This is a genomic window from Streptomyces sp. NPDC002574 (assembly GCF_042889545.1).
Lineage (GTDB): Bacteria > Actinomycetota > Actinomycetes > Streptomycetales > Streptomycetaceae > Actinacidiphila.
Window position 1 is genome coordinate 33130 of record NZ_JBIARB010000005.1, and the last position, 53800, is coordinate 86929.

Below are 53800 nucleotides of genomic sequence, written 5' to 3' on the forward strand. Positions count from 1 at the left end.
GGGGGGGGGGGGGGGGGGCGGCGGGCGGGCCGGGGGGGGGGGGGGGGGGGGGGGGGGGGGGGGGGGGGGCCCCCCCCCCCCCCCGCGGGGGGCGGGGGGGGCCCCCCCGGCCCCCCCCCGTCCGCATGCGCGCACCCAGGGCACTCATGGGCACGCCGTGCGCACCGTCGCCCCGCGTGACACCCCGAAGCGGGGGTAAACGGCGATCAGACACACCGTTCGGCCCGGTCGGTGCCGCGGACTATCGAGGAGAGATCCATGCTCATGGCCCACCCCGCTGTGCTGAACGACCTCGTCGACCGGTACGAGACGCTGCGCGTGCTCGACCCGGCGGACTCCGGGGTCCGGCGCCGGCTGGAGGACGTCTCGTACACGCTGTGCGTGGCGACCGGCACCAGCGACGTGGACGCCGCCCTCGTCGCCGCGCGGCTGCGCCTGCTGGGCGCGAGGCCGTTGGACGATTCGGCCGTCGCGTGACAGCCGTCCGCACCGTGGGCGTGGAGGAGGAACTCCTCCTGCTGGACGCCGAGTCCGGCGAACCCCGGGCGCTGTCGACGGCGGTGCTCGCCTCCGCACGCCGCGACCGGGCTGCCGGGGACGAGGTGTTCGAGTCGGAACTGCAGCGCCAGCAGCTGGAGTTCGCCACCCGGCCGCAGGTCCGGATGGAGGACCTGGGCGCCGAGATATCCCGCTGGCGGGGCGAGGCGGCCCGGCACGCCGAGGACCTGGGCGCCTCGATCGCCGCGCTCGCCACTTCGCCGCTGCCGGTGGACCCCGCCCTCAGCACCGGCGAGCGCTACCGGTGGCTCCGCGACCAGTACGGGCTGACCACGCAGGAACAGCTCACCTGCGGCTGCCACGTCCACGTGGCGGTGGAGTCGGACGAGGAGGGCGTCGCGGTCCTGGACCGGATCCGCCCGTGGCTGCCCGTCCTGCTCGCGCTGAGCTCCAACTCCCCGTTCTGGCAGGGCCAGGACAGCGGGTACGCCAGCTACCGCAACCGGGTGTGGGGGCGCTGGCCCTCGGCCGGCCCCGTCGAGGTCTTCGGCTCCGCCGACCGTTACCACGAACTGGTCACCGCGATGGTGGGCACGGGCGCGCTGCGCGACGAGGCCATGGTCTACTTCGACGCCCGGCTCTCCCACACCTACCCGACGGTGGAGATCAGGGTCGCCGACGTGTGCCTGGAGGCATGGCACACGGCGCTGCTCGCCACTCTCGTACGGGCCCTGGTGGAGACCGCGAGCCGGCGGTGGAACGACGGCGAGCCGCCGGCGCGGCACGGTGTCGCGCTGCTGCGGCTGGCGACGTGGCGGGCGGCCCGCGAGGGGCTGGGCGGCCGGCTCCTGCACCCGCTCGGCATGGAGCCCGTTCCCGCCGAGGCGGCGGTGCGCGCCCTGTTCGAGCACGTACGCGACGCCCTGGAGGACAACGGGGACCTGGTCCCCGCCCAGGACGCCCTCGCCGGTCTGCTGAAGGCCGGCAACGGGGCCCGCTTCCAGCGGGATCTTCGGGAACGGGGCGGCGACCTGCGTGCCGTGGTGGCCGCGTGCGTGCGGCGCACCCGGGGATGAGCCGTCACGCCGCCCCGCGGCGGCTACTCGCGCGGCAGTTTGGTGACGGTGTCGAGGTAGAAGGCGTCGATGCTCTGCACGGCGCGTTCGAAGTCGTCCAGGTTGACGGGCTTGGTGACGTAGGCGTTGGCGTGCCGCTGGTACGCACCGGTGACGTCGTCGGGGGCGGAGGAGGTGGTCAGCACGACGACCGGGATCGCGCGCAGGTCGTCGTCGGCCTTCAGGATGGCCAGCAGCTCGCGGCCGTTCATGCGGGGCATGTTGAGGTCGAGCACGATGAGGTCGGGGCGCGCGTTGGTCTCGTCGCGCAGGTAGTCCAGCGCGGCGACGCCGTCCTCGACCTGGGTGAGGTTGCGGGCGCCGCGCTCGGACAGGGCGTCCCCGATGAGCATGGCGTCGGCGAGGTCGTCCTCGACCAGCAGCACGTCGTAGGGGCGGGGTGAGGCGATCATCATCATCGGCTCCGGGTCCGGTCGGTGCCTCGCACGAGGCGGTGGGGGGGTTCGGTGGTCACGAGGCCGGGCCGGCGCCGGGGGGCGCCTTGGCGGCTGGTGGTGCGGGTGTGCCGGCCGGTGGGGGTGGGCCCGGCGGCGGCCGTCTCCGCCGGCGCGGTGGTCCGCCGCTCGGCGGGGCGCGGGGAGGAGTGGATGCCGGGCATGGCCTCCACCCTAGGGGGTCGCGATCAGCGAGGACAACAGACGTTGTCGCGACGGCGGCTACAGTGAGTGCCTGCCGCACGGAGTCCGGAGCGGCCGTGGCAACGGGCAAGGACACGGATTCGGCATCGGAAGGGCGACGACGTGGTGGAGGAAACGGGCCGGCTTGCGCGGTGGACGACCCGCCGCTGGCTCCGGGTGGGAGTGAGCGCGGCCCTGGCGGTCCTCGCCGTCCTCGGCGCGCTGGGCATATGGTCGCTGGACCGGAACACGACGATCACCCGGCAGTTGGTCGACACCCGCTCCCCGGCACTGGTCAACTCGGTCCGGCTGGAGGCCGCCCTGGTCAACCAGGAGACCGGTGTCCGCGGCTACGGCCTCACCGGGCAGAAGGACTTCCTCACCCCGTACACCGAGGGCCTGGCGAACGAGAGGACCGCGCTGGAACGGCTCCGCCCCCTGGTCCGCGGCGACGAGCAGGCGAGCGCGGACCTGGCCGGGGTGGTGACCGCGGCGGAGGCCTGGCAGCGGGACATCGCCCGCCCCATCGCCGGCGCCCCGGCCGACGAGGCCGTCCGGCTGGCCACCGACCGCGCCGACTCCGGCAGAACGGCCTTCGACGCCGTGCGCAAGGCCATGACCCGCCAGCAGAACCACCTGCGGGACGCCCGACTGGAGGCCGGGGACCGGCTCAACCGTTCGATCGTGCTGCGGAACTGGGTGTTCGCCGCGGCCGCCGTCCTCATCGTGGTGCTGGCCGCACTCGTCTTCGAGGGCCTGCGGCGCGGCATCACCGACCCGTTGACCCGGCTGAGCGACGACGCCCGGATGGTCGCGCGGGGCGACTTCGAGCACCCCATCACCCCGACCGGCCCGGCCGACCTGCGGCGGCTGGCCGGTGACGTGGAGGCGATGCGGCGGCGCCTGGCGGACGAGCTCGGGTTCGCCGAGCGGGCGCGGCAGATGCTGGACGAGCAGTCCGCGGAACTCAAGCGCTCCAACGCCGAGCTGGAGCAGTTCGCGTACGTGGCCTCGCACGACCTGCAGGAGCCGCTGCGCAAGGTGTCGAGCTTCACGCAGTTGCTGCAGCGCCGTTACGGCGGGCAACTGGACGACCGTGCCGACCAGTACATCGGCTTCGCCGTCGACGGCGCGAACCGCATGCAGACCCTCATCAACGACCTGCTCGCCTTCTCCCGGGTCGGGCGGATCCACAACGAGCACAGCACCGTCGACCTGGACGCCGTCGCCGACCGAACCCTCGACTCGCTGAGTGTGGCGATCGAGGAGTCCGGCGCCGAGGTCACCCGGGACCCACTGCCCACCGTCGTCGGGGACAGCACCCAACTCGGCATGCTCTGGCAGAACCTGGTCTCCAACGCCGTCAAGTTCCGCCGCCCCGATGTGCCGCCGAGGATCCACCTGGAGGCGGTCCGCGAGGGCGACCTGTGGCACTTCGCCGTGGCCGACAACGGGATCGGCATCGACCCGGAGTTCGCCGAGCGGGTCTTCGTGATCTTCCAGCGCCTGCACACCAAGGACGCCTATCCGGGCAACGGCATCGGCCTGGCGATGTGCAAGAAGATCGTGGAGTTCCACGGCGGGACGATCGGCGTGGACCCGGCGCACACGCCGGGCACCCGCATCACGTTCACCCTCCCCGCCCCGGTGCCCGCCGACGCGGACGCCGACGGGGACAGCACCGGAGAGCCCCGAACCTGATGACCCCCGCCCCCGGTCCCGCGCCGGAACCGCACTACCGCATCCTGCTCGTGGAGGACGACCCCGGCGACGCGCTGCTGGTCACCGAACTCCTCGCCGACACCGGCCTGCGGTACGCGCTGACCTGGCACAAGACGCTGGGCGAGGCGCGGTCCGAACTCGCCGCGCAGGCCGCCGACTGCGTGCTGCTCGATCTGCACCTGCCCGACGCCAGCGGGCCCGCGGGCATCACGGCGGTGCAGGCCGCCGCACCGGACACCGCGGTCATCGTCCTCACCGGCCTCGCCGAGTCCCAGGCCGGCCCCGGGGCCATGGCGGCGGGCGCCCAGGACTACCTGGTCAAGGGCAAGGTGGAGCCCGAACTGCTGCAGCGCGCCGTGCGCTACGCGGTCCAGCGCAAGCAGGCCGAGCGCGCGGCGGCCGCCCTGCAGGCCGGCGCCCTGCGCGCCGAGGAGAACTCCCGCCTGGAACGCGGGCTGCTCCCCCAGCCGCTGCTGGCGACCGGGGCCGTCACCGCCACCACCCGCTACATCCCCGGCCGGGAACGCGCCCTGCTCGGCGGCGACTTCCTCGACGTCGTACAGACCGGTGACGGGCTGGTGCACGCCGTGATCGGGGACGCCAGCGGCCACGGCCCCGACGCGGCCGCCCTGGGCGTGTGCCTGCGCGTCGCCTGGCGGGCGCTGACCCTCGGCGGTCACCGGGGGCACGACCTGCTGCGTCTGCTGGAACGGATCCTGGTCGCCGAACGCGCGCAGCCGGACCTCTTCGCCACCTGCACCCTGCTCACGCTCGACCTGTCCGCGAGGACGGCGACGCTGCATCTCGCCGGGCACCACGAACCGCTGCTCACCGCCGACGCGGTCACCGGCCCGGTCGAGGCCGAGCACGGCATCGCGCTGGGCATCATGCCGGACCTGGCCCACTGGCCGCCCACCACGTTCGCCCTGCCCGCCCACGGGGCGCTCACCCTCTACACCGACGGCCTCGTCGAGGGGCACGCCGACGGCACCGGCGGCTCCGGCGAACGCCTGGGCGCGGAGGGGCTGCTGGCCCTCATCGGGCAGGTCTCCCCGGCCGACCCGGGGGCCCATCTGGACCGGGTGATCGCGCGGATCCGCGATCTCGACGCCGACCGCCACACCGACGACCTGGCCGTGCTGCGGCTGGACTGGGGGACCGCGTGACCTCGCCGGGAACGACGACGACGCTGTGGCGGCCCACCGGCCCGGTGGAACTGGACCTGGTCCGGGAGCTCGGCCGGCGTGCCTGGCCACCGCGGCTGCCGGAACAGCCGATCTTCTACCCGGTCCTCAACGAGGACTACGCGATCCGGATCGCGCGGGACTGGAACGTCAAGCACGACGGGGCCGGTTTCGTCACCCGCTTCGAGGTCGACACGGAGTTCCTGAAGCGCTACCCCGTCCAGCAGGCCGGCGGGCGCACGATCCTGGAGCTGTGGGTGCCGGCCGAGGAACTCGACGAGTTCAACGCGCACATCGTGGGGGAGATCCAGGTCGTCCACACGTTCCGCTGAGCGCCCGCGGGTGGGGAAGGGCCTTGCCCGCGGCCGGCGGCACTGGTCTACTGGCCCTCACCGGCTCCTACTGATCAGTAGCTTCCACGTCGACCCCCGGGCAGGAGAAGCAGTGGTGACCGTCCCGTCCAGCCCCAGCAGTGCCGAGGCCTTCTTCGACCGAGTGGCCGAGGAGCGCTTCGCTCCCACCGAGTACACGCGGGGTCCCTGGGACGCGCACAGCCAGCACGCCGGCCCGCCGGCGGCGCTGCTGGGCCGCGCGGTGCTCGAGCGCCCGGGCGCGCGCGAGGACATGCGGCTGACCCGGATCACCTTCGAGATCCACCGTCCCGTGCCGCTGCTGCCGCTCACCGTGGGCACCCGCGTGCTGCGCGAGGGGCGCAGCGTGGAACTGGTGGAGGCGTCGCTCGCGGCGGACGACGGCAAGGAGATCATGCGGGCCAGGGCGCTGCGCATCCGGACCGAGCCGGGCGCGGTGCCCGAAGTGGCGCCCGGGCCCTCGGTGCCGGGACCGCAGGAGTCGCGGACGGTGCCGTTCTTCCCCGTGCCCTGGGACGTCGGCTACCACACGGCTATGGAGTCGCGCTTCGCCGCCGGCTCCTACCTGGAGCCGGGTCCGGCGACCTGCTGGCTGCGCATGCGGGTGCCCCTGGTCGCCGGGGAGAAGACGGCACCGCTGGACCGCGTGCTGGTGGCCGCGGACTCCGGGAACGGGGTGAGCAATGTGCTGGACTTCTCGGCCCACCTGTTCGTCAACCCCGACCTGACGGTGCACCTGCACCGCCATCCGGTCGGCGAGTGGGTCTGCCTCGACGCCCGCACCGTCGTCGACGGCGCCGGGATCGGCATGGCCGAGGCCGCGCTCCACGATGAGCGGGGGCCGATCGGCCGGGGGGTCCAGAGCCTCTTCGTCGCCCCGCGCGGCTGAGCGGGCGGGGCGGACGGGGCACTCCGGGCAGTCGGGCTCAGAGCTCGGTCGCGTCCTCGGCGTGCCCCTCGGAGAACTCCCACCACGCGAGCGGCAGCCAGTCACCGTCCACGAAGGCGTCGACCGACGACCCGCGTCCGTTGATCACCACGGACGTGCCCACCGGGTAGGTCGTGCCGGACAGCCCCGGCACGGGGACCAGGAGGGTTCCCAAACGCTGCGCCACTGTTCCCGCCTTCCTAGGAAAACAAACCGAAATAGCCCAATACCGGGTAAAGATTAGCTGGCTTGTCCCATTCCCCCCACGGGGGCAGCATGAGAAATAGGTCACGCGAGGCGAACGGCCGTGGCCCACTCACCGTCCGTTCCCATCGGGACACGTTGGGCTGACGGTCCCGTTCGCCTCCGGCACGTACGAGAGCACGACACCAACGGAGGTGTCAGGTGAAGGCCGTCGTCTACAAAGCACCGTTCGAAGTAGCAGTGGAGGAAGTCGAGAAACCGCGCATACAACACCCCAACGATGTGCTCGTCCGGGTCACGTCCACCGCCATCTGCGGGTCCGACCTGCACATGTACGAGGGACGCACCGCGGCGGAGGCGGGAATCGTCTTCGGGCACGAGAACATGGGGATCATCGAGGAGCTCGGCCAGGGCGTCACGTCCCTGAAGAAGGGCGACCGCGTGGTCATGCCCTTCAACGTCGCCTGCGGATTCTGCAAGAACTGCTCGGCCGGCTTCACCGGATTCTGTCTCACCGTGAATCCGGGCTTCGCCGGCGGAGCCTACGGATATGTCGCCATGGGCCCCTGGCCCGGCGGTCAGGCAGATTACCTGCGGGTGCCGTACGCGGACTTCAATTGCCTGAAGCTGCCGCCCGGCACCGAGCACGAGACGGATTTCGTCCTGCTCGCCGACATCTTCCCGACCGGCTACCACGGCAACGAACTCGCCGACGTCCGTCCCGGCGAGAGCGTCGCGGTGTACGGCGGCGGTCCGGTCGGGCTCATGTCCGCGTACTCGGCGCTCATCCGCGGCGCGTCCAAGGTCTTCGTGGTCGACCGTGTCACCGAGCGGCTGCAGAAGGCCGAGGAGATCGGCGCGATCCCGATCAACTTCGCCGAGGGCAACCCGGTGGAGCAGATCAAGGAACACACCAAGGGCACGGGCACCGACAAGGGCATCGACGCCGTCGGCTACCAGGCCCAGGCGAAGAGCCAGGACCGCGAGGAGCCCGCGGCCGTCCTCAACTCGCTCATCGACACCGTGCGCGCGACCGGGGCGCTCGGCGTCCCGGGCCTGTACGTGCCCTCCGACCCCGGCGGCCCGGACGAGCAGGCCAAGAGCGGGCGGCTGCTGGTCGCCATCGGCCGGCTCTTCGAGAAGGCGCTCCGCGTGGGCACCGGGCAGTGCAACGTCAAGCAGTACAACCGGCAGCTGCGCGACCTCATCATCGAGGGCCGTGCCAAGCCGAGCTTCGTGGTCTCCCACGAACTGCCGCTGTCCGACGCGCCCTCGGCGTACGAGAAGTTCGACAAGCGCATCGAGGGCTACACCAAGGTGGTCCTGCACCCGGACCAGAAGTAGCCGCGGCGACGACCGGCACGGCCGGGGCCGCCGCCCCGTGACGGGCGGCGGCCCCGGCCGCTGTGCGGGTCAGGGAAGTTCGGGACCGGTCGCGTCGATGAGCCCGAACACGGCACCCTGCGGGTCCTGCACGACCGCGAGGCGACCGGCCGACATGTCGAAGGGCGCGGCGAGCACATTGCCGCCCGCGCGGACGAGGGCGTCCACGGTGCTGTCGGTGTTGTCCACGCAGAAGTACACCAGCCAGTGCGGCGGGGTCTCGGGCGGCAGGTTGTCCAGCCCCTGCGCACCCCCGACGACCCGGCCGTTCACCGTGAGGGAGAAGTAGTCGGAAGCGCCCTCCATCGGCTCCGTCTCCAGGCCCAGGGCCCCGGAGTAGAAGGCCGAGGCGGCCTTGAGGTCGCCGGAGGCGAGCTCGCTCCACACCAGTGATCCGGGCTCGTTGACGACCTGCGCGCCCAGGAACTCGCCGGCCTGCCACAGCCCGAAGACCGCGCCGGTCGGATCGGCGGCGATCGCCATGCGGCCGAGGCTCATGACGTCCATGCCGGGGGAGAGCACCGTGCCGCCGTGCTTGGTGATCGCGTCCGTCGCGGAGTCGGCGTCCGCCGTGGCGAGGTAGGTGGTCCACGCCGTGGGCGGGGTGGGGGCACCGTCGGGGGCCATGGTCGCCATGATGCCCGCGACAGGCCTGTCCTTGAGCGTGCAGACCGCGTAGCCGCCGGTCTCGGGCGGTCCCACTTCGCCCTGCCAGCCGAAGAGGTCGCGGTAGAAGTCGAGCGCCGCCTGCTGGTCGGGGACCATGAGGTCGATCCAGCACGGCGTGCCGGGCGGATAGGGGGACGTGGCGTACGGCATGAGGGGCCTCCAGCGCATCGGGGGTCAACGGTCCCGCCGTTGCGGTCATTCTGCGCCGCCCGGCACGGATCGGGGGCGCGCCCCGCCGGATTCGTCCACTCCCGGCCACGCGCCGGGTGGTGCGGGCGCTCACATCGAGGCGGTCCGGGCCTCGGCGAGCATGCGGTCCGAGGCGTCCCAGAGGCGGTCGGCGGTGGCGGGGTCGAGGGAGTAGGGGGCGACGCCGGACGCCCAGCCGTTGGCGTCGGGGACCGGCAGGGCCTCGTTGCCGTCCTCGAGGTAGCGCCCGCCGATGCCGTCCAGCAGGGGCGAGACGGCCGCAAGGACGGAGGTCGCCGCGCCCTGCGCGGGGGTCTTGCGGCGCTCCGCGGGGGTCCTGAGACCGCCGGTGTGGCGCTGCAGATTGGTGGCGATGGCGCCCGGCATCACGGCGTTGGCCGTGATGCCGTCGCGCGCCCAGCGGCGGGTTGCGCCGACCGCGAAGAGGTTCACGGCCGTCTTGGACTGGCCGTAGGCGAGCAGCGGGTCGTAGGGGCGGTACCGGAAGTGGACGTCGTCGAGGACAACGGGCGAGATGAGGTGGCCGCTGGAGCTCACCGCCACGACGCGGGCACCGCCGGCGGCGGCGAGGGCGCGGTGCAGGCCGCGGGCGAGGGCGAAATGGCCGAGATGGTTCGTGGCGAACTGCGTCTCCCAGCCCTCACGGGTCCGTTCCAGCTCCGGAAGTGCCATGACGCCCGCGTTGGCGACGAGGATGTGCAGCGGTCCGTCCCAGGCCGCGGCGAACGCCTCGGCCGAGGCCCGGTCGGCGACGTCGAGGCGTGCCACGCGGACGGCGGTGTTGCCGGTGGACGCGGTGATGTCCGCCGCCACCCGGATCCCGGCGTCCGCGGTGCGCACGGCGAGGGTCACCTCGGCGCCGGTGGCGGCCAGCGCGCGGGCGGTCTCGACGCCGATGCCCGACGCGGCGCCGGTGACGACGGCACGGCGGCCGGTGAGGTCCACGCCGTGGATCACGTCCTCGGCGGTGGAGGCGAAGCCGAACGGGGTGGTGATGCGGGTCATGTGGCTCCCTCGGGTTCCTCGGGTGGTGCGACGACGCGGTGCCGCCGCCGTCCGAGAGCCTGCGGCCGGCGGCGGGGCGCAGCCAGTTCCGTGCGAAGGCCGGTAGTGGCGGGGACAGGCTGCGGGAGGCGGTGCGGACCGCCGGGCGGAAAATCTCACGGGACACCTCTGCAACCTCCGGCCGCTCCGCACGTCTGTGGGAGTGAAGGCGCCTTCGACCCAGCTCTCCCCCGGATGATTCGAGGAACGGTATGACCGCACGTCACGCCATCGCGGGCCTGGCCCGCCGGCATCGGGCACGTCTCGTGGTCGGTACGTCCACGGTCGCGGCGGCCCTGGCCCTGGGCGGCGCCGCCATGACCGCGCACGCCGCCACGCCGAAGCCGGTGCCGGCGCCCGCCGCGCAGGCCGACACGGACGCCCAGGCACCCGCGCCCGCCGTGGCCCCGGCCCCGGCGAAGGGCACGGGCCGCGCCGCCCCTGCCCCGGCCCCGGCTCCGGCCCACGCCGCGCCCGCTCCGGCCCAGGCCCACGGAGCGGCCCCCGCGCCCGCGAAGGGCGTCCCGGCGCCCGCACCGGCGCAGGCCGGGACCGGCGCCGTGCCGGCGCCCGCACCGGCGCGCTGATCCGGGGCGGCCGCCGGGCCGGGGCCCGGCCCGGCGGCCGCCTTCCGAACCGCTACCCAGGAGATCCATGAGCACAGCGGCTGTGGGGTCGCGCCCCGCTCTCCAGACGGCCCCGCTCCGGCACGTCTGGGCACGGCTGCGGAGCGTCGTGTCCGGGGGCGCCCGCCCGCCCGCGGCGCGGGCGGTGCCCCCGTCGTCCCAGGTGCGTGCCGGGCGGTCCGGTCACACCTCGCGGCCGGAGATCGACGAGCTGTACCACCATCGGCGTCTGGACCTCGTGCGGCTGGCACTGTTCCTGGTCGACGACCTGCCCACCGCGGAGGACGTCGTGCAGGACGCCTTCGCCGCGCTCTACCGCCGGCACGGCGAACGGCTGGCGGGCGTGGACGACCCCGAGGCGTACGTGCGCACCAGCGTGGTCAACGGTGCCCGGTCCGTGCTGCGCCGGCGCAGGACGGTGCGGGCCCACGTCCCGGAGCGCGAGGGGCACGCGCCGCCGCCGGAGGAGTACGTGCTGCTGCGCGAGGAGCACCGGGAGGTGCTGGCCGCGCTCGGCCGGCTGACGCGCAGGCAACGGGAGGTGCTCGTGCTGCGGTACTGGTCGAACCTCACCGAGGCGCAGATCGCGGACACGCTGCGGCTGTCGCGCGGCGCGGTGAAGTCCACCGCGAGCCGGGCGCTGGACGCCCTGGCCCGTCACTTGGAGGTGCCCTCATGACCGCCGCCGTCCACCGGCCCGACCGGGCCCGGACCGAGGAGCTGCTGCGCGCCGCGCTGGACGCGAAGGCCCGCACCGTGGGGCCGGACAGCCTGCGCCGGGCGGCGGCGCCGTCCCTGCTGCCCCGCCCGCGGGTGCGGGTCCGTACCGCCGCGGTGGCCGTGCTGGGGCTCGCGGCGGCGCTGGCGTGCGTGCTGCTCGCCATGACCGCCGCGCAGCGGGAGGGCGAGCCCGTGCCGCCGGCCAGTCCCACCCACTCCCCCACGGCGCCGGAGCAGCGGCGCGGCGGACCTGCTCCCTCCCCGGCGCCGTCGGGCACGGTGCCGGTCCCGCGCGCCGTGTCGCCCGGTGGGGCGGGTCAGGCGGGACCGGCAGCCGTCGGACGGTGAGCCGGAGCGGCTGAGGCGCGGGGATCAGGCGGGGATCAGCAGAACCAGCCGTCCTGGACCCAGCCGTGGCGGTTGATGTCGCCGTAGGCGAACCCGTAGGCCCAGCCGCTCTGCTTGCTCTCTACGGTGAAGGTCTGGCCGGTGTAGAGGGTCCCCATCCACGCGCCGCCCGGGGCGGTGCGCACGTAGAGGTCCTGGGCGCAGACGGTCTCGCGCTGACCGATGGTGCCGTTGGCCGCCTGGGCGGGGCCCGCGGTCGTCAGCAGGGCTGCGGCCAGGGCGCCGGCGACGGCGGCGGCGCGGGCGATCCGGAGGGTGCGGGGGACGGGCATGGTGGTTCCTTCCTGCGTCGGGGGGCGGCGGCGGAGCGGGGACGGCGGGGGCGGCGGGGGCGGTTCACCAGGAGCCGTAGCCGCCGAGGCACTCGTTGCGGACGTAACCCCAGTCGCCCTTGCCGAAGTCGAAGGTGGCGGCCCAGCCGTTGTAGACGGGGTGGGCGCCGCGGGTGTGGCCGACCTTGTTGCCGTAGCCCAGGACGCGGATCAGGCCGCTGGGCCCTGAGGAACTGTCGTAGTTGGCGTAGAAGCTGGCGCTCTGGCACACGATGATCGCGTGCTCGGGCGGCACCACCGCGTGCGCGGGCTGGGCCATGACCGTGAAGGCCGCGGCGGCGGCCGTCGCGGCCAGCGCCTTCGTCAACGTCTTCATCTGTGGTCCTCTCGTCGATCGCCTGGATCACCGGGTCCGCGCATCAGAATGGCGTCCCGGGATCTATGCGGGTAGAGCGACGAGGTTAATTTTACGTGGCCATGACATTCATGCATTCATATGATCACCACCCGCCGCCTCACTGCCCACCGGTCCGCTCCGCCGCCGCCTCGGCGGTCGTGTCCGGCTCGGCGGGCTCACCGCCGGCGCGCGCCTCGGCGCGGCTGAGGGCGGTGGCGCGGGTGTCGGGCATGAGGACGTAGACGACGAGCGAGACCAGCGCGCAGGCGGACACGTACCAGAAGAACGCGCTCTCGTGGCCCGCGTCCTTGAACCACAGGGCCACGTACTCGGCCGTCCCGCCGAACAGCGCGTTGGCCAGCGCGTACGGCAGCGCGACGCCCAGTGCCCGCACCCGGGTGGGGAACAACTCGGCCTTCACCGCCGCGTTGATGGAGGTGTAGCCGGTGACGACCGTGAGGGCGATCAGGGACAGTCCGAGAGCGGGCCAGTAGGTCGTCACCGAGCCGAGCGCGGTCATGACCGGGTACGTGCAGAGCGTGCAGCCGACGGCGAAGGTGATCAGCAGCGGGCGGCGCCCCACGCGGTCCGACAGCGCGCCGGCGAGCGGCTGGAGCAGCGCGAAGACGGCCAGGGCCGTGAAACTCACCAGTGTGGCCGTGGTCCTGGCCATCCCCGCACTGCCGATCAGGTACTTCGTCAGGTAGGTGGTGTACGTGTAGTAGGCGACCGTCCCGCCGAGGGTCAGCGCCATGACGAGCAGCGCCTGCCGCCGGTGTTCCCAGAGCAGGGTCAGCGACCCCCGCGCGTCGGCGGGCTCGGCGGCCTCCTCCGCGAAGGCCTCGGTCTCCTCCAGGCTGCGCCGGATCCACAGCACCACCACCGCGAGGACGGCGCCCAGAACGAACGGGATGCGCCAGCCCCAGTCCGTCAACTGCCGTTCCGTCAGCACGTGCTGAAGGACGATCAGGACCGCGAGGCCCAGCAGCTGGCCGCAGGTCATGGACACGTACTGGAAGGAGGAGCCCAGCCCGCGCCGGTCGCGGGCCGAGGCCTCCGTCAGGTAGGTGGCGCTGGCCGCGTACTCACCGCCGATGCTGAGCCCCTGCAACAGCCGGGCGACGAGCAGGACGAGCGCGCCGAGCCAGCCGGCCCGGGTGTGGGTCGGCGCGACCGCGATCAGCAGCGCCGCGACCGACATCATGGTGACGGTGAGCGTCAGCGCGCTCTTGCGGCCGTGCCGGTCGGCGGCCCTGCCGAGCACCCAGCCGCCGACCGGGCGCATCAAAAAGCCCACCGCGAAGATCCCGGCGGTGTTCATCAGCCGGGTGGTCGGGTTGCCGCCGGGGAAGAAGGACTCGGCGAAGTAGACCGCGAAGCTGGCGTAGACGAACCAGTCGTACCACTCGACGAGGTTGCCCAGTGATCCGCCGACCAGGGCGAGGCGGCGCCTGGCGCGCCCGTCCCCGGGCGGCGGCACCGCCTCGGCGGGACGCGGCGGCGTGGCGGCGTTCGGGGACATGGCGGCTCCAGAGGGGAAGGCCCGGTGGGGGACGGGGTCCGGCGCCGAGGTCCAACGTGCCGCACGGCGGCGCGGTTACGGCACGCCGAGCTCGAAGAGCGCGTAGCCCGCGTACGAGCCCGAGGCCAGGGCGGCGATCCCGAGCAGCACGGCCCGGTGCGGGGCCCTGAGCCGGCCGAGGGCGAGGGCGAGCGGCACGAACAGCGGGAAGGCCGGCAGCAGATAGCGGGAGACGTTGCAGAAGATCTGCTGCGTGCCCAGCACCGTGACGACGGTGAGCACCGCGTAGACGACCAGTTCCACGGGCGGCCGCAGGCGGATCAGCAGCCAGATCAGCGCGATGTCCAGCAGGACCACGGCGACACCGATCAGGTCGGCGAACGGGAACGCGGACAGGTAGTCGAAGCGGCCCACCGGCACGGAGGTGAACACGTCCGCCGTGTACCGTCCCCAGTCGAAGGTGTGCGCCCAGGCGCCCTTCTGCAGCCTGAAGTAGCCGCCGTAGTCGCCCATGCGGTACCCCACCCAGCCGAGGTAGCCGAACAGGCCGAGCGGCGCGACGGCGATCGCGACCAGTGGGCGCAGCACGCCGGAAGGCCGTCGGTCGCGCACGAGGGCGAGCAGCGCGGCGACGGTGAGGGCGGCGATCAGCGCGGTGGCGGTGGGCCGGGCGAGACCGGCGGCGAAGGTCAGCAGTCCCGCCGTGATCCAGCGGCGGGTCATGACGGCGTGGCAGGACCAGACCGCGAGGGCGACGTAGAGCGACTCGGAGTACCCCGACCACTCCATGCCCGAGCCCGGCCACACGGCCCACAGCCCGGCCGCGGCAAGGCCCGCCCGGTGCCCGCCGAAGCGCGCGGTGACGACGTACACGCCGAGGGCGGCGACGAACGAGCAGACGACGGAGACGAGCATCCCGGCGCCGTACAGGCCGAGGCCGGTGCACTCCGCGACCAGCCGCATCACCGCGGGGTAGAGCGGGAAGAAGGCCGCGGAGTTGCCTTCGAGGGTGATGAGACCGGTGGCCCCCGGCACGGGCACCAGGGCCGGGTGGTAGCCGTGCGCGGCGACCTGCTGGTACCACCAGCCGTCCCAGCTGGCGAGGACGTCCCAGGGGCGGGCGCCGCCCCCGAAGCGCGGGTTCTTCGTGCGGTAGTCGCCCGCGTACCGCAGCAGCAGGAGGAAGACCGCGAAGCCGGCGAGCTTCAGGGTCCCGTACGTCGCGAGCACGCGGCCCCAGCGGGCGGCCCGGGAGAGTTCGGGGGGCGGATCGCCGGCCGCGGGACAGGCACCTGAGGGCGCGTCGAGGGTGTCGGGCACGAGGGTCATCGGGAGCCGGTTTCCGTCCGGGGAGTGTGCCGGCCGGGGAAGACCCAGGACCGGAGGAGCAGGAAGCGCAGGAGCGTCGCGGCGAGGTTGGCGGCCACCAGCGCGCCGGTCTCGACGCGGTGTCCGGCGCCGGGTGCCGCGTGGTGCAGCGCGGCCAGGGCCCCGCTGGTGAGCGCCAGCCCGATCAGGAACGCCGCGAGCCCGCGGGCGTGGTGACGGGCGGCGCCCGTGCGGCCGCGCACGCCGAAGGTGAGCCGGCGGTTCGCCGCGGTGTTGGCGACCGCGCAGACCAGCAGGGCGAGCGCGTTGGCGGCCTGCGCGCCGGTGGCGGGGCGCAGGGCCGCGTACAGCAGCACGTACCCGACGGTGCTGACGACGCCGACCGCCGCGAAGCGCAGCAGCTGGGAGAGCAGGCCGCCCGGGGGTTCCGTGGTCACGGCGCTGCGGCGCAGTTCGGCGAGCGGGAGCCGGCCCGCGGCCAGGGCGCGGCCGATGCGCGCGATGCCGCGCAGGTCGCCGAGGGCGGTGGACACGAGGTGCACCCGGCTGTCGGGGTCGTCGACCCAGTCCACGGGCACCTCGTGGATGCGCAGGCCGGCCCGCTCAGCAATCACCAGCAGTTCGGTGTCGAAGAACCATCCGCCGTCCTCCACCATCGGCAGCAGCCGTTCGGCGACGTCACGGCGCACGGCCTTGAATCCGCACTGCGCGTCGGTGAAGCGGACGGCGAGGGTGGAGCGCAGGATCGCGTTGTAGCAGCGGGAGACGACCTCCCGCTTGGGTCCCCGCACGACGCGGGAGCCGCGGGCGAGCCGGGTGCCGATGGCGATGTCGGAGTGCCCGGATATGAGCGGGGCGACGAGCGGGAGCAGGGCGGCCAGATCGGTCGACAGGTCCACGTCCAGGTAGGCCAGCACCGGCGCCGCCGAGTGGGACCACGCGGTGCGCAGCGCCCGGCCGCGCCCCTTCTCGGCCAGGTGCAGCCACCGCGCCTCCGGCAGTTCCTCGGCGAGGCGGGCCGCGATCAGCGGGGTCCGGTCGGTGCTGGCGTTGTCGGCGACGGTGATCCGGAACGGGTAGGGGAAGGTCTCGCGCAGGTGGGCGTGGAGCCGCCGCACCGACCGCTCCAGGTCCGCCTCCTCGTTGTGGACGGGGACGACCACGTCCAGTACCGGCTCCTGGTGCCGGGCCGGCAGCGGGACGCGTTCCCTCAGCGCACCGGGGGGTTCGTTTCTCATGGTCTGTCCGCATCTGTTCTCTGCGTCGGGGCGTGCCGGAGCGCGCCGGGGCATGCCGGACCGTGCCGGGGCCGCCTTGCGGGCGTGCCGACGGCACTACGGGCGGTCGGTGGGGTGGTGGCGGAGCGGGGTGGCGGGGCGAGCGGGTGCTATCCCGTGCCGGTCGGGTTCCCGTACGGGCTCACCGGCGGGGAGGTCGTGGAGCCGGGGCCGCCCGACGCGGTGCTGGTGGCGGTGGAACTGGTCGTGGCGGTGTCGGCGACGGACGCGGTGGCGGTCGACGGGTCCGCGTTGCCGGCGGGCGCGGTCGGGGTCTCGCCCGTGTCCGCTCCCGACGGCGAGAAGGTGGGGGTGGAACTCGCGCTGCCGCCGGCGCTCGGATCCGCCGGCGCGGAGGTGCTCGGGTACGCCGGGCCGGACGTCGCCGGCGCGCCGGGGCCGGCCGGCACCACCTGACCGGACGAGGAACCGGGCAGCAGGACCAGGGCGCAGGCGATGACGGTCACCGCGACCGCGGAACTGCCGGCCTGCCAGGCGGCACGCACCCGGCGCCGGACGACGACACCGTGGCGCAGCCGCACCCTGTGCCGGGGCTCGAAGGGGGTGTGCTGCTCGGAGGCGTGCATCATCCGCGCCAGTTGCCGCTCGAAGTCGTCCATGGAGTCCATCCCCTTTCCCTCGTTTCCCTCGTCCCTCATCCCACCGGCTCGATCGCATCGGCCAGGAGCTGCCGCAGCCGCGCGATGCCGCGTGACGCGTGCGAGCGGGCGGTGCCCAGCGGGCAGCCCAGCGCCTCCGCGACCTGCGCCTCCGGCAGGTCCTGGTAGTAGCGCAGCACCACCGCCGCACGCTGCGGCGCGGGCAGCAGCGCCAGGGCCGCCTCCAGGCGGGTGCGTTCGGCGACAGACGCAGACACGTCCCCGGCCGCGGCCCGTTCCGGCACCTCCCCCACCGGCCGCTCCCCCCACCAGCGCCGGCGTGCGGAGCGCGCCGCCGCCCGGGCCAGCACCTTGCGCACGTACGGCTCGGGCGCCTGGGAGCCGACCCTCGGCCACGCGAACCACAGCTTGACCAGCGCTTCCTGGAGCAGGTCCTCGGCCCGGTGCCGATCGCCACCGGTCAGCAACCGCGCAAGGTGGAACAAAGCGGACCAACGGGCTGTCACGAACTCGTCGAACTCATCCGTTCGCGTCGAACCCATCAGCACCGCCCCTGCCCGTCACAGCCTCTTGCACTTCTTGAAAGACGTCGGTCCCCGCTCCGCTATGCGGCCAGGGACCGTGATCCCCGTCACACGGCTGTGCCCCCCGTCCGGGAGGGCGGGGGGCACGGGCCGGGCCAGGGGCGCCGCGGCGTCCTGCGGACCACTACGGGACGGGGTGGCGGTGCGCGAGGGCGACGGAGACGAACTCCTCGACGAGAGGGTCGTGGCGGCTGCCGTCCCAGGCCAGGCACACCCGGTTCGGCCCGATGTCCGACAGTTCGACGTGGGTGACGTCGGGGCGGGTGTAGTACGAGGCGGTGGAGAGCGGCAGGACGACCACCCCGCGCCCGGCCGCCACGTTCTCCAGCTTCTCCTCGACCGTGCGGAACGCCGGGACCGGGGCCGGCGCGTCGGTGCGGAGCTCCTGCGCGATGTCACGCCACTCGGGGACCGCGTCGGGATCCTGCAACAGGTGCTCGTCGGCGAGGTCGGCGATGCCGAGGGAGGGCTTGCCCGCGTAGCGGTGGTCGGCGGGCAGGACGGCGACCCGCGGCTCGGCCATGAGCTCGCACAGGTCCAGGCCCCGGACGTCGAGCGGCATCCTGACGTACCCGACGTCGACCCGGCCGTCCCGGATGACCTCGGCCTGGTCGTCCCAGCCGGTCCTGACGACCTCCACGGACAGCCCCTGATGGCGCCCGGAGAACTCGCGGACCGCGCCGGTGACGATCAGGCCCGGCATGAAGCCGACGGTGAACGTCCCCGGACCCCCCTGGGCGGCGCGGGCCACCCGGCGCCGCGCCGCCTCCGCCGCCGCCAGCAGGGGCCCTGCGTCGGCGAGCAGCTGCTCCCCCGCCCCCGTCAGCCCTGTGCTGCGGCGGTCGCGGGAGAACAGTTGCGCCCTGAGCTCGTGCTCCAGCGCCCGGATCTGCCGGGACAGCACCGGCTGCGCGATGTGCAGCCGCTCGGCGGCCCGCCCGAAGTGCAGTTCCTCGGCCACCGCGACGAAATACCGCAGCTTGCGCAGATCGAGGTCCACGGACACCTCCCTCGCGGCCGGACTCCTCCCGAACGAGCCTATGCGCGTTCGGGAGGACGGACGACGTCGGCCGCGGTTCAGGAGCCGTCGGCGAGGGCGGCGAGGGGGTCCAGGCGGGTCGGGGCCCAGCCCAGCTCGCGGCGTGCGCGGGCACCGGTGATCCGCTGGTCGAGCGCGAAGGCCTGGGCGATCGGGCCCATCCGCTCCTCAGCCTCGGCGGGCGACAGCCGGCGGACGGCGCCGGGCCGGCCGATCGCCCGGCTGACCGCCTCGCTGATCTCGGCGGCCGTCGGGAACGCGTCGATGGTGCCCGCGAAGACCGAGCCCGCCGGGGCGCCCAGGGCGAGCGCGTAGAGCTCCGCGACGTCGTCGACGTGCACGACGGACCAGTGGTTGGCGCCGTCCCCGATGCACGGCACGGCGCCGTCGGCGCGCCCCGGCTCCGCGTAGAACGTCTCGACCAGGCCGGCGGCGTGGCCGAACACCACGCCCGGCATCACCACCACGGGCCGCTCGCCGGTCGCGGCGCGGGCCAGCACCCGCTTCTCGTTCTCCAGCCGCCAGGCGGTGAGCCGCGGCGGGATGAGCGGCGCGTCCTCGTCGACGACGCCGTCGGTGTCGCCGTAGACCCAGATCCCGCCGGTGTGGACGTACGGGCGGGGGCCGGCCCCGTCCTGGAGCGCCTCGGCGGCCGCCCGGTCGATGTCGCCGCTGTCGGGGCCGGCGTGCTGGCCCAGGTGCACGACCCCGTCCGCGGCGCGGGCCGCCTCGGTGAGCACAGCGGTGTCGGTCAGCGCGCCGCGGACGGCGGCCGCCCCGAGCCCGTTCACGACCGCCGCCGACTCCTCGCTGCGGACCAGGGCGCTGACCTGGACGTCCCGGCGCACCAGCGCCTTGATCGTCGCCTGCCCGATGTACCCGGACCCTCCGGTCACGAAGACCTTCATGCTGCTCGCCTCTCTCGACGACTCCTGACGGATGTGATGCCGTCGAGTCTTGCCGCGAGGGACCGGGGCGGTCCAAGACCTGTTGCGGCCGCTGTGATGCCCGGCGGGTATCACCCCTGGCCGGCGAGACCGGGAAGAGCGGCGGGACCGGGAGCGGTACGCGGGCTCGGGTAGTCTGCCGATCATGGCGGACTGGGAGCTTCGACCGGCCTCGGAGGATGACGTCGAGCCGATTGCCGAGTTGCGGGCCGTGGTACTGCGGGCGGATCTGGAACGGCTCGGGCGGTACGACGAGCAGCGGGTGAGGCAGCGGCTGCGCGACGGCTTCACGCCGGCACACAGCCGGGTGATCGAGGTGGACGGGGCGTTCGCGGGCTGCGTGTCGCTGCGGCCGTCCGCCGGCTCCCGCCTTCTGGAGCACTTCTACCTGGCCCCGCACCTCCAGGGCGGCGGCATCGGCACCGCGGTGCTGCGCGCCCTGCTCGAACAGTGCGACCGCGACGGCATCCCGGTACGGCTGAACGTGCTCCGGGGCAGCCCCGCCCGGCGGTTGTACGAGCGGCACGGCTTCACCCTCGAAACCGAGGACCCGGTGGACGCCTTCATGGTGCGCGAGCCCGCCGCTTCGACGGGTGACCTGCCGCGTACGACACCTCACGACGCCCTGCTCCCGCGAAGCGGGTGACGCCGGTGACGGGACTCGGGTGAGCCGAGGGCCCGCCCCCGGGGGCGGGGATCTCCCCGCCCCCGGGGCTCAGGCGCGGCCGGCGCTGTGCTCCTTGCGGGCACGCCGTTCCAGCGTGCGGCGCCGGCGCTCGGCGGCGGCCGCCTTCAGCCCTTCCTCGCGGCGCTTGTTGTACCCGGGGGGCTCGACGGTGAACAGGCACAGGCCGCAGACGTAACCGCCCTCGGGGCCTTCGATGACGGGTTCGAGGCAGCGCTCACAGTCCATGCCGACCTGTCCTTACTCCTCAGCCGGATGCGCCGCAGTTGTTGCAGGACCAGCGCCCTCCGGGACCCTGGAGCACGGACGCGCCACAGTTCGTACAGTTCACTCTTGCAGTCGTACCGTACAGGGCGCCGCCCTGCCAGCGGTTCCGGTGAGTTCGCGGAGCGTCACGCCCTGTGGGGGCGTCGCTCCGAGAAGCCGTGGATCCAGCCCGGGTACTCCACCGGGAGGCGGCTGGCGGCGTCCAGCTCCTCCAGGTCCTGGGCGGAGAGGGCCAGGTCCAGGGCGGACAGGTTGTCGGTGAGCTGCTCGGGGCGGCGGGCTCCGACGATGGCGCTCGTGACGCCGGGCCGGCCCAGCACCCACGCCAGGGCGACGCTCGCGACGGAGGCGTCATGGCGGCCCGCCACCACGCGCAGGACGTCGACGACGTCGTAGAGGCGCTCGCGGTCGACGGGCGGGAAGTCGACCTTGGCGCGGCGGGCGGCGGCGTCGCTCGCGCCGTCGCGGTCGAACTTGCCGGTGAGCATGCCGCCCGCGAGCGGGCTCCACACGAGCATGCCCAGCTTCTGGTCGCGAACCAGCGGCAGGATCTCCCGCTCGATGTCCCGTCCGGCCAGGGAGTAGTACGACTGGAGCGAGCAGAAGCGGGCCAGTCCGCGCCGGTCGGAGACGCCGAGGGCCTTCATCATGTGCCAGGCGGCGAGGTTGGAGGCGCCGATGTAGCGGATCTTGCCCTGGCGCACGGCGTCGTCGAGGGCGCCGAGGGTCTCCTCGACGGGCGTGACCGGGTCGACGTTGTGGATCTGGTAGAGGTCGATGTGGTCGGTGCGCAGGCGGCGCAGGCTGTCCTCCAGGGCCTGCATGATGTGCAGCCGCGACTGGCCGACCTCGTTGGGGCCGGGGCCGACGCGGGCGGTCATCTTGGTGGCGAGGACCACGTCGCGGCGGCGCTTGCCGAGCACTTGGCCGAGCAGTTCCTCGGACTCGCCCGCGGCGTAGACGTTCGCGGTGTCGATCAGGTTGATGCCGCTGTCGAGGGCGAGGCCCACGATCGCGTCGGTCTGCCGGAGGTCCAGGCCGCCGACCGAGTCGTAGGGCGGGGTGGTCCCTCCGCCGAAGGTCATCGCGCCCAGGGCGATGCGGGACACGAAGACTCCGGTGCTGCCCAGTTGCTCGTAGTGCATTGCTGTCTCACTGCCTCTTGTGGTGCCTGCGTAACGTCATCTGCCGGTCTGCCGGAGGCCCGCGGTGCCTCCGTATGTGCACGCTAAGACGGTGACGATGGACAATCCATAAGAGAAAGTCCTTCGAAGTTGCGCGATCGTCCGGAGTGACCATGGATCCGCTGTCCGACGTCCTGAACCTGCTGCACCTGCGCGGGGCCTCGCCCTCCCGGATGGAGGTGGGCGGCCGCTGGGCGCTGCGCTTCCGTGCCTACCCGTACGTCAAGGTCGGCGCCGTCCTCACCGGCTCCTGCCGGCTCGCCCCGGACGGCACCGCGCCGCTGCTGCTCGGGGCGGGCGACTGCTACCTGCTCACGGGCGACCGGCCCTACCAGGTGGGCAGCATCAGCGACCCGCCGGTCGAGCCGGTCGACGGGCACGCCGTCTACCGGGCGGCCCGGGCCCGCGCCGGGAGCAGCTCGATGACCGTCCGGCACGGCGATCCCGGGGCGGCGGACCGCGTCGTCGTCGTCGGCGGCAGCATCGAGTTCGACGATGTCACGGCGGGGCTGCTGCTCAGCAGCCTGCCGCCGACCGTGCGCATCGCCGCCGACAGCCCGCAGGCGCAGGTGCTGCGTCCCACCCTCCGACTGCTGGCCGACGAGACCGCGCAGGAACGCCCGGGCTCGTCCGTCATGGCGGCCAGCCTCACGCAGATCCTCTTCCTCCAGGCACTGCGCGCCTACCTCGAACTCGCCGCCGAGGCGGGCGAGTCCGGCACCGGCTGGCTCGGCGGCCTCAGCGACTCCCAGATCGGGGCCGCCCTCGGGCACATGCACCAGCAGCCCGCGCACCCCTGGACCGTGGGCGAACTCGCCTCCGCCGTCGGCATGTCACGCTCCGCCTTCGCCCTGCGCTTCCGGTCGCTCGTCGGCCGCCCGCCGCTGGACTACCTGATGCGCTGGCGCATCCAGCGCGCGGCGGCCGCCCTCCGCGGCGGTGACCGCACCGTCGCCTCCGTCGCCGCCGAGTGGGGCTACGCCTCCGAGAGCGCCTTCAGCAACGCCTTCAAACGCGTCACCGGCCAGCCCCCGGCCCGCCACCGCGCCCTGTCCCTGCGCCAGGGGGAACGGGACGCGGCACAGGCGACCGGCTGAGGCGCCGCCGCGTCAGCGCGCCGGCCGGTGGGGGCGCGCGCCGTCGAGGAGGACCAGCGCGGCGCCGGTCACGGCGGCGGCCGTGGCCGCGGTGAGGACGGTGCGGGAGGAGCGCCAGGACAGGACGGACCAGCGGGACTGGGCGGACAGCAGGGAGCCGACGCTGAGCCAGGAACCGGCGGAGAGCAGGGAGAGGCTGGAGCCGAGGGACGCGGCGGACAGGGCGCTGCCGACGGAACCGACGGAGAGCACGGAGCCGACGGAACCGATCGAGAGGACGGAGTCCACGGAACCGATGGACAGGACGGAGCGCTTCGACCACAGGGAGAGCGAGGACTCCTCGGGGATGGCAGTCATGGACGCCATCCTGCCGGACGCCGCCGCGTTCCGGGGCGGCGTCGGCCCCGGCACCGTGGTGCCGGGGCCGGTGTCCCGGGCTACTTGCGGCCCAGCCAGATCGGGTTGGTGAGGGCCAGCGCCGGACCCGGCAGACCCGACGCGCCCCCGTCCGCGGCCGGACGGCGCACCTCGGCCCGTACGTAGGAGGCGAGCGACGCGGTGGTGGACCACTCCAGGACACCGGACGCGGGCAGCAGCGCGCCCACCATCTGCCCCTCGTCGGTCATCAGGCGGACCACCGTGCCTGCCGGCACCCCGCTCGCCTCGATGCGGACGGTCACCGCCGCGTCGCGGGCCACCGGCAGCCGCTCGCCGATGCCCGCGTGCTCGCCGCGCGGGCCGCTCGCGGTGAACGACAGCTGCACGGCGGAGCTTTCGGCGATCCAGGAGGTCCCGGCCCGCAGACCCGCCTGCAGGGCGCGCCGGTTGAGGCCGTCCGCGAGCACGACGGTCTGCGGCAGGCCGACCACGTCGGGGTCGCGGTGGGCGTCGGAGTTGCCCATCGCCGGGATCCAGTGGCCGTCGCCGCGGCGCGCGGCACCGGTCAGCAGGTTGTCCCAGGTGAGCAGCGTCAGCTCGTCGTCGAGGGTCCAGGGGCCGTTCCACACCTCGATGGCGTCGACGTCGTCGTAGCCGAACTTCCACTGGCTGGCCGGGCTGGGGGCGTACGGGTGGGCCGGCACCACGATGCCGCCGGCTCGCCGGATCTGCCGGGTGAAGCGGCCGAAGGCATCGTCGCGGGCACGGTAGCGCCAGTCGATCCACTCGCCGGCGTCCAGGCCGATGGCCAGGTAGTGGCCGTTGCGGGTGGTGACCTCCTCGCCCGTGAGGACCAGCAGGTCGTCGCCGGACACCTCGCCCAGGTGGGCGTGTGCCGACGTGGTGTTGTGGTCGCTGGAGTTGATGAAGTCCAGCCCGGCGGCGCGGGCCAGCGCGGCCAGCTGCTCCAGGGTGCGCCTGCCGTCGGAGTGCACGGTGTGCAGATGGCAGTCGCCGCGGTACCAGGCCCGGCCGCGGCCGGGCGCGTGGTCCGGCGGGTAGTTCGGGACCTGCGTGGCGGCGGGGGCGCCGAAGGTGAGCGTGACGGTGACGGAGTAGTCCAGTCCCTGGGGCGCCACGGTGTACGGCCCGAGGACGACGTGCCAGGTGCCCGCCCCGACCGGTCCGGCCAGGTAGCCGGGGGTCGCCGTGTCGGCGCCGATCGCGAACTCCGTCCGCGCGCCGCCCGACCAGCCGCGGAAGCCGCGGCCGCCGACGTCCGTGCCGTGCTGGTCGAAGATGCCGATGTCGCAGGCGTTGCCCTGCGTGCCGGGCGGCACGGCCGGCCTGTCGTAGCTGTACGACACCGCGATCTGCCGGACCCCGCGCGGCACTTCCACGGGCAGGTAGACGAAGTCGGCCGCACCGGTAGGCAGATGACCGGTGACGACCCGGGTCTGCACGCTCCCCTCCGGCGGGAGGCCGCCGGAGCCCCCGGGGTGACCGCCGGCCGAGGCGGAGTCGGATGCGGCCGCGAAGCTCACCGGGGCCAGCGTCAGCACGCCGGTGGCACCCGCGAGCGCGGAAAGCTTCAACACATCGCGTCGTTCCATCCCTTCAGCCTCACGCGTCCGGGTAACGGGAGCGTGGCGGCCGGCTGTGCGCCGGCTGACGGACGTGAGCTCCGCGGTGGGCGCGACGAGGCACCCGGAACCGGCCGGTGGGCCGGTTCGGGCGCCTGCCGACCCGCTCCTAGAAGAAGCCGAGCTTCTTCGGCGAGTAGCTGACCAGGAGGTTCTTGGTCTGCTGGTAGTGGTCGAGCATCATCTTGTGGTTCTCGCGCCCGATACCGGACTGCTTGTAACCGCCGAAGGCGGCGTGCGCCGGGTAGGCGTGGTAGCAGTTGGTCCACACCCGGCCGGCCTGGATCGCGCGACCCGCGCGGTAAGCGGTGCTGCCGTCGCGTGTCCAGACGCCGGCGCCGAGGCCGTAGAGGGTGTCGTTGGCGATGGAGATGGCGTCCTCGAAGTCGTTGAACGACGTGACGGCGACGACCGGGCCGAAGATCTCCTCCTGGAAGACCCGCATGCGGTTGTCGCCCTCGAGGATGGTGGGCTGGACGTAGTAGCCGCCCGCCAGTTCGCCGCCGAGCTGCGCGCGCTCGCCACCGGTGAGGACCTTGGCGCCCTCCTGCTGGCCGATGTCGAAGTAGGAGAGGATCTTCTCCAGCTGGTCGTTGGACGCCTGCGCGCCGATCATGGTGGACGTGTCCAGCGGGTGGCCCTGGACGATCTTCTCGGTGCGGGTGACGCCCGCCTCAAGGAAGGCGCTGTAGTGACCGCGCTGGATCAGGGCGCGGGACGGGCAGGTGCAGACCTCGCCCTGGTTGAGGGCGAACATCGTGAAGCCCTCGAGCGCCTTGTCGTAGAAGTCGTCGTCGGCGACCGAGACGTCCTCGAAGAAGATGTTGGGGCTCTTGCCGCCGAGTTCGAGCGTGACGGGCTTCAGGTTCTGCGAGGCGTACTGCATGATGAGCCGGCCCGTGGTGGTCTCGCCGGTGAAGGCGACCTTGGCGACGCGCGGGCTGGACGCCAGCGGCTTGCCGGCCTCGACGCCGAAGCCGTTGACGATGTTGACGACACCGGGCGGCAGGATGTCGGCGATCAGGCTCATCCAGAAGTGGATGGAGGCCGGGGTCTGCTCGGCGGGCTTGATGACGACGGCGTTGCCCGCGGCCAGGGCCGGGGCGAGCTTCCAGGTCGCCATCAGGATGGGGAAGTTCCACGGGATGATCTGGGCGACGACGCCCAGCGGCTCGTGGAAGTGGTACGCGACCGTGTCGTCGTCGATCTCGGCGAGGCTGCCCTCCTGGGCCCGGACGGCGCCCGCGAAGTAGCGGAAGTGGTCGATGGCCAGCGGGATGTCGGCGGCCAGCGTCTCACGGACCGGCTTGCCGTTCTCCCAGCTCTCGGCGACGGCCAGTTCCTCCAGGTGCTGCTCCATGCGGTCGGCGATCCGGTTGAGGATGTTCGCGCGCTCGCTCGCCGAGGTCCTGGCCCACCCGGGGGCCGCCGCGTGCGCGGCGTCCAGCGCCCGCTCGACGTCGTCGGCGGTGCCGCGGGCGATCTCGGTGAACGGCTGACCGGTGACGGGCGTCGGGTTCTCGAAGTACTCGCCGCGCGCGGGAGGGACGTACTCGCCGCCGATCCAGTGGTCGTAGCGGGCCTGGTAGCGGACGATCGAGCCCTCGGAACCGGGGTTGGCGTAGCGGGTCATGGGGCGGCCTCCCATGGATGGGCCGCCCGCTCCGTTGCGGACGGCGGTGGTGCGACCGTAGAACGGAGAAGGTTGCAGGAGGGTTGCGACGCGGCGTACCCGCGGAACTACACTCGGCTGCAGCCGGCCGGTGCCGCCGGGCGCCGGCCCACCCCCGACCCAGGGGCGATCATGACTGCCTCGTACGCGGCCTCCTACACGGCCTGGCCACCCGGGACCGACCCGAAGCTGTTGCGCCGGGACGTGGCGCGTGCCCACGAGGAGTTCCTCAGCACCGGGCGGGCGCCGCGGCCGGTGCGCGACGTGGTGCGGGACTCGTGGCAGCGCTCCCGCAGCCGCGGGGTCGACCCGGAGGTCGCGGGGCCCAGCGTCCCCGCCCTCGCGGGACCGGAGCTGCGCGCCTACCGCGAGAGCCACCCGCTGGCGGCGGTGCTGCCCGTGGTCCGCCGGCTGCTGGTCGAATCGGCGCAGGAGAGCAACGAACTGGTGGCCATCGGCGACGAGCACGGCCGTCTGCTGTGGGTCGAGGGCGCGCCGGGGCTGGCGGCGCGCGCGGAGCGGATCGGTTTCGTCGAGGGTGCCGTGTGGGCCGAGGAGGCCGCCGGTACGAACGCGCCGGGCACGGCGCTCGCCCTCGGCCGGCCGCTGCAGATCTACGCGGGCGAGCACTTCGTGCGCCCGGTGCATCCCTGGAGCTGTTCGGCCGCGCCGCTGCGGGACCCGGACACCGGGCGGGTCATCGGCGTGCTGGACCTGACCGGGGGCGACCACATCGCGGCGCCGCACGCGCTGGCGCTGGTGCGGGCCACGGTCGCGGCGGCGGAGGCGGAACTGCGGGTGCTGCGCCTGCGCGGCGAGATCCCTGCGGCCGCCCCGGTGCCGGCGTCGGGGTCTGCCCAGGTGCCTGTTCCGGCGGCGACCCGAACCACCTCCCCGACGTGCCGGCTGGAAGTGCTCTCGCGCGACCGGGCGCGGTTCGGCTCGCCGTACGGGAGCGTCGAACTGAGCCCCCGTCACTCCGAGATCGTGTTCGTCCTCGCCCTGCACCCGCGCGGGCTCGGCGCCGACGCGCTCGCCGTACGGCTGCACGAGCACGAGGCGGCCCGCGTCACCGTGCGCGCCGAGATGTCCCGGCTGCGGCGCCTGCTGGGCCCGCACGTCCTCGGCTCCCGGCCGTACCGCCTGTTGCTGCCCGTCTCCACCGACGCCGAGGAGGTGCACGCGCTGCTCGCCCGCGGCGCGTACCGCCAGGCGCTCGCCGCCTACCCGGGCACGCTGCTGCCCGGGTCCACCGCCCCCGCCGTCGCCGAGGCGCGCGACGAACTCGACTGCGAGATGCGCCGGGCGCTGCGGCACCGCGGCGACGCCCGGCTGCTGCTCGCCTGGCTGGAGCGCCCGGAGAACCACGTCGACGCCGAGATGCTGCAGGCGGCGATCAGCGCCCTTCCGCGGGAGTCGCCGCGCCGGCTGATGCTGCGCACACTGCTGGACCGGGCCTGAGCGGCGCTCCCCCGGCCGGCGTCACACGGTCGCGTCGCCCGGCGCCCTGACCAGGAGGAAGAGCGGGCGGCGGCGGAGCGCGAAGCCCATGGACTCGTAGAGCCGGATCGCGTTGGTGTTCCTGGGGTCGGCGTGCAGGAACGGCGTCTCCCCGCGGTCGGCGATGCCCGCGGCGACCGCGCGGATCAGCCGGCTCGCCAGGCCGCGGCCGCGGTGGTCCGGGTCGGTGCACACGGCGCTGATCTCCGTACCGCCCGACGGGCGCATGCGCTCGCCGGCCATGGCGATGAGGCGGCCGTTCTCCCGCACGCCGAGGTAGCTGCCGAGCTCGATGGTGCGCGACGCGAAAGGGCCGGGCCTGGTACGGGAGATCAGGTCCATGACCTCGGGGACGTCGTCGGCGCCCAGCAGCACGGCCTGCGGGTCGTGCGCGACGCGCAGGTCCGTCCCGACGAGCTGCACGCCCTCGCCGCCCTCCAGGACCTCCCAGTCGCCGGGCACCACGGGCGAGCCCGTCACCAGCGCGGTCCCGCCGGGGCCCAGCAGTTCGGCCAGGTCCGCCCAGGCCGCCGGGTCGGCCTGGTCCTCCAGTGACGCGAACGGCGACATGTCGCCGGGGTAGCGGACGGCCCGGCCGTACCGCTCGGCGAACCGCGCGTGCGCCCCGGTCAGGGCGAACCACACGGGGTTGTCCAGCGGATGAGGCGCGGCGGCCGCGAGCGGCTCCGCGCCGGAGTCGGACGGGTGGGCGGGGTGGACGCTGGTCGACATGGCGGGGCGGTTCTCCGATCCGTGGGTTGCGCGGGCCACTGGGTGCAACGGCCACGGAGCCGTATCCCTTCCTGCCCTGACGAGCGTTCCCACCCTACGGCCCGGCTCCGCGCGCCACCGGAACGCCCCGGGGGGACGGCGTCAGACGCGGATGACGAGCTTGCCCCGCACATCGCCGCCGCGCAGCCGGCGGACCGCCTCGGGGGCGTCGGCGAGAGCGGCGTACACCCGGTCCACGGCGGGGATGACCGCGCCCGCGTCGAGGAGTGCGCCGAGGCGGGCCAGGTCGGCGGCGGGCTGCGTCCCGACGAGGGTGCGTATGCGGTGCCGGACGAAGCCCGACAGCAGCAGGCCGCGCAGTTGCCGGCCGATGCCCCCGGTCCAGCGGCCGCCGTGCTCGCCTCCGACGATCACCAGGGTGCCGCGCGGGGTGAGGACCCGGCGGAGCCGGGAGAGCGGGCGGTTGCCCGCGATGTCGAGGACGAGGTCGTAGCGGCGGGTGCCGTCGGCGGGGTCCTCGTGGGTGTGGTCGACGACCTCGTCGGCGCCGAGGGAGCGGACGAAGCCGGCCTTGGCGGTACCGCACACGCCGGTGACGTGGGCGGCGCCGAGGGCCTTGGCCAGTTGCACCGCGTAGGTGCCGACGCCGCCGGACGCCCCGATCACGAGGACGTGCTGCCCGGCCCGCAGCTGTCCGCTGTCGCGCAGGGCCTGCAGCGCCGTGCACGCGGAGACCGGGACGGCGGCCGCCTCCTCGAAGCCGAGGCGGTCCGGCTTCGGTGCGAGGTGGGCCTCCTTGGCGCGGGCGTATTCGGCGTACGTGCCCACGCCGCTGCCGTACACCGCGTCGCCGGGAGCGAACCGCGTGACGCCGGGGCCGACGGCCTCGACGCGGCCCGCGAGGTCCGTGCCGCGCACCCGGTTCCTGGGGGCCCGCAGGCCGAAGCCGAGGGCGCGCAGGAGGTAGGGCATGCCGGCCATGACGTGCCAGACGCCCTGGTCGACCCCGGCGGCGTGGACGCGCACGAGCACCTCGCCCGGGCCCGGCACGGGCCGGGGGGTCTCCTCGACGCGCAGTACGGACGGCGGTCCGTAGGTGTCCTGGAAAACGGCCTTCACCGGGGCTCCTCGGGGGATGCGGGCGCGGACTCGGGGTACTGGAAGACGTCGTCGAGCGGTACGCCGAAGACGTGGGCGATCCGGAAGGCCGTCTCCAGGGTCGGCGAGTAGCGGCCCTGCTCGATGGCGATGACGGTCTGCCGGGTCACGCCGATGCGGCGCGCGAGTTCGGCCTGCGTCATCTCGTCGTGGGCGAAGCGCAGCGCCCGGATCTCGTTGGTGACCCGGGTCGGCCTCACCACGGGTGGAAGCCCAGCCGGTAGGAGACGATCTTCGCCGCGGAGCCGACGACCGCCGACAGGACGAAGGCGAGATAGATCGCGTTGGCGATCCAGAAGCGGTCGGAGCCGGCCATCGCCAGGACGAGACCGGCGACCGCGCCGATCACGACGAACGCGTGACCGACGTACTCGCCGAAGCGGTGGATCTCCCGGTCGCGCTGGTCCTTGATGTTCGCCTCCTGGGGCGACGCCACCGACACCGCTATGTGCAGCAGGACCGACGCCGCGATCGCGGCACCCACCGACCACACCAGCGCGGCGACGTAGGGCGCGCCGGCCGGCGACGCGCCTCCCGCCCGGCCGAGCACGACCGTCAGATACGTCGCGTACGAGGCGATCGTGACGACGACCATGATCCAGGCGCGCTTTTCCTCGACTGCCATCGCAGCCCCCCATGTAAAGAAAACCTGACATCGACGAGTGTCAAGCACACTCGACTTCATGTCAAGAATCTTTGACTCCTACGGGAGCCTGCCCGCCCGCCTGACGTAGCGTCAGTTCTCCCCCGCCGAGGCCAGGATCACCGAGCGCGTGAGGTGCCGCGGGGAGTCCGGGTCCAGGCCGCGGGCGACTCCGAGGGCGGCCGCGAGGCGCTGGACGAGGACGAGGTCGGCCAGCGGGTCGCGGCCGGCCGCCACCAGGCGGCCGCCGGTTCCGGCGATCTGCTCCGCCAGGCCCGGCGGCAGGTCGGCCGGGTCGCCGAACCACCAGGCGACACGGCCGGGCCCGGTGACGCTGATCGGGCCGTGGCGGTACTCCATGACGGGGTAGGCCTCGGTCCAGGCGCCCGCCGCCTCACGCATCTTGAGTGCGGCCTCCTGAGCCACGCCGTACGCCCAGCCCTTGCCGAGGAAGGTGAACTGTTCGGTCTCCAGAAGCTCGTTGGGCAGCGGGTCGGCGAGCGCGGACTCGCCCTGTGCGGCCAGTCCGGTCACGTCCTCGCCCAGCAGTGCCCGCAGCAGCACGAGTTCGGTGGTGGCGAAGCGCGTCTGCACGACGGATGTCTCGTCGGCGAAGTCCAGGACCACGGCGGCGTCCGCGAGTCCCATGACGGGGGTGGCGGGGTCGGCGGTGACGGCGACGGTGGGCGTCACACCGCGCAGGCGGCCGAGCAGATCGAGTACCTCGGTCGTCGTGCCGGACCGGGTCAGGGCGAGCGCGCGGTCGTAGGCGCGGCCGGCGGGCATCTCGGAGGCGGCGAAGGCGTCCGTCTCACCCAGGCCGGCGGACTCGCGCAGCACGGCATAGGCGTGGGCCATGAACCAGGAGGTGCCGCAGCCGACGACCGCGACACGCTCACCGGGACGGGGCATGGCGGCCCGCCAGGGCGCGTTCGCGTCCGCGGCCAGCGCGACGGCCCGGCGCCAGCAGCCGGGCTGGGTCGCGATCTCGATCTCGGTCTGGCTCATGGGACTCCGTCCGCTCGATTCGATCCGGTCTCTGCCGGTTCTGCGAGGTGCCGCCGGTGCCGCCGGTCTTGACAGCCCGCACGCCCGGTCCAGCATGATGAGCGAAGTTGCCCGACTCGTGCAATGTTCGCGCAGAAACGCGCACGACGAAAGGAGGTGGCGGTCCCGGTGACGGAAAGCCGACGCGACGCGCCGTCAGGCGCGGACGACCTCCACGCCGGCCGCCTCGAAGGGCTCGGTGAGCGCGGCGGGCGCGTCCTCGTCCGTCACCAGGACGTGGACGTCCCCGACGGGGCAGATCCGCGCGAAGGCCCGCTTGCCGAGCTTCGAGGCGTCGGCGACGACCACCACCCGCTCGGCCCGCCGGGCGAGTTCGCGGTTGACGCCCGCCTCGCCCTCGTGGCGGGCGGTGGCGCCGTGCGCGACATCGAGGGCGTCGACGCCGAGGAAGACCTGGTCGAGCGTGATCTGCGCGAGCAGATCGGCCGCCAGAGGGCCGATCAGCTCGTACGAGGCCGGGCGGGCCACCCCGCCGGTGACGACGAGCTTCACATGCCGGCGCACGGCCAACTCGCCCGCGATGTTGAGTGCGTTGGTGACCACGGTCAGCGTCGGCTCGCCGGCGTCCTCGGCCAGGTCGCCCCGCTCGGCCAGCGCACGGGCGACCGCTGTCGTCGTGGTCCCGCCGTTCAGGCCCACGACGGCGCCGGGCTTCACCAGGGCCGCGGCGGCGCGGGCGATGCGCTCCTTCTCGGCGGCGCGGCGGGCGGACTTGTAGCGCAGCGGCAGGTCGTAGGCGATGGCGTTGATCGTGGCGCCGCCGTGGGTGCGGGTGACCATGTTCTGCCGGGCCAGCTCGTCCAGGTCGCGGCGGATCGTGGCGGCGGAGACGGCGAGTTCTGCGGCCGCGGCCTCGACCTCGATCCGCCCGTCGCGGGTCAGCATCTCCAGCAGCGCGCTCCATCGGGCCTGCGGTGCCGCCATCGTCTCGCCCCTTGTCGCCGGACCTGGCGGCCATGAAACCACAGTCCGCCAACGGGGCCCCGCCGAGAGGAAGAACGAGCGCATGCCGCTGATCGGGACCGCCACTCTCGTCCGCTCCGCCCGCGCCGAAGGCCGCGGCGCGGGGGCCTTCAACGTCATCACCCTGGAGCACGCGGAGGCGATCGTCGCCGGTGCCGAGGCCGCGGGGCGGCCGGTGATCTGCCAGATCAGCGAGAACGCCGTGCGCTTCCACGGCGGCGCCCTCGCGCCCATAGCGCGGGCGACCGCGGCCGTGGCCGACTCCGCGCGGGTCCCCGTCGCCCTGCACCTCGACCACGTCACCGACGACGCGTTGCTGCGGCAGGCCGCCGACTGCGGTTTCGGCTCGGTCATGTACGACGCCTCCGCGCTGCCGCACGAGCGGAACGTGGCCGCCACGCGCGCCGCCGCCGAGTGGGCGCACGACGCGGGCCTGTGGCTGGAGGCCGAACTCGGTGAGATCGGCGGCAAGGACGGCGTCCACGCCCCGGGCGCCCGTACGGACCCCGACGGGGCCCGCGCCTACGTGGCGGCGACCGGGGTCGACGCCCTCGCCGTCGCCGTGGGCAGTTCGCACGCGATGACCACCCGGACCGCCCGGCTCGACCACGACCTGATCGGCCGTCTGCGCGCGGCCGTCGCCGTCCCGCTCGTCCTGCACGGCTCGACCGGTGTCCCCGAGGACGAGCTGCGGCGCGCCGTCGCCGGCGGCATGGCGAAGATCAACATCGGCACCGCCCTCAACATCGCCTTCACCGGCGCGGTCCGCGGCTTCCTCGCGACGGACGGCACCACGGTCGATCCGCGCCGCTACCTCGCGCCCGCGCGCACGGACATGGCGGCGGCGGTGGAGCGGGCCCTGCGCGTCCTGGGCTGAGCGGGCCGCGCCGGCTCGCCCCCGCTCACGGCGCAGCACTCTCCGCCAGCAGGGCGCGCAGCGCGTCGCGGTCGGCCGGCAGGCCCGCCGCACGCAGCCAGAGGTCGCGGTCGGTGATGACGCCCCAGCACGGGTTCCGCTCCACCAGGACCGACAGGAAGGCGTGTTGGGCCCGCGTCAGCGGCAGTCCCGGCCGCCGACCGCCGGGGAAGGCGCACGCGAGCAGCGGGCCCCAGTCGTGGTCCACCGTGGAAGCGGCGCACAGCGGCGCCATGGCGAGGGCCACAGGCAGCACGTCCTCGAAGCGTCCGGCACGGTCCAGCAGACCGGCCAGCAGCGTGAAGCGGAACCGGCCCTCGGTCAGCGGCAGCGGCTCCTCGAACCAGGCGTCCACCGCGACCGGATCGGCCAGCACGGCGAGCAGGACGGGCAGCGCCTGCGGATCGCGGGTGCCCAGCGCGGCGCAGGCCCGAACGGCGGGGTCCGGGTCCGCGAGCAGCGCCCCCGCGTCCCCTCCCAGCGCGGCGAGGGCCAGGAGGGCCGCCGCTCGCTCCCGGCGCGCACCGCCGGCTCGCGCCATGCGTTCCAGGGACGCGGCGGCCGCCGGACGAAGGGGGGCGAGGCCGGGCGGCCGGAGCAGAGGTGCCACGGCACCGAGCGCGGCCTCCCGGACGGCCGCGTCCGCGTCGTCGAGGAAGGGCACGACGGCGGCGGCCAGCCGGGGCCGGACGGCCGGGCACTCCTCGAGCGCGGCCCGTTCCTCGGCCCGGTGCTCATCCGACGAGTCCTCGTCCCCCGGGTCCTCGTCCGGGTCCTCGTCCGGGTCCTCGTCCGGTTTCCCGTCCGGGTTCTCGTCCGGGTTCTCGTCCTCCCCGTACGCGGCGGACGCCGCGAACTCCCCCAGCCACTCCAGAAGGGCCGCGCGCAGCGGCCGGACCCGGTCGTCCCAGGGGAGCCCTCGTGGACGGCCGAGACGCGCGGGTCGGCGAGGACTCCCGCGACGAAGAGGGCCGCCGGCGCGGTGGCCGAGTACAGCGACCCCTGGTGGAGCACCGACATCTCCAGCCGGCCGAGTCCTTCCGACTGCACCTCGGGGTCCTCGTGGAGCAGTGCCAGCAGGTCGTACGGCGTGCTCTCGGCGGAGCCGTAGGCGTGGCGCAGCGAGGGCCAGTCGGTCTCCAGGACGAGCGCGGCGGGGTCGATCGCGGGCGGGGACATGGGCCGCAGTCTGCCCCGGGGTCCGACGGTGCCGTGCGGGACGGACCCATGGGTGCGGCAAATACCGTGAATGCCGCGAACACCGTGAACACCGTGAACACGACCTCCCGACATTCCAGCATTGACAGGTCTCGAGAGACTCCTCTAATTTCGACATGTCAATAATGACATGTCGCCTCGGCGAGAGGCGGCCCACTCCGTGAATCTGGAGACCTACCGTGGGTTACCTGCGCGGCTTCATCCCGTGGATCGCGTCCGGCGTCATCTCCTCCTTCGACTGGCGCTGGGGCGCCGTGGCGGGCCTCGCCACGGGCCTGGCGCTGTTCGCCCAGGACCGCCGCCGGGGCGTCGCGGCCGACGCGATGATCCTGGAGCTCAGCAGCATCCTGTACTTCGCCGTCATCGGGGCCGTCGCCTTCGCCTCCCCGCACTCGCCGCCTGCGACGTACGACGACGCGCTCTCCTTCGCCTGGCTCGCGCTGACCGCCTGGGGCGGCCTCGCCCTCCGCCGCCCCTTCACGCTGGGCATCGCGCGCCGACAGACGCCGCGGGAGTACTGGGAACTGCCCGGCTTCATCGCGGTCAACAACGCCATCACGGCCGCCTGGGGCGCCGGCTTCACCTTCATCTGCGCCGCACTGACCGTCTGCCACCTGACCGGCGCCCCGGGCTGGATCGGCATCGCGGCCCATGTGGTGGGCCTGGTCGCGCCCGCTGTCTTCACCTCCCGCTACCCCGCCCGCGTCCAGGCGCGCCTGCGGGCGGCGGAAGCCGCGCGCACCGCCTGACCACCCGGCCGACCCGCCCCGCCCCCACCCCCGGAGTTGTCCATGACCACCACCACCGGCACCCCGCCGCCGCACCTCGCCGGGAACTTCGCCCCGGTCCCCGACGAGATCACCACCACCGAGCTGGAGGTCACCGGGGCGGTTCCCCCCGAGCTGGCGGGCTGGTACGTCCGCAACGGCCCCAACCCGCAGGACGCCGCGTCCTCGCACTGGTTCACCGGGGACGGCATGGTGCACGGCGTGCGCCTCGACGGCGGCCGGGCGGTCGCCTACCGCAACCGCTGGGTCCGCACCAGGACCCTGGAGTCAGGCGCCCGCGTCTACGACGAACGGGGCAACCGGGACCTGGCGGCCGGTGTCGCCAACACCCACGTCGTACGGCACGCGGGACGGACCCTCGCCCTCGTCGAGAGCTCCCTGCCGTACGAGCTGTCCTGCGAGCGCGGCCACGAGCTGGAGACCGTGGGGCCGTACGACTTCGGCGGGCGGCTCGGCACGGCGATGACCGCCCACCCCAAAACCTGCCCGGTCACCGGCGAGCTGCACTTCTTCGGCTACGGCGGGCCGACCCCGCCGTACCTGACCTACCACCGCGCCGACGCCTCGGGGGAGTTGACGGTCAGCCGGCCGGTCGACGTACCCGCGCACACGATGATGCACGACTTCCACCTGACGTCCCGTCATGTCGTGTTCATGGACCTGCCGGTCGTCTTCGACCTGGAACGGGCGACGACCGTCGGGGGCATGCCGTACGCCTGGTGCGACACCTACGGCGCCCGGCTGGGCGTGCTGCGCCGGGACGACCCGTACGGCGCCGTGCGGTGGTTCGACATCGACCCCTGCTACGTCTTCCACACGCTCAACGCGTACGAGGAGGCGGCGGCCGACGGCACCCGGCTGGTACTGCTGGGCATGCGCTATCCGTCGCTCGGCGACGGCGTGGCGGTGACGTCCCCCGCGCACCTGTGGCGCTGGACGCTCGACCTGGCGGCGGGCACCGTGCGTGAGGAGCAAGTGAGCGACCTGCCGGGCGAGTTCCCGCGCATCGACGACCGGCTGGCCGGCCTCGCCGCCCGGGTGGGACACGCCACGGCCGCTCCGCCCGCGGGCGGCGGCCCCGCCGCGATCCACCGCCACGACCTGCGCGGCGGCGGCGTCACCAGCCACTGGTTCGCCCCCGGGAGGCGTCCGGGCGAGGCCGCGTTCGCCCCGGCGGACGACCGGCCGGGCGGCCCGGGGTGGCTGATGGCCTACGTGTACGACGCCGCCGCCGACCGCAGCGATCTGGTGGTCCTCGACGCCGACGACGTGTCCGCGCCACCCGTCGCCACGATCCACCTGCCGCGCCGGGTCCCCGAGGGCTTCCACGGCAACTGGCTCGCCGACTGACCGGATCCGGCGTCCGGCGGTAGGACCCGGCCCACGGTGACCCGGCCCGATCCCGGGGTCACCGTGGGGCCCGTGCGCGTTTCACCGCCGAGGCGGCCCGGTCACCGGCGCCGTTTGAGGGCGAGGACTCCGACCACGACGGCCACGACGGCGAGCACCATGAGGATGAGGATCAGTTCGATGGGCCCGAGTCTGCCGAACATACGGTCCTCCGGATTGCGTGGTGATCATGCAGCGCCGACGGCGCAGCGTGATGCTGTCACCTGCCGACGGGTACGCACAACACACAACCGCCCGTGCCCGCCGCCGCGCTCCTCGGGCATCGCCCCGCGGCACTCCGAACGACTCTGCGATGCTTGCTGTGTGCTCGCCCCGGAACCGATAACGGCCGACCCGCCAGGCGCCACGGCCAATCCGCTGCTCACGCAGTCGTGGCTCGACCTGGCGTTCCTGCACTGGGCCGCCGATCCCGCGGACGTGGCCCCTCTGCTGCCGGCCGGTACGGTGCCCGACACCCTCGACGGGGTCACCTACGTGGGGCTCGTCGCCTTCCGCATGCACCGTGTCGGCTGGTTCCGGCTCCCCGGCATCCCGTACCTCGGCACCTTCCCCGAGACCAACGTCCGCCTCTACTCGGTGGACGCGCACGGACGGCGCGGTGTGGTCTTCCGCTCGCTCGACGCGTCCCGGCTGATCCCTGTCGCGGTGGCGCGGGCCGCGTTCCGGCTGCCGTACCAGTGGGCGCGCATGGACATCCGCCGCGACGGCGACACCCTCACGTACACCAGCCGGCGGCGCGGGCCGGGGGCGGGCGGCGCGCACGCGCGGATCACCGTACGGGTGGGCGAGCCCGTCGCCGAGCCGAGCGAGCTGGAGCACTTCCTCACGGCGCGCTGGGGTCTGCACAACACGTTCTTCGAGCGGCCCCTGTACCTGCCCAACACCCATCCGCGCTGGCCCCTGCACCGGGCGGAGCTCCTCGCGTGCGAGGAGAACCTCGTCACGGCCGCCGGACTGCCGGCGCCCGCGGGCCCGCCGGTCAGCGTGCTGTACTCCGCCGGCGTCCCCGTCCGCTTCGGCCGCCCCTCCCGCCCGGCCGGCATCCCGACCCCCTGAGCGAGCGCGCCGGCACCGGTGTGGTGCGCGGGACATTATCTTTACCGTACGGTCGTTCCATAATGTGTTAGCGTGCAATGACCCGCCGGAAGACCACGTCACTCGACCCCACGGGAGCTGGCGAAGTCCGGCCAGAGCGGCGAGACCCGACGGATCTCCGCATAATCACCGGATCGTTCCAGAATCAATCGCTTCACACCTGATGGGAAACCCATGAAACCGATCGGCGTAGGCATCATCGGCGGCAGCACCAGCGGCTGGGCCGCGATCTCGCACCTCCCCGCCGTCACAGCGTCCCCGGCGTACGAGCTGCGCGCCGTCAGCACCTCCCGGCGCAGCTCGGCGGAGGCCGCGGCGGCGCGGTACGGAGTGGCCGCCTACGACAATCACCGGGAACTCCTGGCGCACCCGGACATCGACCTGGTCGTGGTGGCGGTGAAGGTCAGCGAGCACCTGGAACTGCTGTCGGCCGCGATCGAGGCGGGCAAGCACGTCTACAGCGAGTGGCCGCTGGGCAACGGCCTCGCCGAGGCCCAGTACCTGACGGACCTCGCGGAGAAGGCCGGGGTGCGCAGCGTCATCGGCACCCAGGGCCGGTACGCCCCGCAGGTGCGGTACGCCAAGGACCTCATCGACGACGGATACGTGGGCCGGGTGATCGGCACCACCATGGTCGGCTCCGGCATGGTCTGGGGCCCGGAGGTCGCCACCCGCCAGGCGGCCTACTTCTACGACAACGCCAACGGCGCGACCCCGCTGACCTCGCCCTTCTCGCACGCCGTCGACCCGCTGAACCACATCCTGGGGGACTTCGAGTCGCTGACCGCCAACCTCGTGGTCGGCCGCACGGAGGCGCGCGTCACCGCGGACGGCGGCACGGTGCCGATCACCGCGCCGGACCAGGTCGCCGTGATCGGCACCCTCACCGGCGGCGCGGCCGCCTCGGTGTTCTACCGCGGCGGTACCTCCCGGGGCGACAACTTCCGCTGGGAGATCAACGGCACCGAAGGCGATCTGGTCATCTCCGCGGACTGGGGCAACATGCAGGTCGCCGATCTCTCCCTGGCCGGCGGCCGCGGCGCGGACACCACCGCCGCTCCCCTGGAGGTCCCCGCGCCGTACTTCGGCGACGACCTGCCGGCCGGCCTCTCCCGCTCCATGGCCGGCAACGTCGCCCGCCTGTACGCGGAGTTCGCCCGCGACCTCGCCGGGGGCGGCCGCACCGTCCCCGACTTCCGCCACGCCCTGGACCGGCACCGGCTCATCGACGCCATCGAGCGTGCCTCCGCCACCGGCACGGCGCAGACCCCTCGCTGAACGGCACCGGGCCGGCGGCGGACCCGGTCCGGTGCCGGCTCCGCCGCCACGCGGGGGGCGGCCCGCGCGGTCGACCGTCGCCGTGGAGTTGCTGCTAATGTAGAAGCCACTTGCTTCCGATTTAGCAGCTACTCACGCACCCACCCGTACGCCCCCGCTCCCCGAGGAACGACGCCATGACCGCACAGCCCATCCACCCGGCCGACCTGCCCGGGATCGTCACGCGCTACCTCCGGGCGCACGCCGCCCGCGACACCCCCACGGCGATCGGCGCCTTCACCCCCGACGCCACCGTGACCGACGACGGCAGGACGTACGAGGGCCGCGCCGCCGTCGAGCGGTGGCTGGACCGTGAGGCGAGCGAGTACACCTACACCACCGAACTCACCGCCGCCGAACGCAGCGACGCGGAGCACTGCACCGTCACCAACCACCTTGAGGGCGACTTCCCAGGCGGAGTGGTCGACCTGCGCTACCGATTCGCGCTGCGCGACGGCCTGATCCAGCGCCTCGACATCGCGCCGTGAGTCATGCTTCCCGTATGACGACCGAACCGAACGAACCCCCGTCCCCCGCCTCCACGCTCGCCCTCGACGGGACGACCACCGTCCCGCGCCTGGGCTTCGGCGCGATGCAGCTGCCCGGCCGGTGGAACGGGCCCGCCACCGACCCGGCGACGTCGGTGGCGGTCGCGCGCCGGGCCGTCGAGCTCGGCGCGCGCCACATCGACACCGCCGCCTTCTACTTCTCCGGCGGCAACCGGGCCAACGCGATCCTGCGCGAGGCCCTCCACCCGTACCCCGCCGGCGTCACCATCGCCACCAAGGTGGGCCCGCTGCGCGACGCGGAGGGCCGGATGTACGGGGAGGCGGAGCCCGGGCAGTTGCGCGGCCTGGTGGAGGAGAACCTGCGGGAACTCGGCGTCGACGTCCTGGACCTGGTCTACCTGCGGGTGGGGCGGCTCGGCACCGACGCGGCCGACTCCCTCGGCGAACGCTTCGCCGCGCTCGCCGGGTTGCGGGACGAAGGTCTCGTCCGGCACCTGGGCGTCAGCAATGTGACGCGTGGTCAGCTGGACGAGGCGCGCGCCATCGCTCCGGTCGCGGCGGTGCAGAACCGCTTCGGCGTCCTGGACCAGGGCGACAGCGACCTGGTCGACTTCTGCGCGACCGTGGACATCGCCTACATGCCGTTCTTCGCCCTCGGCGGCGGGCACGCCCCGCTCGACGGCGACGGCCTGGCCAAGGTGGCCGAACGGCACGGCGCGACCCCGTTCCAGATCGCCGTGGCCTGGGGCCTGGCCCGCTCCCCCTCCATCGTCCAGATCCCCGGCACGGCCTCCCTGTCCCACCTGGAGGAGAACATGGCCGCCGCCGCGATCGTCCTCGACGCCGACGACCTCGCCCTGCTCGACGGCGGCCGGACCGCGACCGGCTGACCGGCCGCGTGACCGACCGCATGACCGGCCGCCCCGCGAACCGTCAGCCGGCGCCGAGCAGGCGCCGCACCTTGACGACGTTGTCCTGGCGCGTCGTGGGCCGGCCGTCCGGGTCGTTCTGCACGCGCTCGTGCTCCTCGCTGAGCAGCACCTCCCACTCCCCCTCGGCGAGTTCGAGGTCGCGCACGACCTCGTCCGGGGTGGGGAAGTGCACCTCCGGGTGGTGGTTGTGCTCCCAGGCGGGGAAGCCGCCGTGCCCGGTCACGAGCAAGGTGCCGCCGGGCGCGACGGCGGCCGCGGCGGAGCGCAGGATGCGCTCGCGGGGCATGTAGCCGACGGTGTGCAGGAAGTGGGCCGCGACCAGGTCGAAGGCGCCTTCGGGGAAGGACTCGCCGAGGTCGTGGCGCTCCCAGGTGATCAGCTCACCGACGCCGGCGTCGGCCGCGTGCCCCGCCGCGCGCCGCAGCGCGACGCCGGAGATGTCGACGGCGGTGACGCGCCAGCCCTGGCCGGCCAGCCAGATCGCGTCACCGCCCTCGCCGCAGCCCAGGTCGAGGGCGGTGCCCGGGGTCAGGCCGGAGGTCTCGCGGACCAGGACGTCGTTGGGGTTGCCGCTCCACACGCGCTCGGTCGAGGCGTAGCGGCCGTCCCAGTAGTCCTCCTGCGAGGCGATGTCGTCGGTCATCGGTGGATCGGGTCCCTTCGAAGTGCGCGGCGCGGCGCCCTCGCGGGCGCCGCCTCGGAGCCGACGATGCGCCCGGCGGGCCCGGGCGGGCAAGGTTCCTTGCCGGTTCGGCAACATCGCACGGGCCGGGCGGGGCCCGGGGGGCGCCCGCGTGCCGACCGGCCGATGATGGGGGGACGGCAGGACGTCACGCGTGGAGGCTCGCCATGGCCGTGTGGCACGTACGCGATTTCACCCCGGACGATCTCGAGGCCGTGGTGCGCCTGGACGCCGAGAGCGGCACCACCGACCAGCCCGCCGTCTTCCGCCTCTCCGAGGCGGTCGCCGCCCTGCAGGCGCAGCACCCCAGTGTGGTGGCGATCGCCGACGGCCACCTCATCGGCGCCGCGATCGGCCGCGTCGACGGGGACCGGGCGTGGGTGCTGCGGATCAGCCTCCATCCGTCCTGGCGGAACCTGGGTCTGGGCACCGCGCTGCTGTCCGCGGTGGAGCACCGGCTGCAGGCGGCCGGGGCGCGGACGCTGGCCGCCGTGCTGCCCGAGGAGGAGACCGGCACCGCGGCGCTGTGCAACTCCGGGTTCACCCGGCGCCAGGGTCTGACGTACTTCGAGAAGACCCAGGCGGTGACGGCCCAGGACCCGGCGGTGCTGGCCTCGCTCGGCGCGCTCGTGCCGCCCACCGGGCTGTGGGAGAAGCTCGCCGGGATGGGGCGGGAGAAGGCACTGATCGAGCGCCGCATCGTGCTTCCGCTGGCCAATGCCGAGCTCGCCGACGAGCACGGGGTGGAACCGCCGCAGGCCGTGGTGCTGTTCGGGCCCCCGGGCACGGGCAAGAGCACCTTCGCCCAGGCCGTGGCCAGCCGGCTGGGCTGGCCGTTCGTTGAGTTGTTCCCGTCCCGGCTGGCCCTGGAGGGCGGCATCGCGACGGGGCTCGGGCGGCGCTTCGAAGAGATCGCGCAACTGGACCATGTGCTGGTCTTCATCGACGAGGTGGAGGAGGTCGCGGGCCGCCGCAATCTCGCCGACCCTGCCTCCGTGGGCGTGGTCAACGAACTCCTGAAGTCCATCGTGCGGTTCCGCGACCGCGACGGCCGGCTGCTGATCTGCGCCACCAACACCGTCGCGGCCCTCGATCCGGCGTTCCTGCGGCACGGCCGGTTCGACTACGTCCTGCCGGTGGGGCCGCCCGACCACGAGGCACGCCGCGCGCTGTGGGGGAGCTACCTCGCCAAGGCGGGGGCCGACGCCGACACCACGGCGCTGGCCGACGCCAGCGAGGGCTTCACGCCCGCGGACATCAAGCAGGCGGCGCGCGCCGTCGCGCAGACCACGTTCGAACGCACCTTGGACACCGGGAACAAGACGCAGGCCACCACGGACGACTACCTGCGCACCATCCGCTCCACCCGCCCCACGGTCACCAGCGACATGGCGCTGGAGTTCGCGGAGCACAGCGTCCGCTACGGCCGCACATGAGCGTCGAGAGGGGCCGCACGGGCGCGGTTCCGCCCTATGTTGATGTCATGGACACGATTCCTCCCGCATCCGCATCCGCACCCGTGCCCTCGCCCGTGCCCGGCCCGCTGGGCCGGCTCACGCTCGACCAGCTCCGGCGCCGTACGAGCATGAAATGGCGGTCCTACCCGGCCGACGTGCTGCCGCTGTGGGTGGCCGAGATGGACGTCTCCCTGGCCGAGCCGGTGGCCCGGGCCCTCACCGAGGCGATCGCGCTCGGCGACACCGGGTACCCGGCGGGCACCGGGTACGCCGACGCGCTCGCGGGCTTCGCCCGTGAGCGCTGGGGCTGGGACGGCGTGACGAGCGAGCGCACCGCGATCGTCCCTGACGTGATGCTCGGCGTCGTCGAGATGCTGAAACTCGTGACCGCACCCGGTGACCCGGTGATCGTCAACTGCCCCGTGTACCCGCCGTTCTACCAGTTCGTGACGCACATGGACCGGCGTGTGGTGGAGGCACCGCTCGGCCCGGACCTGCGGCTGGACCTCGCCGCCCTGGAGGAGGCCTTCGCCGGCTGCGTCGCGGGCGGGGGGCGGGCCGCGTACCTGCTGTGCAGCCCGCACAACCCCACCGGCACGGTGCACACCGCCGCGGAGCTGGCCACCGTGGCGGCGCTGGCGGGCCAGTACGGCGTGCGGGTCGTCGTCGACGAGATCCACGCCCCCGTGGTCGCCCCGGACGCCGCCTTCGTGCCGTACCTCAGCGTGCCGGGCGCGGAGAGCGGGCTGTCGCTCATGTCGGCGTCGAAGGCGTGGAACCTGGCGGGGCTCAAGGCGGCGCTCGCCCTGGCCGGGCCCGCCGCGGCCGGGGACCTGGCACGGATGCCGGAGGAGGTCGGCCACGGGCCGAGCCACCTCGGCGTCATCGCCCACACCGCGGCCCTGCGGGAGGGCGGTGACTGGCTGGACGCCGTCCTGGCCGATCTGGACCGCAACCGCCGGCTGCTGGCGTCCCTGCTGGCCGAGCGGCTGCCCTCGGTCGGCTACCGGCCCGCCCCGGGGACGTATCTGGCCTGGCTGGACTGCCGAGCGCTGGGCCTGGGCGAGAACCCTTCGGAGGTGTTCCTGGAACGCGGCCGCGTGGCGTTCAGCCCCGGCCCCGACTTCGGCACGGGCGGCACCGGCCACGTGCGGCTCAACCTGGCGACCGGCCCGGAGGTGATCACGGAGGCGGTGCGCCGCATGGCGGCCGCCGTCGCCGGCCGGGCCGTCTGAATCCGGCGCACACGGGTAGCCGCCCCAAGAACGCATCCAGGAGCGTCGGAGCACCGAGGAGGCGAGCGCCGTGACCAGCACTCCGGCACACGGACCCCGCGACGGGCTGCACGTCGTCGTCGTGGGCGCCACGGGCAATGTCGGCACCAGCCTGCTGCGGGTGCTCGGCGAGGACCCGGCGGTCGCCCGGATCACCGGCATCGCCCGCCGGGTGCCCACGGACTGGCGCCCGGCGAGGACCACGTGGGTCGGGGCCGACATCGCGGACGACGACACCCGGCTGGCGGACCTCTTCCGCGGCGCCGACGCCGTCGTCCACCTCGCCTGGCTGCTGCAGCCCAGCCACGACCCGGCGATCACCTGGCGCACCAACGTCCTCGGCGGCATCCGGGTCCTCGACGCCGTGGCGGCGGCGGGCGTCCCCACCCTGGTGCACGCCTCGTCGGTGGCCGCCTACTCCCCCGGCCCGAAGGACCGCCGCGTCGACGAGTCCTGGCCCACGCACGGCTGGCCGGGGGCCGCGTACTGCCGCGAGAAGGCGTACATCGAGCGCTACCTCGACGGGTACGAGGCGGACCATCCGCGGGTGCGGGTGGTGCGCATGCGGCCCGCCTTCATCTTCAAGAAGGAGTCCGCCGCGCAGCAACGCCGCCTGTTCGCCGGGCCGTTCCTGCCCGGGCGGCTGGTCCGGCCGCGGCTCGTCCCGGTCGTGCCCGACATGCGGGGCCTGCGTTTCCAGGCCCTGCACACGGACGACGCCGCCGAGGCGTACCGCAAGGCGGTCCTGCGGCCGGTGCGCGGTGCCTTCAACCTCGCCGCGGAGCCGCCGTTGGACGCGGCGGAACTCGCCTCGATCTTCGGCGCCCAGGTCGTGCGGATGCCGCGCGCCGCGGTGCGCGCCGCCCTGGCGGGCGCGTGGCGGCTGCACCTCGTGCCGTCCTCCCCCGGACTCTTCGACGCGGTGCTGCGGCTGCCGCTGCTCGACACCGGCCGGGCACGGCGGGAACTCGACTGGCGGCCTCTGCACAGCGCGACCGACGCGGTCGAGCAGTTCCTGGAGGGCCTGCGCGAGGGCAGCGGCGCGTCGACCGCGGTGCTGGCTCCGAGCGGGGCGGTGGGACGGCTCCACGAGGTCGCGACGGGCATCGGGTCCCGGCCCTGAGCGGGAGTGGGGGGAAGCGGGGGGACAACGCGCAGCACACGGGAACACGCAGCGAAAGGTGAGGTGACGGTCATGCCGGCAGGTTCCAGCCCCAAGCGCGAGCGGCAGTACGCACACATCAAGGAAAGCGCGAGGGAGCGCGGCGAGAGCGAGAAGCGTGCGGAGGAGATCGCCGCCCGCACCGTCAACAAGGAGCGCGCCCGCGCGGGCGAGTCCCGCACCGCCAGCCGCAGCTCCCTGGACGACATCTCCTCCGGCCGGCGCGGCGGACTGCGCTCGGGCCACGGCGCGCAGGGCCCCACGTACGACCAGTTGTACGCGGAGGCGCGGCGCCGCAACATCGACGGCCGCTCGCACATGAACAAGGCCGAACTCGAACGGGCCCTGGGGGACGACTGACGTGTGGCGTCAGGGTTCCGGCGTCGCACGCGCGTCGAATCCGCCGCGCCGACGCCGGTCCCGAGCCTCACTCGCGGAGTGTCACGCGATGTCGTGCCAGGGCTTGTTCGCCGCCCAGTGCCGGACCCAGCCCGCGAAGCCGGATTCTCCCGTGGTGGAGCCGAACTCCGCTCCGAAGGGACCGGCACCGACGTCGGTGACGAGCCAGACGTGCCCCCGGTGAGGGCCCGTGACGACGAGGTGCCAGTTCATCGCGCACCCGTCGGTGCCCAGCACGACCGAACCGTGGTTGAAGACCCGGTCGAGGACCTCCTCGAAATCCTCCGGCGGATCCGCGTCGTCCTCCCACAGCCACGCCTCGGTCAGGGGGAACGGCTCGCTCAGGTCCCGGTCCCCCTCGTCGCCGCCCCAGTCGCCCGGCAACTCGGCCACCGACAGCAGCCCGTACTCCGGCGGGCCGGAGTACGAGCCGTCGGCAATCTCGGCGACGAAGGTGCGATACGGCTCGGGCAGCACGATCCCGTGCTCCGCCTCGAAGGAACGGACCGCCTCCCAGCCTAGAGCCGACCCGCCATCGTCATCGACGTCGAACGCCGCCCGAAGCGCCGCCAGTTCGGCGGGGTCGGCCTGATCACAGTTCATACGGCACAGATATCACCCGGCTCCGACAACGCCCCGGCGCCCAGCCGCACGGCGACCGGGGGTCAGGGCACCGACTCCCCCTGTCCGGCCGGCTCATCGAAGCCCACGGACGCCTCGCGCCACGTCGCCTCGTCCGCGGCGAGCAGGGCCGCGAGGACGCCGGGCGGCGGCAGGGGGCCGTGGTCGGCGGGCACGCGGAGGGCCGAGGCGGCCGTGAGGTGGCCGAGGCGGAGCGCGGGCTCGACGGGGAGGCCGCGGTGGAGGCCGGCGAGGAAGCCGGCGGCGAACGCGTCGCCGGCGCCCACGGGTTCGGCGACGCGGACGCTCAGTGCGGGGACCATGTGGGCGTCGGCGCCGACGAAGGCGGTCGCGGCGCGGGGACCGTCCTTGACCACGAGGACCCGCGGCCGGGCCAGCAGCACGCGCACGGAACGGGCGTCGGTGACGGTGTCCCCCCACAGGGCCTGCGCCTCGTCCAGGCCGACGAGCACGATGTCGGCGCGGTCGGCGAGGGTGCCCAGCACGTCGGCAGCGGTGGCGCGGTCGCTCCACAGGGCGGGGCGGTGGTTCACGTCGAAGCTGACGGGGCACGGCCGTCCGGGGCGCAGCGCGCGCTCGACGAGGGCGCGGCAACCGCTCGACAGCGCGGGCGTGATCCCGCTGAGGTGGAGCAACGCGGCGCCGTGCAGGGCCGGGTCGTCGAGCAGGGCCTCGGTGAGCGCCGAGGCCGCGGAGTCGCGGCGCCGGTAGTGCACGCGGGTGCCGTGCTCCCCCGGGTCCTTGAACAGCAGCCCGGTGGGGCGGTCCGGGTCGACCCGGACGCCGCTCACGTCCACCCCGCCCGCGGCGATCCGCTCGCGGACGCGGCGGCCGAAGGGGTCGTCGCCGACGGCCGACACCCAGCGCGCGGGGACGCCGTGGTCGGCGAGGTAGAGGGCGACGTTGGACTCGGCGCCGGCGACCGCGACGCCCAGCCTGTCGGCGTTCTCCAGCGGCCCCAAGGGATCCGGCACGAGCGCGGCCATGGTCTCCCCGAGGCAGACCACCGGGCCCGGGCCGAGCTTCACCGTGTCGGTGGTCACGGGCCGTCCTCCGGTTCGGGGCCGCTGGGGCGGTAGGGGGCGGCGGGGGTGCCGGGGACGTCGACGCGGACGGCGAAGACGGCGCCGTCGAACGGGCCCGGGGCGTCGAGGCCGATGGTGGCGCTGGTGACATACAGGGTGCGGCCGTCCGGGCCGCCGAGGCACAGTCCGGCGAGCTGGGCGGCGGGGAGTTCCACGACGCGGTCGAGCGTGCCGTCGGGCAGGTGGCGACGCACCTGGCCGGTGCCCCAGACCGCGGTCCACAGGGCGCCCTCGGCGTCGACGGTCATGCCGTCCGGGCTGCCGGAGTCCACGGTCACGAAGGTCTCGGGCGTGCCGAGTTCACCGGTGGCCACGTCCACCGGGAAGCGCCGGACGACGCCGCGGGCGCTGTCCGCCAGGTACATCGTGCGGCCGTCGGCGGTGAAGGCGGGCCCGTTCGGCACGGTGATGCCGCGCAGTACGCGGGTGACGCCTCCGTCGCGGTCCACGCGGTACAGGGATCCGGCGTCCTCGGTCGCCGCGTAGGCCATGCTGCCCGCCCAGAAGCGGCCGTACGGGTCGGCGACACCGTCGTTCATGCGCATGGGCTCGGGCGCGCCGTCCTCGGGACGGGCCAGCCAGCGGGTGCGCCCGGCCGGGTCGGTACGGCAGATGCCCGTACCGGCGGCCGCGATCCAGTGGCCGGGGCGTCCCTCGACGGGGGCCACCGCGCCCAGCGGGACGGACAGCCGGGCGACGGCCTCGAAGGCGGGGGCCGCGAGCAGACGGCCCGTCAGGATGTCGGTGAGCACGGCGCGGCCGTCCGACCAGCGGATGCCCTCGCCCAGTTCGAGCCGTTCGTCGCCGAGGACCGCGTAGGCGGTGCCGGCGGCCGTCACGGCGCGGGCTCCTCGCGGACGACGTCCAGGAACTCCCGGGCCCGCTCCCGCAGCGCGGCGAGGCTGCCGCCGGCGGCCGCGTCCGCGACGAGCGGCGAACCGACGCCGACCGCGACGGCGCCGGCGGCCAGGTACGCGGCGGCGGCCGGCGCGTCCACCCCGCCGACCGGCACGAAGGGCAGGCCCGGGAAGGGTGCGCGCAGGTCCCGCAGGTAGCCGGGGCCGCCCGCGCTGCCGGCGGGGAAGAGCTTGAGCGCCTGGGCGCCCATCCGCTGCGCCTGCAGGATGTCGGTCGGGGTCATCACACCGGCCAGGACGGGCAGTCCGAGTTCGCGGCCGGTGGTGACGCCCTCGCCGAGGGCGGGGGTGACGAGGAAGGCGGCGCCGGCGCGGTGGGCGGCGTGCGCGTCGTCGGCGCTGAGCACGGTGCCCGCGCCGAGGGTCGCGCCGGGCCCGAGCGCGGCGCGGGCCTGCGCGATCACGTCGAGCGCGCCGTGTCCGGTGAGGGAGACCTCGATGAGGGTGACGCCCTCCTCGGCGAGGGTCAGCACGGTCTTGAGTGCGGCGTCCGTGTCGTTGCCCCGGACGATGGCGAGCAGCCGGTGGGTGCGCAGCGCGGCGAGCAGGTCCATCCGACATCCCTTCTGCTGGTGGGTGGTTCAGGTACGGCGGGTCGCGGTGACGGTCAGCCGCCAGGAGACCTCGCCGGAGGCGGGCACGACGGCCGTGTCGCCCTCGCCGGCGCCCGCGCGGTCGAAGACCCGTCCGAGCATCGGCTCGACGCCGGTGGAGCGGTACGGCGCGCCGGCCGGGAAGCCGCCGAGGTTGCGCCACAGCGCGACGGCGACCGGTTGTCCCTCCGCCTCGACGGCCAGGTGCAGGGTGTCGGGACCGTCGGTCACCGTCACCCGGGCGGTGTCGACGACGGCGCCGACGGCGGTCCCGTCGTCGGGTCCGAGCACGTCGAGCGGGACGCCGCCCACCCGGGGCCAGGTGCCGGGGACCCGGGTGGCGCCCTCGTCCGGGTAGAGCCAGGTGGTGGCGGGCCCGTCGACGCCGAGCCGGGCGGCGGGCGACAGGTCCAGCAGGGCGTGGGCGGCCCACACGAAGCGGTGGCCGGGCTCGGCACGCAGCGTGTACGCGGCGACGACGGCGCCCGCCTCGGTGGTGACGCGCCGGGTCAGCCGGAAGTCGGGGCACTCGACGGCGTACCCGTCGTCCTCCGCCCGCCACGGCCGGGACCAGGCGTCACCGTGGTCGGGGAGTCCGCGCACGGTCGGCACGCACTCCTCCAGTCCCCCGGCGTCGGCGAAGGCGTCGCCGGGGGCGACGCCCGCCCGGCGCGGCTCCTCGCGGTGCCAGAGCCACTCGCGGCCGCCGCCGGACAACGATGTCCAGCGGCCGCCGTGCGCCGGGTCGGTGACGGCGGTGAGCGCCACCGGCACCGGCACCGGCACCGGCCGGGACTCGGTCACCATTCGGCGAACGAGCCGTCGGTGTGCCGCCAGACGGGGTTGCGCCAGGCGTGCCCGGTGCGGTCGGCGGCGCGCACGGCCTGTTCGTCGATGTCGATGCCGAGACCGGGCGCCTCATTGCGCCGGGCCTGGCCGTCGACGAAGCGGAACGGCTCGGTGTCGACCATGTACGACAGCAGGTCGGCGTCCTTGTTGTAGTGGATGCCGCGGCTCTGTTCCTGGATCAGGAAGTTGGGCGTGGCGAAGGCGACCTGGAGGCTCGCCGCGAGCGCGATGGGCCCGAGCGGGCAGTGCGGTGCGAGGTGGGCGCCGAAGGTCTCGGCGAGCGCGGCGATCCGGGTCACCTCGGAGATGCCGCCCGCGTGCGAGAGGTCGGGCTGGGCCACGGCCACGCCCGCGGTGAGCACGGAGAGGAACTCCGAGCGGCCGTAGAGCCGTTCGCCGGTGGCGAGCGGGACGGACGAGGCGGCGACCAGCCCGGGGAGCAGGTGCGCCTGGTCCGGCAGCACGGGCTCCTCGACGAAGAGCGGGTGCAGCGGGGCTATCTCGTGCAGCACGCGCCGCGCGTTGGCCGCGCTGAACCGGCCGTGGAAGTCGACGGCGACGTCGCGGTGCGCGCCCAGCACCTCGCGGGCGACGGCGACGCGCTCGACGACGGCGGCCGTCTCGGCGGGGCTGGTGAGCGGCGGGGTGGCCCCCGCGGCGTTCATCTTGACGGCGGTGAAGCCGGCCTCGATCTGGGCGGTGATCTCGTCCTTCAGCCGGGCCGGTTCGTCGCCGCCGACCCAGGCGTAGACGCGGACGGTGTCGCGCACCGGCCCGCCGAGCAGGGTGTGCACGGGAACGCCGAGGGTGCGGCCCGCGATGTCCCACAGCGCCTGGTCGATGCCGGCGACGGCGCTGGAGAGCACGGGGCCGCCGCGGTAGAACCCGCCCTTGGTCAGCACCTGCCAGTGGTCCTGGATGCGCGACGGGTCCTTGCCGATGAGCTGTTCGGCCAGCACCTCGACAGCGGCCCGCACCACCTCGGCGCGGCCCTCGACGACGGGTTCGCCCCAGCCGACGACGCCGTCGTCGGTCTCGATGCGGCAGAACAGCCAACGGGGCGGCACGAGGAACGTCTCGATGCGCGCGATCTTCACTTTGCCGGGTCGTCCTTCTCTTCGGTGGGGGGCTGTTCCGAGCCGTGCGGGCCGCTGACCTTGTCCAGGTCGCGCATCGCCTGGTCGAGCAGTGCGCGCATGGCGTGCTCCGCCGCGTCCGCGTCCCGGTCGCGCACGGCGTCCAGGACGGCACGGTGGCTCGGCACGGGGTCCTCGCTGTGGGGGGCGCTGTGCACGATCTGGTCGCGCTGGGCGAGACCGGACTCGATGACCATCTCCATGCGTTCCAGCAACTCGTTGTGCGTGGCCGCCAGCAGCGCGCGGTGGAAGGCGAGGTCGGCCTCGACGGCGTGGCTCGCGCTGCCCTCCTCGCTCATGGCGGCCAGGGCCGCGTCCAGCGCTCGGAGGTCCTCGTCGGTGCGCCGGGTCGCGGCCAGGCGCACGGCGGCGGGTTCGATGATGCCGCGGACCTCGCCGAGGTTGCGCAGCAGCGCCAGGTCGGCGCCATTGCCGTTGTTCTCGGAGAACTGCCAGCGCAGGACGTCGGCGTCCAGCAGGTTCCAGTCGGCGCGCGGCCGTACGAAGGTGCCGCGTTTCTGCCGGGCGTCGACCATGCCCTTGGCCGCGAGCACCTTCAGCGACTCGCGCAGGGCCGTCAGGCTGACGTCCAGTTCGCTCTGCAGGGCCGCCATGTCGAGCGTCGCTCCCTCGGGGATCTCGCCGCTGAGCACTCGGCGGGCGAGGGTCTCCACGGTCTGGCCGTGCACTCCGCGGCGCGCGTATGGCGTCATGTGTATGCCTTTCTCACTGGTCGTTCGGGGCGGGACCGTCGTCTCGGCCGTCTCCGTCGGGGCGTACCCGTCAGGCGGAGGCTTTGACGACGCTCCAGCCGCCGTCGACGAGCAGGCTCGTTCCGGTGATGTACGAGGCTTCTTCGGCGGCGAGGAAGGCGACGGCGGCGGCGACCTCCTCGGGAGTGCCGAAGCGGCCGGCCGCGGTCTCGGCGACGCTCTGTTCGCGTTCGGCCTGCGGTACCCGGTCCCATGCGGCGGTCAGGATCGGCCCGGGGACCACGGCGTTGACGCGGACCTCCGGTCCGTACTCGACGGCGAGCTGGCCGCACAGCGACAGCAGCGCGCCCTTGCTGGCCGCGTAGGCCGGGTGGCCGGGGATGCCCCGGTGGGCGTGGACGGAGGAGGTCAGCACCACGGCGCCGCGCCGCTCGCGCAGGTCGGGCAGCACCGCCTTGAAGCCGAGGAAGGCGCCGGTGAGGTTGACCGACAACTGCCGTTCCCACGAGGCGAGGCTCGTCTCGTGGGCGGGCGCGACCCGCACCGTGTACGCGTTGCTGACCAGGATGTCCACGGGGCCGAAGCCGTGCGCGGCGTCGGTGACCCGCTGCCAGTCGTCCTCGCTCGCCACGTCGGCGGCGACGAAGGCCGCGCGCGCGCCGTCCTTGCGCAGCCGCGCGGCGGTCTCCTCGCCGCGCTCGGCGGCGATGTCGACGAGGACGACGGCCGCCCCCTCAGCGGCCAGACGCGCCGCGGTGGCGGCGCCGATGCCCGAGGCGGCTCCGGTGACGACGGCGACGCGGTGGGTGAAGCGGGCCGCTGGGTTCATGGGGCTGGTGGTCTCCTGTTCCATCGCTGGTGTGCAGATTCTCGCCGGATCGTCACTGCCGGGCCAGGACGACGAGTTCCGCGTCGTACTGCGCCGTCCACGCGAACGGCAGTCCGGAGTGCGCCAGATGGGCGCCGCTGTAGCGGGTGCCGGTGGCGGAGTCCGTGTAGACGGCGTCCTGCGGCAGGCCACGCAGGCGCAGCCGCGCCGGCCGTCCGGGCACCAGGGGCGCGCCGTCGAGCGGCCCGGTGTTCCACGCCGTCACCACCACGCGGGCGCCGCCCGGTTCCTCGTACTGGATGCCGCAGGTCGGGTCGGCGGGGCTGCCCAGCAGGTGGACCTCGCCGTGGTGGACGACGTCGCGGATCTCCTTGTAGCGGGCGATCCAGCGCGCCGCCTCGGCGCGCTGCTCGGGCGTCCAGTGGCGGATGTCGGCCCCGATGCCGAGCACGCCGGCGGCGGAGTTGACGAACCGGAAGGCGAGCGAGCGGGGCCGCGGGTCGAAGACGCCGGGGGCGTCGGTGACCCAGGAGCTCATGGTGTGCGGGGCGTGCGCGTGGAGGTAGCCGTACTGGATGCGCAGCCGGTCCATGGGAGCGGTGTTGTCGCTGGGCCACACCACGTCGGTGCGCGCGATGGTGGCGTGCTCGACGCGTCCGCCGCCGCCCGCGCAGCCCTCGACGGTGACGTGCGGGTGGGCGGTGCGCAGGTGGTCCAGGACCCGCAGGTAGCCGGCGATGTGGGCGGCGTCGAGATCCTGGAGCTCGGGGTCCGCGCCCGCGGGGTGACCGGGGCGGCCGCGCTCGGTGGGCGGCCGGTTCATGTCCCACTTGAGGTAGCTGATGGCATGGGAGCCCAGCAGCCGGTCGAGGGTGCCGATGACGAAGTCCTGGACGTCCTCGCGGCCGAGGTCCAGCAGCAGCTGGTTGCGCACGAGCGTGGCCGGGCGGCCGTCGACGCGGTAGACCCACTCGGGGTGCTCGGCGTACAGCTTCGAGCGCGGGCTGATGCCCTCGGGCTCGACCCACAGGCCGAAGTCCATGCCGAGCGCGCGGACGTCCTCGACGAAGCGGTCGAACCCGCCGGGGAACTCGGCCGGGTCCGGGTCCCAGTCGCCGAGGCCGCCGGTGTCGTCGGGGCGTCCGGTGAACCAGCCGTCGTCGACGACGAAGAGTTCGGC

At 74.0% G+C, this 53800-nt stretch carries 60 protein-coding genes (1 of these 60 cut by a window edge); 25 read left to right on the plus strand and 35 right to left on the minus strand.

Features of this window, described 5'->3' with window-relative positions:
- The first annotated feature begins 258 nt into the window (after window positions 1-258).
- Complete coding sequence (locus ACFYXS_RS12650) at window positions 259-477, plus strand: DUF5133 domain-containing protein (protein WP_389246962.1); 219 nt, start codon at window positions 259-261, stop codon at window positions 475-477.
- Window positions 474-1574, plus strand: coding sequence for a glutamate--cysteine ligase (locus tag ACFYXS_RS12655; protein ID WP_389246964.1), 1101 nt, complete (start codon window positions 474-476; stop codon window positions 1572-1574). Before ACFYXS_RS12650 ends, ACFYXS_RS12655 begins: the two co-directional genes overlap by 4 nt.
- Window positions 1575-1597: 23 nt before the next feature.
- On the opposite strand, the gene ACFYXS_RS12660 is transcribed toward ACFYXS_RS12655, so the two are convergent.
- Window positions 1598-2029, minus strand: coding sequence for a response regulator (locus ACFYXS_RS12660; protein WP_389246966.1), 432 nt, complete (start codon window positions 2027-2029; stop codon window positions 1598-1600).
- Between the two features lie 345 nt (window positions 2030-2374).
- Here ACFYXS_RS12660 and ACFYXS_RS12665 point away from each other — a divergent pair, with 345 nt between their 5' ends.
- The 4 genes from ACFYXS_RS12665 (at window position 2375) to ACFYXS_RS12680 (ending at window position 6417) form a co-directional block, all read left to right on the plus strand.
- A complete protein-coding gene (locus ACFYXS_RS12665; RefSeq protein WP_389246968.1) occupies window positions 2375-3952 on the plus strand; it encodes an ATP-binding protein in 1578 nt (525 codons plus the stop codon).
- Entirely contained in the window at window positions 3952-5139 is a 1188-nt protein-coding gene (locus ACFYXS_RS12670) for a SpoIIE family protein phosphatase (protein WP_389246970.1), read from the plus strand. Before ACFYXS_RS12665 ends, ACFYXS_RS12670 begins: the two co-directional genes overlap by 1 nt.
- A complete protein-coding gene (locus ACFYXS_RS12675) occupies window positions 5136-5489 on the plus strand; it encodes a hypothetical protein (RefSeq protein WP_389246972.1) in 354 nt (117 codons plus the stop codon). The genes ACFYXS_RS12670 and ACFYXS_RS12675 overlap by 4 nt, the downstream gene beginning before the upstream one ends.
- Before the next feature lie 115 nt (window positions 5490-5604).
- Entirely contained in the window at window positions 5605-6417 is an 813-nt protein-coding gene (locus ACFYXS_RS12680) for a thioesterase family protein (protein WP_389246974.1), read from the plus strand.
- 37 nt (window positions 6418-6454) lie between these two features.
- On the opposite strand, the gene ACFYXS_RS12685 is transcribed toward ACFYXS_RS12680, so the two are convergent.
- Complete coding sequence (locus ACFYXS_RS12685) at window positions 6455-6643, minus strand: hypothetical protein (RefSeq protein WP_319664014.1); 189 nt, start codon at window positions 6641-6643, stop codon at window positions 6455-6457.
- A 218-nt stretch (window positions 6644-6861) separates the two neighbouring features.
- Here ACFYXS_RS12685 and ACFYXS_RS12690 point away from each other — a divergent pair, with 218 nt between their 5' ends.
- Window positions 6862-8004, plus strand: a complete 1143-nt coding sequence (locus ACFYXS_RS12690) for a glutathione-independent formaldehyde dehydrogenase (protein WP_389246977.1) — start codon at window positions 6862-6864, stop codon at window positions 8002-8004.
- A gap of 69 nt (window positions 8005-8073) precedes the next feature.
- Here ACFYXS_RS12690 and ACFYXS_RS12695 read toward each other — a convergent pair whose 3' ends face one another.
- Together ACFYXS_RS12695 and ACFYXS_RS12700 are read right to left on the minus strand one after the other, a co-directional pair.
- Window positions 8074-8862 (minus strand): VOC family protein, encoded by a 789-nt coding sequence (locus ACFYXS_RS12695; RefSeq protein WP_389246979.1) that lies wholly within the window; start codon window positions 8860-8862, stop codon window positions 8074-8076.
- 129 nt (window positions 8863-8991) lie between these two features.
- On the minus strand, window positions 8992-9927 hold the full coding sequence (locus ACFYXS_RS12700) for an SDR family NAD(P)-dependent oxidoreductase (protein ID WP_389246981.1): 936 nt from the start codon (window positions 9925-9927) through the stop codon (window positions 8992-8994).
- Window positions 9928-10178: 251 nt separating this feature from the next.
- Here ACFYXS_RS12700 and ACFYXS_RS12705 point away from each other — a divergent pair, with 251 nt between their 5' ends.
- The 3 genes from ACFYXS_RS12705 to ACFYXS_RS12715 all read left to right on the plus strand — a co-directional run bounded on the left by ACFYXS_RS12705 (window position 10179) and on the right by ACFYXS_RS12715 (window position 11660).
- Window positions 10179-10553: a hypothetical protein gene (locus ACFYXS_RS12705; RefSeq protein ID WP_389246983.1), complete on the plus strand. Its 375-nt coding sequence runs from the start codon at window positions 10179-10181 to the stop codon at window positions 10551-10553.
- A 67-nt stretch (window positions 10554-10620) separates the two neighbouring features.
- Window positions 10621-11271 (plus strand): RNA polymerase sigma factor, encoded by a 651-nt coding sequence (locus ACFYXS_RS12710; RefSeq protein WP_389246985.1) that lies wholly within the window; start codon window positions 10621-10623, stop codon window positions 11269-11271.
- The gene (locus ACFYXS_RS12715) at window positions 11268-11660 is read left to right on the plus strand and encodes a hypothetical protein (protein ID WP_389246987.1); all 393 of its coding nucleotides are present in this window, start codon (window positions 11268-11270) and stop codon (window positions 11658-11660) included. The genes ACFYXS_RS12710 and ACFYXS_RS12715 overlap by 4 nt, the downstream gene beginning before the upstream one ends.
- A 35-nt stretch (window positions 11661-11695) precedes the next feature.
- Here the strand turns inward: ACFYXS_RS12715 and ACFYXS_RS12720 are convergent, their stop codons facing one another.
- The 9 genes from ACFYXS_RS12720 to ACFYXS_RS12760 all read right to left on the minus strand — a co-directional run bounded on the left by ACFYXS_RS12720 (window position 11696) and on the right by ACFYXS_RS12760 (window position 19668).
- The gene (locus ACFYXS_RS12720) at window positions 11696-11992 is read right to left on the minus strand and encodes a hypothetical protein (protein ID WP_389246989.1); all 297 of its coding nucleotides are present in this window, start codon (window positions 11990-11992) and stop codon (window positions 11696-11698) included.
- Between the two features lie 64 nt (window positions 11993-12056).
- Window positions 12057-12368, minus strand: a complete 312-nt coding sequence (locus tag ACFYXS_RS12725; protein ID WP_389246991.1) for a hypothetical protein — start codon at window positions 12366-12368, stop codon at window positions 12057-12059.
- A 139-nt stretch (window positions 12369-12507) separates the two neighbouring features.
- On the minus strand, window positions 12508-13911 hold the full coding sequence (locus ACFYXS_RS12730) for an MFS transporter (RefSeq protein ID WP_389246993.1): 1404 nt from the start codon (window positions 13909-13911) through the stop codon (window positions 12508-12510).
- A gap of 75 nt (window positions 13912-13986) precedes the next feature.
- On the minus strand, window positions 13987-15240 hold the full coding sequence (locus tag ACFYXS_RS12735) for a hypothetical protein (protein ID WP_389246995.1): 1254 nt from the start codon (window positions 15238-15240) through the stop codon (window positions 13987-13989).
- Complete coding sequence (locus ACFYXS_RS12740; protein ID WP_389246997.1) at window positions 15237-16478, minus strand: glycosyltransferase; 1242 nt, start codon at window positions 16476-16478, stop codon at window positions 15237-15239. The genes ACFYXS_RS12735 and ACFYXS_RS12740 overlap by 4 nt, the downstream gene beginning before the upstream one ends.
- A 149-nt stretch (window positions 16479-16627) precedes the next feature.
- Entirely contained in the window at window positions 16628-17146 is a 519-nt protein-coding gene (locus ACFYXS_RS12745; RefSeq protein WP_389246999.1) for a hypothetical protein, read from the minus strand.
- Window positions 17147-17172: 26 nt separating this feature from the next.
- Window positions 17173-17679 (minus strand): SigE family RNA polymerase sigma factor, encoded by a 507-nt coding sequence (locus ACFYXS_RS12750; RefSeq protein ID WP_389247001.1) that lies wholly within the window; start codon window positions 17677-17679, stop codon window positions 17173-17175.
- A 166-nt stretch (window positions 17680-17845) separates the two neighbouring features.
- On the minus strand, window positions 17846-18721 hold the full coding sequence (locus ACFYXS_RS12755; RefSeq protein ID WP_389247003.1) for a LysR family transcriptional regulator: 876 nt from the start codon (window positions 18719-18721) through the stop codon (window positions 17846-17848).
- 77 nt (window positions 18722-18798) lie between these two features.
- Window positions 18799-19668, minus strand: a complete 870-nt coding sequence (locus tag ACFYXS_RS12760; protein ID WP_389247005.1) for an NAD-dependent epimerase/dehydratase family protein — start codon at window positions 19666-19668, stop codon at window positions 18799-18801.
- Window positions 19669-19852: 184 nt separating this feature from the next.
- Between ACFYXS_RS12760 and ACFYXS_RS12765 the strand changes: the two genes are divergently transcribed.
- The gene (locus ACFYXS_RS12765) at window positions 19853-20353 is read left to right on the plus strand and encodes a GNAT family N-acetyltransferase (protein WP_389247007.1); all 501 of its coding nucleotides are present in this window, start codon (window positions 19853-19855) and stop codon (window positions 20351-20353) included.
- Window positions 20354-20422: 69 nt separating this feature from the next.
- Here ACFYXS_RS12765 and ACFYXS_RS12770 read toward each other — a convergent pair whose 3' ends face one another.
- Window positions 20423-20620, minus strand: a complete 198-nt coding sequence (locus ACFYXS_RS12770) for a hypothetical protein (protein WP_389247009.1) — start codon at window positions 20618-20620, stop codon at window positions 20423-20425.
- 164 nt (window positions 20621-20784) lie between these two features.
- Window positions 20785-21804 (minus strand): aldo/keto reductase, encoded by a 1020-nt coding sequence (locus ACFYXS_RS12775; protein WP_389247011.1) that lies wholly within the window; start codon window positions 21802-21804, stop codon window positions 20785-20787.
- 152 nt (window positions 21805-21956) lie between these two features.
- Here ACFYXS_RS12775 and ACFYXS_RS12780 point away from each other — a divergent pair, with 152 nt between their 5' ends.
- A complete protein-coding gene (locus ACFYXS_RS12780; RefSeq protein WP_389247013.1) occupies window positions 21957-22940 on the plus strand; it encodes an AraC family transcriptional regulator in 984 nt (327 codons plus the stop codon).
- A gap of 12 nt (window positions 22941-22952) precedes the next feature.
- On the opposite strand, the gene ACFYXS_RS12785 is transcribed toward ACFYXS_RS12780, so the two are convergent.
- The 3 genes from ACFYXS_RS12785 to ACFYXS_RS12795 form a co-directional block, all read right to left on the minus strand.
- On the minus strand, window positions 22953-23306 hold the full coding sequence (locus tag ACFYXS_RS12785; RefSeq protein ID WP_389247015.1) for a hypothetical protein: 354 nt from the start codon (window positions 23304-23306) through the stop codon (window positions 22953-22955).
- A gap of 71 nt (window positions 23307-23377) precedes the next feature.
- A complete protein-coding gene (locus tag ACFYXS_RS12790; RefSeq protein WP_389247017.1) occupies window positions 23378-24931 on the minus strand; it encodes a CehA/McbA family metallohydrolase in 1554 nt (517 codons plus the stop codon).
- A gap of 139 nt (window positions 24932-25070) precedes the next feature.
- The gene (locus ACFYXS_RS12795; protein ID WP_389247019.1) at window positions 25071-26594 is read right to left on the minus strand and encodes an aldehyde dehydrogenase family protein; all 1524 of its coding nucleotides are present in this window, start codon (window positions 26592-26594) and stop codon (window positions 25071-25073) included.
- A 171-nt stretch (window positions 26595-26765) separates the two neighbouring features.
- On the opposite strand from ACFYXS_RS12795, the gene ACFYXS_RS12800 reads away from it, so the two are divergent.
- Window positions 26766-28094 (plus strand): GAF domain-containing protein, encoded by a 1329-nt coding sequence (locus ACFYXS_RS12800; protein WP_389247022.1) that lies wholly within the window; start codon window positions 26766-26768, stop codon window positions 28092-28094.
- A 21-nt stretch (window positions 28095-28115) separates the two neighbouring features.
- Here ACFYXS_RS12800 and ACFYXS_RS12805 read toward each other — a convergent pair whose 3' ends face one another.
- The 6 genes from ACFYXS_RS12805 to ACFYXS_RS12830 form a co-directional block, all read right to left on the minus strand.
- Complete coding sequence (locus ACFYXS_RS12805) at window positions 28116-28865, minus strand: GNAT family N-acetyltransferase (RefSeq protein ID WP_389247024.1); 750 nt, start codon at window positions 28863-28865, stop codon at window positions 28116-28118.
- A 141-nt stretch (window positions 28866-29006) separates the two neighbouring features.
- Window positions 29007-29984, minus strand: coding sequence for an NAD(P)-dependent alcohol dehydrogenase (locus ACFYXS_RS12810; protein ID WP_389247026.1), 978 nt, complete (start codon window positions 29982-29984; stop codon window positions 29007-29009).
- On the minus strand, window positions 29981-30226 hold the full coding sequence (locus ACFYXS_RS12815) for a helix-turn-helix transcriptional regulator (RefSeq protein WP_389247028.1): 246 nt from the start codon (window positions 30224-30226) through the stop codon (window positions 29981-29983). The genes ACFYXS_RS12810 and ACFYXS_RS12815 overlap by 4 nt, the downstream gene beginning before the upstream one ends.
- Window positions 30220-30648: a hypothetical protein gene (locus ACFYXS_RS12820; RefSeq protein ID WP_389247030.1), complete on the minus strand. Its 429-nt coding sequence runs from the start codon at window positions 30646-30648 to the stop codon at window positions 30220-30222. The genes ACFYXS_RS12815 and ACFYXS_RS12820 overlap by 7 nt, the downstream gene beginning before the upstream one ends.
- A 111-nt stretch (window positions 30649-30759) precedes the next feature.
- The gene (locus tag ACFYXS_RS12825; RefSeq protein ID WP_389247032.1) at window positions 30760-31674 is read right to left on the minus strand and encodes an SIS domain-containing protein; all 915 of its coding nucleotides are present in this window, start codon (window positions 31672-31674) and stop codon (window positions 30760-30762) included.
- A gap of 195 nt (window positions 31675-31869) precedes the next feature.
- Window positions 31870-32658 carry a DeoR/GlpR family DNA-binding transcription regulator gene (locus tag ACFYXS_RS12830; RefSeq protein WP_389247034.1) on the minus strand — a complete coding sequence of 263 codons (789 nt, stop codon included), beginning with the start codon at window positions 32656-32658 and terminating at the stop codon, window positions 31870-31872.
- An 82-nt stretch (window positions 32659-32740) separates the two neighbouring features.
- Between ACFYXS_RS12830 and ACFYXS_RS12835 the strand changes: the two genes are divergently transcribed.
- Window positions 32741-33574: a ketose-bisphosphate aldolase gene (locus ACFYXS_RS12835; RefSeq protein WP_389247036.1), complete on the plus strand. Its 834-nt coding sequence runs from the start codon at window positions 32741-32743 to the stop codon at window positions 33572-33574.
- Window positions 33575-33599: 25 nt separating this feature from the next.
- On the opposite strand, the gene ACFYXS_RS12840 is transcribed toward ACFYXS_RS12835, so the two are convergent.
- Complete coding sequence (locus ACFYXS_RS12840; RefSeq protein WP_389247038.1) at window positions 33600-34277, minus strand: hypothetical protein; 678 nt, start codon at window positions 34275-34277, stop codon at window positions 33600-33602.
- Window positions 34278-34343: 66 nt separating this feature from the next.
- Here ACFYXS_RS12840 and ACFYXS_RS12845 point away from each other — a divergent pair, with 66 nt between their 5' ends.
- From ACFYXS_RS12845 to ACFYXS_RS12875, 7 genes are all read left to right on the plus strand, one after another.
- Complete coding sequence (locus ACFYXS_RS12845) at window positions 34344-34724, plus strand: hypothetical protein (RefSeq protein WP_389247040.1); 381 nt, start codon at window positions 34344-34346, stop codon at window positions 34722-34724.
- A gap of 286 nt (window positions 34725-35010) precedes the next feature.
- Entirely contained in the window at window positions 35011-35580 is a 570-nt protein-coding gene (locus tag ACFYXS_RS12850; protein WP_389247042.1) for a hypothetical protein, read from the plus strand.
- A 42-nt stretch (window positions 35581-35622) separates the two neighbouring features.
- The gene (locus tag ACFYXS_RS12855; protein WP_389247044.1) at window positions 35623-36969 is read left to right on the plus strand and encodes a carotenoid oxygenase family protein; all 1347 of its coding nucleotides are present in this window, start codon (window positions 35623-35625) and stop codon (window positions 36967-36969) included.
- Between the two features lie 363 nt (window positions 36970-37332).
- Window positions 37333-38085: a YqjF family protein gene (locus tag ACFYXS_RS12860; protein WP_389247046.1), complete on the plus strand. Its 753-nt coding sequence runs from the start codon at window positions 37333-37335 to the stop codon at window positions 38083-38085.
- Between the two features lie 213 nt (window positions 38086-38298).
- A complete protein-coding gene (locus tag ACFYXS_RS12865) occupies window positions 38299-39402 on the plus strand; it encodes a Gfo/Idh/MocA family protein (RefSeq protein WP_389247048.1) in 1104 nt (367 codons plus the stop codon).
- Window positions 39403-39578: 176 nt separating this feature from the next.
- Window positions 39579-39929 (plus strand): nuclear transport factor 2 family protein, encoded by a 351-nt coding sequence (locus ACFYXS_RS12870; protein WP_389247050.1) that lies wholly within the window; start codon window positions 39579-39581, stop codon window positions 39927-39929.
- A gap of 14 nt (window positions 39930-39943) precedes the next feature.
- Window positions 39944-40840 carry an aldo/keto reductase gene (locus ACFYXS_RS12875; RefSeq protein WP_389247053.1) on the plus strand — a complete coding sequence of 299 codons (897 nt, stop codon included), beginning with the start codon at window positions 39944-39946 and terminating at the stop codon, window positions 40838-40840.
- Window positions 40841-40883: 43 nt separating this feature from the next.
- On the opposite strand, the gene ACFYXS_RS12880 is transcribed toward ACFYXS_RS12875, so the two are convergent.
- Complete coding sequence (locus ACFYXS_RS12880) at window positions 40884-41525, minus strand: class I SAM-dependent methyltransferase (protein ID WP_389247056.1); 642 nt, start codon at window positions 41523-41525, stop codon at window positions 40884-40886.
- 206 nt (window positions 41526-41731) lie between these two features.
- Here ACFYXS_RS12880 and ACFYXS_RS12885 point away from each other — a divergent pair, with 206 nt between their 5' ends.
- The 4 genes from ACFYXS_RS12885 (at window position 41732) to ACFYXS_RS12900 (ending at window position 45817) form a co-directional block, all read left to right on the plus strand.
- Entirely contained in the window at window positions 41732-43000 is a 1269-nt protein-coding gene (locus ACFYXS_RS12885; RefSeq protein ID WP_389247058.1) for an ATP-binding protein, read from the plus strand.
- A 47-nt stretch (window positions 43001-43047) separates the two neighbouring features.
- The gene (locus tag ACFYXS_RS12890) at window positions 43048-44256 is read left to right on the plus strand and encodes a MalY/PatB family protein (RefSeq protein WP_389247061.1); all 1209 of its coding nucleotides are present in this window, start codon (window positions 43048-43050) and stop codon (window positions 44254-44256) included.
- Window positions 44257-44326: 70 nt separating this feature from the next.
- Window positions 44327-45418, plus strand: a complete 1092-nt coding sequence (locus ACFYXS_RS12895; protein ID WP_389247063.1) for an NAD-dependent epimerase/dehydratase family protein — start codon at window positions 44327-44329, stop codon at window positions 45416-45418.
- A gap of 72 nt (window positions 45419-45490) precedes the next feature.
- Window positions 45491-45817, plus strand: coding sequence for a plasmid stabilization protein (locus ACFYXS_RS12900; protein WP_389247065.1), 327 nt, complete (start codon window positions 45491-45493; stop codon window positions 45815-45817).
- An 81-nt stretch (window positions 45818-45898) separates the two neighbouring features.
- Here ACFYXS_RS12900 and ACFYXS_RS12905 read toward each other — a convergent pair whose 3' ends face one another.
- The 9 genes from ACFYXS_RS12905 to ACFYXS_RS12945 all read right to left on the minus strand — a co-directional run.
- A complete protein-coding gene (locus tag ACFYXS_RS12905) occupies window positions 45899-46459 on the minus strand; it encodes an SMI1/KNR4 family protein (protein ID WP_389247067.1) in 561 nt (186 codons plus the stop codon).
- Window positions 46460-46521: 62 nt separating this feature from the next.
- Window positions 46522-47541, minus strand: coding sequence for a sugar kinase (locus ACFYXS_RS12910; protein ID WP_389247069.1), 1020 nt, complete (start codon window positions 47539-47541; stop codon window positions 46522-46524).
- Window positions 47538-48422, minus strand: a complete 885-nt coding sequence (locus tag ACFYXS_RS12915) for an SMP-30/gluconolactonase/LRE family protein (protein WP_389247071.1) — start codon at window positions 48420-48422, stop codon at window positions 47538-47540. The genes ACFYXS_RS12910 and ACFYXS_RS12915 overlap by 4 nt, the downstream gene beginning before the upstream one ends.
- Window positions 48419-49054: a bifunctional 4-hydroxy-2-oxoglutarate aldolase/2-dehydro-3-deoxy-phosphogluconate aldolase gene (locus ACFYXS_RS12920; RefSeq protein ID WP_389247074.1), complete on the minus strand. Its 636-nt coding sequence runs from the start codon at window positions 49052-49054 to the stop codon at window positions 48419-48421. The genes ACFYXS_RS12915 and ACFYXS_RS12920 overlap by 4 nt, the downstream gene beginning before the upstream one ends.
- A gap of 27 nt (window positions 49055-49081) precedes the next feature.
- Window positions 49082-49900: a hypothetical protein gene (locus tag ACFYXS_RS12925; protein WP_389247076.1), complete on the minus strand. Its 819-nt coding sequence runs from the start codon at window positions 49898-49900 to the stop codon at window positions 49082-49084.
- Complete coding sequence (gene dgoD / locus ACFYXS_RS12930) at window positions 49894-51039, minus strand: galactonate dehydratase (RefSeq protein WP_389247078.1); 1146 nt, start codon at window positions 51037-51039, stop codon at window positions 49894-49896. The genes ACFYXS_RS12925 and dgoD overlap by 7 nt, the downstream gene beginning before the upstream one ends.
- Complete coding sequence (locus ACFYXS_RS12935; RefSeq protein ID WP_389247080.1) at window positions 51036-51791, minus strand: FadR/GntR family transcriptional regulator; 756 nt, start codon at window positions 51789-51791, stop codon at window positions 51036-51038. The genes dgoD and ACFYXS_RS12935 overlap by 4 nt, the downstream gene beginning before the upstream one ends.
- Window positions 51792-51861: 70 nt before the next feature.
- The gene (locus tag ACFYXS_RS12940) at window positions 51862-52620 is read right to left on the minus strand and encodes an SDR family NAD(P)-dependent oxidoreductase (protein WP_389247955.1); all 759 of its coding nucleotides are present in this window, start codon (window positions 52618-52620) and stop codon (window positions 51862-51864) included.
- A gap of 52 nt (window positions 52621-52672) precedes the next feature.
- A protein-coding gene (locus tag ACFYXS_RS12945; RefSeq protein WP_389247082.1) for an alpha-galactosidase crosses the window boundary here: on the minus strand, window positions 52673-53800 show its 3' portion. Its footprint extends 984 nt past the window's final position; the window shows 1128 of its 2112 coding nt (coding positions 985-2112); the start codon falls outside the window, past its right edge; its stop codon occupies window positions 52673-52675.

What these genes read in the sequence shown, in the direction of transcription:
- ACFYXS_RS12650 (WP_389246962.1), top strand. Translation starts at nt 259, where the DNA reads ATGCTCATGGCCCACCCCGCTGTGCTGAACGACCTCGTCGACCGGTAC.
- ACFYXS_RS12660 (WP_389246966.1), bottom strand. Translation starts at nt 2,029, where the DNA reads ATGATGATCGCCTCACCCCGCCCCTACGACGTGCTGCTGGTCGAGGAC.
- ACFYXS_RS12670 (WP_389246970.1), top strand. Translation starts at nt 3,952, where the DNA reads ATGACCCCCGCCCCCGGTCCCGCGCCGGAACCGCACTACCGCATCCTG.
- ACFYXS_RS12695 (WP_389246979.1), bottom strand. Translation starts at nt 8,862, where the DNA reads ATGCCGTACGCCACGTCCCCCTATCCGCCCGGCACGCCGTGCTGGATC.
- ACFYXS_RS12700 (WP_389246981.1), bottom strand. Translation starts at nt 9,927, where the DNA reads ATGACCCGCATCACCACCCCGTTCGGCTTCGCCTCCACCGCCGAGGAC.
- ACFYXS_RS12705 (WP_389246983.1), top strand. Translation starts at nt 10,179, where the DNA reads ATGACCGCACGTCACGCCATCGCGGGCCTGGCCCGCCGGCATCGGGCA.
- ACFYXS_RS12710 (WP_389246985.1), top strand. Translation starts at nt 10,621, where the DNA reads ATGAGCACAGCGGCTGTGGGGTCGCGCCCCGCTCTCCAGACGGCCCCG.
- ACFYXS_RS12715 (WP_389246987.1), top strand. Translation starts at nt 11,268, where the DNA reads ATGACCGCCGCCGTCCACCGGCCCGACCGGGCCCGGACCGAGGAGCTG.
- ACFYXS_RS12720 (WP_389246989.1), bottom strand. Translation starts at nt 11,992, where the DNA reads ATGCCCGTCCCCCGCACCCTCCGGATCGCCCGCGCCGCCGCCGTCGCC.
- ACFYXS_RS12725 (WP_389246991.1), bottom strand. Translation starts at nt 12,368, where the DNA reads ATGAAGACGTTGACGAAGGCGCTGGCCGCGACGGCCGCCGCCGCGGCC.
- ACFYXS_RS12730 (WP_389246993.1), bottom strand. Translation starts at nt 13,911, where the DNA reads ATGTCCCCGAACGCCGCCACGCCGCCGCGTCCCGCCGAGGCGGTGCCG.
- ACFYXS_RS12735 (WP_389246995.1), bottom strand. Translation starts at nt 15,240, where the DNA reads ATGACCCTCGTGCCCGACACCCTCGACGCGCCCTCAGGTGCCTGTCCC.
- ACFYXS_RS12740 (WP_389246997.1), bottom strand. Translation starts at nt 16,478, where the DNA reads ATGAGAAACGAACCCCCCGGTGCGCTGAGGGAACGCGTCCCGCTGCCG.
- ACFYXS_RS12745 (WP_389246999.1), bottom strand. Translation starts at nt 17,146, where the DNA reads ATGGACTCCATGGACGACTTCGAGCGGCAACTGGCGCGGATGATGCAC.
- ACFYXS_RS12750 (WP_389247001.1), bottom strand. Translation starts at nt 17,679, where the DNA reads ATGGGTTCGACGCGAACGGATGAGTTCGACGAGTTCGTGACAGCCCGT.
- ACFYXS_RS12760 (WP_389247005.1), bottom strand. Translation starts at nt 19,668, where the DNA reads ATGAAGGTCTTCGTGACCGGAGGGTCCGGGTACATCGGGCAGGCGACG.
- ACFYXS_RS12765 (WP_389247007.1), top strand. Translation starts at nt 19,853, where the DNA reads ATGGCGGACTGGGAGCTTCGACCGGCCTCGGAGGATGACGTCGAGCCG.
- ACFYXS_RS12770 (WP_389247009.1), bottom strand. Translation starts at nt 20,620, where the DNA reads ATGGACTGTGAGCGCTGCCTCGAACCCGTCATCGAAGGCCCCGAGGGC.
- ACFYXS_RS12775 (WP_389247011.1), bottom strand. Translation starts at nt 21,804, where the DNA reads ATGCACTACGAGCAACTGGGCAGCACCGGAGTCTTCGTGTCCCGCATC.
- ACFYXS_RS12780 (WP_389247013.1), top strand. Translation starts at nt 21,957, where the DNA reads ATGGATCCGCTGTCCGACGTCCTGAACCTGCTGCACCTGCGCGGGGCC.
- ACFYXS_RS12785 (WP_389247015.1), bottom strand. Translation starts at nt 23,306, where the DNA reads ATGGCGTCCATGACTGCCATCCCCGAGGAGTCCTCGCTCTCCCTGTGG.
- ACFYXS_RS12790 (WP_389247017.1), bottom strand. Translation starts at nt 24,931, where the DNA reads ATGGAACGACGCGATGTGTTGAAGCTTTCCGCGCTCGCGGGTGCCACC.
- ACFYXS_RS12795 (WP_389247019.1), bottom strand. Translation starts at nt 26,594, where the DNA reads ATGACCCGCTACGCCAACCCCGGTTCCGAGGGCTCGATCGTCCGCTAC.
- ACFYXS_RS12800 (WP_389247022.1), top strand. Translation starts at nt 26,766, where the DNA reads ATGACTGCCTCGTACGCGGCCTCCTACACGGCCTGGCCACCCGGGACC.
- ACFYXS_RS12805 (WP_389247024.1), bottom strand. Translation starts at nt 28,865, where the DNA reads ATGTCGACCAGCGTCCACCCCGCCCACCCGTCCGACTCCGGCGCGGAG.
- ACFYXS_RS12820 (WP_389247030.1), bottom strand. Translation starts at nt 30,648, where the DNA reads ATGGCAGTCGAGGAAAAGCGCGCCTGGATCATGGTCGTCGTCACGATC.
- ACFYXS_RS12825 (WP_389247032.1), bottom strand. Translation starts at nt 31,674, where the DNA reads ATGAGCCAGACCGAGATCGAGATCGCGACCCAGCCCGGCTGCTGGCGC.
- ACFYXS_RS12830 (WP_389247034.1), bottom strand. Translation starts at nt 32,658, where the DNA reads ATGGCGGCACCGCAGGCCCGATGGAGCGCGCTGCTGGAGATGCTGACC.
- ACFYXS_RS12835 (WP_389247036.1), top strand. Translation starts at nt 32,741, where the DNA reads ATGCCGCTGATCGGGACCGCCACTCTCGTCCGCTCCGCCCGCGCCGAA.
- ACFYXS_RS12855 (WP_389247044.1), top strand. Translation starts at nt 35,623, where the DNA reads ATGACCACCACCACCGGCACCCCGCCGCCGCACCTCGCCGGGAACTTC.
- ACFYXS_RS12865 (WP_389247048.1), top strand. Translation starts at nt 38,299, where the DNA reads ATGAAACCGATCGGCGTAGGCATCATCGGCGGCAGCACCAGCGGCTGG.
- ACFYXS_RS12870 (WP_389247050.1), top strand. Translation starts at nt 39,579, where the DNA reads ATGACCGCACAGCCCATCCACCCGGCCGACCTGCCCGGGATCGTCACG.
- ACFYXS_RS12875 (WP_389247053.1), top strand. Translation starts at nt 39,944, where the DNA reads ATGACGACCGAACCGAACGAACCCCCGTCCCCCGCCTCCACGCTCGCC.
- ACFYXS_RS12880 (WP_389247056.1), bottom strand. Translation starts at nt 41,525, where the DNA reads ATGACCGACGACATCGCCTCGCAGGAGGACTACTGGGACGGCCGCTAC.
- ACFYXS_RS12885 (WP_389247058.1), top strand. Translation starts at nt 41,732, where the DNA reads ATGGCCGTGTGGCACGTACGCGATTTCACCCCGGACGATCTCGAGGCC.
- ACFYXS_RS12890 (WP_389247061.1), top strand. Translation starts at nt 43,048, where the DNA reads ATGGACACGATTCCTCCCGCATCCGCATCCGCACCCGTGCCCTCGCCC.
- ACFYXS_RS12900 (WP_389247065.1), top strand. Translation starts at nt 45,491, where the DNA reads ATGCCGGCAGGTTCCAGCCCCAAGCGCGAGCGGCAGTACGCACACATC.
- ACFYXS_RS12905 (WP_389247067.1), bottom strand. Translation starts at nt 46,459, where the DNA reads ATGAACTGTGATCAGGCCGACCCCGCCGAACTGGCGGCGCTTCGGGCG.
- ACFYXS_RS12920 (WP_389247074.1), bottom strand. Translation starts at nt 49,054, where the DNA reads ATGGACCTGCTCGCCGCGCTGCGCACCCACCGGCTGCTCGCCATCGTC.
- ACFYXS_RS12925 (WP_389247076.1), bottom strand. Translation starts at nt 49,900, where the DNA reads ATGGTGACCGAGTCCCGGCCGGTGCCGGTGCCGGTGCCGGTGGCGCTC.
- ACFYXS_RS12935 (WP_389247080.1), bottom strand. Translation starts at nt 51,791, where the DNA reads ATGACGCCATACGCGCGCCGCGGAGTGCACGGCCAGACCGTGGAGACC.
- ACFYXS_RS12940 (WP_389247955.1), bottom strand. Translation starts at nt 52,620, where the DNA reads ATGAACCCAGCGGCCCGCTTCACCCACCGCGTCGCCGTCGTCACCGGA.